Genomic DNA, 57,671 nt, shown 5'->3' on the forward strand with positions numbered 1-57,671 from the left:
CGGCGGTGGTGGCGGCGGTGGTGGTGGCGGTGGTGGTGGCGGCGGCGACGGACCGGGCGGCGGCTGCACGATAAGCCCCTGCCCTGACGACAAGGAGCAAACCGAAGAAGACCCGCCCGGCGAAGAGGAGCAGGACGTGGAATGCGGCTGCGACATCTTCATCAAGCAGCGCGCGGTGGGCCAGGGCATCGACATTCCCGGCTCGCCTCTGGGCCTGTACTACCGCAGTGACCGGCGGCTGGACCAGGGCCGCCCGCCCATTGCGCCAGCCGTAGTCAAAACCCGCATCAAAGAGCGCTCAGCCGCCCTGCACGCCCGGCTGCATGAAGCGCGCGTGCGGCAGGTGCTGGCAGGGCGCGTGTTTGACAAGCGCTGGAGCCGCAGCGCCCTGGCCGCCGCTGCGGAAACTGATGCCATTGAGTGGGACGGCACTGATGCCTATGGCCGCTCCGTGCCCTCGGGCCGCCTGCAAACGAGCCTGACCTACAACTACGAAGCCGTTTACTACGGCACGCCCGCGCAAATGGAGCAGGCTTTCGAGAACCTGCAACGATCCGCTGGCGGCGCGTCCATGACATTCAGCAGCCCCGTCCTGGCACAGCCGACCTTTATTGGCCTGACCCGCACCAGCCCTGAACGCATCATCAAGGCCCCTCCAGAAAAAAGCCTGGACGTGGCGCAGGCCAACGCAGGCGGCTGGGCGCTGCGCGGCTTGCGCCTGTACGACCCGGACAAGTCCATCCTGCACGACTCAGGCGCGCGCCAGACGCTGGCAGCCAGCCTGCCCCTGGGCATGCAGCCAGCTGGCGCCCGCGTGAATCCGGCCGCACACCTGCTGCTTCTGGCCGATGGCCGCCTGCTGCAAACCAGCGGCCACCAGATCCTGGTGCACGCCAGCATTGACGACGCCAACCCGGCCGTCTTCGCTGGCCAGCCGCAGGCTGGCTTCGCGGGCGATGGCGGCCCCGCTGCGCAGGCCCTGCTTAACAACCCCGGCGCCATGACGCAAGCCGCTGACGGCAGCATCTACGTGGTGGATACGGACAACATGCGCCTGCGCCGCATCACGCCGGACGGCCTCATCCACACCGTGGCTGGCAACGGGAAACAGCCAACCGCCCTGGAAGCCGGCGGACAGCCCGTGCCCGCCCTGCAAGCCAGCCTGCAACTGAAATCACTGGCCGCCCTGCCGGACATGAGCCTGCTGGCCGTGACGGCAGTGGGCGAACTGGCGCACCTGTCGCCTTCAGGCATGGTCCGCCTGATCCGCACAGGCATTCCGCGTCTTGAGAACGTCGTGGCCACCCCAACGGGGCAGGCCTGGGTCATTGGCGGCGAGCAGCTGCACCTGTTCACGGCCCACGGCACCTTGCAGCCCGTGCCCGGACGGCAGGCCGACCCCTTCGTTAGCGCCGCCGCGCCGGACGGCAGCCTGCTCACCCGGCTGGGCGACTCCATCTGGCTCATCCACCCCAGCGGCCAAGCCAGCCACTTCGTCAATTACCAGAAGCTGCTGCCCGGCACACAGCTGCGCGCGCTGCCGGGCTACATCCCCTCCATCGGCCTGGTGGGCCTGGGCTGGCTAGGGGATCTGCTGCGCCTGTCCGCAGGCCAGCCCTGGTTCACCGGCCAGCCGCTCTACACCCTCTCGCGGCCAGACGGTCTGCGCTATGAAGAGTTCTCCGCCCAGGGCCTGCCCCTGACCGTGCGCCACGCCTTCACCGCAGAAAAGCAGGCCACCTATCACTACGACGCCGCCCGCCACCTCACCGCCATTGAAGACGCCTTTGGCAACACGGCGCGCTATGAGCGCGATGCGCAGGGGCGTCTGGTGCGCATCACGGGCGCACAAGGGCAAATCACCACCCTGGCCTACAACGCACAGGGCCTGCTTGAGCGCGTGAGCCTGCCTGGCGGCGTGGAGCACCGCATGCGCTATGACGCGCGCGGCCTGCTCACCGAATACCGCAACCCCCATGGCCATGCCGAGCGCTTTGCCTACGACGCGCAGGGCAAGCTCACCAGCAATCTGGCGGCCGACGGCTTTGGCTGGCAGCTGCAAGAAGCAGGCGAAGGCGCCGTGCGCGCCACCACCGCGCTGGGCCACAGCAAAACCATCAGGCAGGCCTTGGACGCAGACGGCGCGCTCGTCAAGACCGAAACCGGCTTTGACGGCCTGCAAACTGCGCACAGCACCAATCTGTCTGACGGCAGCAGCGCCACCGACTACCCCGGCGGCATCCGCGCCAGCCTTACCCAGACCAGCCATCCCGTCTTCGGCGCCTTTGCCCCCGCGCACGGCAGCGTCATCAACGGCAGCGACTGGCGCGTCTCCTCCGGCCAGAGCCTGAGCCAGGCCTGGAACGGCCACCGCTACACCGCCTGGCGGCAGGTGCAGGAGAGCAACGGCGCGTACACCACGGCCGAGCTGATGAACCGGGGCCTGCCCACGCTTGAAATCACCCACTCCAGCGGCCAGTGGCAGAAGGTGCGCTACACGCCGCACATGCAACCGGCCAGCATGAGCGACTCAGCCGGTGCGCGCATTGACTACGAATACACCCCGCGCGGGCAGCTGTCGCGCGCCACGGCCAGCGCCAGCGGCCTGCCCGGGCGCGCCACCGAATACGCCTGGCATGCGCCAGGCAGCGCGGGCGCAGGCCAGCTGGCTGCCGTCACCAACGCGCTGGGCCAGCAAAGCCGCTTTGAATACGACGCTGCCGGGCATCTGGCGCGCCACACCCTGCCCGATGGCCGCGCCGTGCGCTACGAGCGCGATGCCGCAGGCCGGATCACTGCCCTGCTTACGCCCGCTGGTGCGCGCCACAGCTTCGAGTGGGACGCAGCCAGCCAGCCCGCTGCCTATCAAGCCCCGGCCAACCCGGCCCATGGCGGCGGCCAAAGCGCCACCCGCTGGCGCTACGACAAAGAGCGCAAGCTGCAATCCATCACCCGCCCCGGCGGCCAGCAGGTGGCTTTCAGCTATGACGATGCCGCGCGCCTGTCCGCCACCACGGCCGATGGCCGCGCCACGCGCCGCATCTACAACGCCCAGGGCCAGCTGCAGGCCCTGCAGCAAGACAGCCAGCGCCTGGACATCACCCGCGCGGACGGCCTGCCTGTCGGCCAGCGCTGGAGCGGCCCGCTGCAAGCGGCCATCACGGCGCAGCTGGACAGCCGCGCCCGCCCCACGCGCCTGACAGTCAGCGCTGGCGGCCAAAGCCGGCAGCTGCCCGTCTCCATTGACGCCGCAGGCCGCGCCAGCGCCATCGGCCCCTTGAGCCTGGTGCGCAACGGCGACACCGGCCAGATCGCCGCCGTCTGGCTGGGCCAGCATTACGCCCTCAGCCTTGAGCACAACGCCTTTGGCGAGACGGTCTCCAGCCGCGTCATTGGCCAGGCCAGCCAGGCCGATGCCAGCGAACAAGCCTCACGCGCGGCCGCACAGGCCAAGCTGCACCAGCTGCACCAGGCGCTGCAGCAGCAAATCAGCCAAATGGACACCTGCCGCCTGCGGGCCTGGCGCAGGCCCGATCACAGTGTGGAAGTGCCCGTCTGGCAGAACATCTACGACCACGCGGGCTTGAGCGAGAGTGAGCGCGCGGCCAACACCGCCCGCTGGGGCCAGCCCCTGCCTTTGCAGCCCGAGCTGTGCCTGATGGCCGTCAGCGGCCGCCTGCAAGAAATGGCCAGTGGCCTGCAATACCCAAGCGCCGACTACCCCGCCCTCATCGCGCAGCTGGCCGAGCTTGAAGCGGCCACCGCTGGCGGCGCTCCTTCCACTGCCGCGCTCTGGCCCGATCCGCCTGCCGCTGGCTTGCTGACCAACGCCGCCAGCTACAACAGCCCGGCCATCAAGGCTCTCTACGGCCAGGCGCGCCAGATGCTGCAAGCCTTGCAGCAAAGCGCCTATCGCTGGCGCTTTGAAGCGGCCTTGAGCTACGAGCGCGACGCACTGGGCCGCATCACCGGGCAAACCCAAACCGGCCCTACAGGCCAGCGCCAGCACTACTACGAATACGACAGCGCCGGGCGGCTGACCAAGCACACGCAGCAAGAAGACCAGCAACCCGGGCAAAGCACCGAATGGCGCTACGACGCCAACGGCAACCGCACGCATGAAAACGGCCAGCTCATTGCCCGCTACGACAGCCAGGACCGGCTGCTGCAATGGAAAGACAACACCTACGCCTACAGCGAAGCCGGAGACCTGCAAGAAAAAACCACGCCGCAAGGCGCCACCCGCTACGCCTACGACAGCCTGGGCAACCTGCGCTTGGTCACCCTGCCCGATGGCGCGCAAATCGAATACCTGATCGACCCGCTCAACCGGCGCATAGGCAAAAAGAAGAACGGCCAGCTGCAATACGGGCTGATCTACCAGGACAGCCTGCGCCCCATAGCCGATACGGATGAGAACGGGAAACTGCGAAGCATCTACCTGTACGCAGACAAAGGCAACGCGCCCACGGCCATGCTCAGGGCAGACAAGAGCTACCTGATCATCAGCGACCACCTGGGCAGCGTGCGGCAAGTCATCGACACGCAAACGGGAGAAATTGCGCAGCAGCTGGACTATGACGCCTGGGGGAGGGTTATTGAAGACAGCAGGCCGGGCTTTCAGCCGTTTGGCTTTGCTGGCGGCCTGCATGACCCGGACACGCAGCTGACGCGCTTTGGCGCGCGCGACTATGACGCAGAAACGGGAAGATGGACAGCCAAGGATCCCATTCTCTTTGACGGCGGCGATTCGAATCTTTATGGGTATGTCTTGCAGGATCCGGTGAATCTGATTGATCGCAGTGGAAAGAATCCTGCTGCGGCAGTCGGTATCGCCATAAGAATTGCGGGAGGAGCTGCTGCATCTAATGGAGTTCGACAAGCGACCGTCCGTTGGGTAGGTCCGAGGATCGGAAATATTGTGGCTTGTTTGGCGATAGGGGCTTGTTCTTTCAATGAACAAGCTTCTGATGAATCTTCTGATATAGAACAAGAAGCAGAAAGTTTTCCTGATCCCAATGAAGTAATTCCGGGAGGACCATGAACACCAAATCCAGATAATCGAATAGGGAATTTCTTGGGACCAAAAGCAGAAAAAGGGGGGAGATCCCAATGTCAATGGGTTCCTCCTGAACAACAAGGAGGGCCCGCCGGAAGTAAAGGTTATTGGAAAGTTAATGAACCTGGTCAAAGAGGATGGAATAGATTTGACCAACTGGGACGTCCGATTACCCCAGAACAGGCACATCCGGGGCATCTAATAAAATAGCGTCAAAAAATTGTTTTGGCTGGAAGTATGGCTGCACAAGACATTGGATCAATACAATTGTTTATGTGCATTCCTGCAAAATTGCGAATTGGAGAATTCATCAATTGAATTAATAGTTCGCACGAAGGTTTGCGACACACTCTGGGATATTATTATGCATGCAGAAAGGGAAGAGATGAATTCATCAATATTAATGAAAGAATTGCAATTAAAAATAGGAAAATGGAGGGAGGTTACTTCATTTTATCCAGAATATAATTTATGCCTTTCTCTGAATACAGGCGCCGACGCATTAAAATTATATAATTTATCACATATTGTTGCAAAATGGCTTTCAATTGATAATTTTTTTATTATTCAAATAGACAATTCAACTTGTGCGAGTAGTGATGAAATAGATATTATTGACACAATCTCTCAAGGCGAAATCAATCGGGCCTTTTTTGAAAAAAGATCGCCGATGATTATAAATGGTTCAAATGTACGCAAGAATTGTGTATTGCTTGCTATGTTGATATATTTTTCTATAATATTTTCGTGGCATATATATTTTATTCCTGATACTTCTTTTAAAGGGAAAAGAGTTGCAGTATTAGATGGGATGCTTTGTTTTTTTGGTGATTCAACCATATTGAATGATGCAAAACTACTATTAGATAAAATTAAAAATAATCCCTATATGATTGATTTGTAATGCTTAATATGTGTTTGCGTTGCATGATTTTATTAATCAAATAGTCAGCAAAAAGATGGTGTCATGTTAATGATTAAACAAACCATTGTTAGATGAGGTATTCATTTATCGTTTCTTTTATCTCTCTGGCTGTGTTTATGCCCATGCGGTCTGATTATTCTTCCCGTGCGGAATCATATAAAATTCTGGAGCATCTCGAACGCACAAAAAAGGAAATAGAAGCAAGATTCATGAACCAACGCGATCATGTGAACATTGGGAAAGATGTTTCGATAGAATCAAGCTCAATAATTGGAAGAGCATTTGTTTCTCCTGATTGGATTATCTTTGCGCAAGGTGAAGCGCATGGGCAGATAATGATATTGATACCGTCATATTCAAATGGGAAGATGAGTTGGAGTTGCTGGGGCGGCTCATTTAAAGATGTACCATTTCAGTGTCGCAATTAATTCGACAGCATCTGCTGAACAAGAAGCAGGCATGTCAATAGGGCGGCAAAAGTGGCCTTGCTGCTTGATCAGTATGAAAAGTTTGCTATCAATCAAGGAGCAAAATCATGATGATGGGATGGCTTGGACGACCCGCTCAACCGGCGCATAGGCAAAAAGAAGAACGGCCAGCTGCAATACGGGCTGATCTACCAGGACAGCCTGCGCCCCATTGCCGACACCGACGAAAACGGCCAGCTCAAAAGCATTTATCTCTACGCAGACAAAGGCAACGCGCCCACGGCCATGCTCAGGGCAGACAAGAGCTACCTGATCATCAGCGACCACCTGGGCAGCGTGCGGCAAGTCATCGACACGCAAACGGGAGAAATTGCGCAGCAGCTGGACTATGACGCCTGGGGCCAGGTCACCGAAGACAGCAGGCCGGGCTTTCAGCCGTTTGGCTTTGCTGGCGGCCTGCATGACCCGGATACGCGGCTGACGCGCTTTGGGGCGCGCGACTATGACGCCGAAACGGGAAGATGGACGGCCAAGGATCCCATCCTCTTTGACGGAGGCGATTCGAACCTTTATGGGTATGTTTTGCAGGATCCGGTGAATCTGATTGACCGCAGTGGAGCAAGTCCTGAAGATACGCAAAAAATTGTGGATACTTTTAATCGTGTAGTAGCGGAAATGAATAGGAATGGTGAAAGGCTTCCTTTTTCGGGAAGATTGGGAGGGATTATAAATAATAGTTTTTCCTATACAAATGGACGCGATATCTTAGTTAAAGCCAGAGGGCAAGGCACTTTAATTTGTGGCGAGCAATGGGATAGAGTAGCTACAGAATTATATAAACTTGATCTGGATGATCCATGGGAATTCAGAGACAAACCAACATTCGGACATCTGTTTGGCGAAGCAGTCCCAAGCAATCCAAAGGATAATATAATTTATTTGGATCCATGGAAAAATACTATCACATTCATGGGGCCGCACATATGGTCAGTAAGATGAAAGAAAAAGTAATTCAGCATACAATTGTTGGCCTGAGTTGCATGCTATTTTGCATTGCATTTTATATCGGCCACTGTTTACCGGATTGGGTGGTATATTTAATGGCGTGGCTGTCATTAATCTTGTTTACATGGATGACATACATATATAAAATATATCTTTATACATTATTTGCCGCCATCATTGTTTTTATTATGCCGACATATACTGGAGCTCATGTTTTTTGGAAATATACTGATCCATTAAATATAAAACATTCAGAAAGATTTAATACAGATAACACATCAGGGACAATAGTCTTTTTTAAAGATGAGTCAGTAGTTTTGTTCTTGGATAATGGGCAATGTATATCGAAATATAGAATTGCCGAATTTTATTGTAGATATTACAAGAAAAAATTGAATATAAAATAAGCTGCGATGGTTTGTTGCTGAGGCCGTGATAAAGAGCACGATTTTGCGAAATAATTAAATAGTCAAGTGAATATTTTGATTGCACTAATCAATTTTAGGAAAGTCATTGCGTGTTGCACTTACGACAGCCTGGGCAACCTGCGCTTGGTCACCCTGCCCGATGGCGCGCAAATCGAATACCTGATCGACCCGCTCAACCGGCGCATAGGCAAAAAGAAGAACGGCCAGCTGCAATACGGGCTGATCTACCAGGACAGCCTGCGCCCCATTGCCGACACCGACGAAAACGGCCAGCTCAAAAGCATTTATCTCTACGCAGACAAAGGCAACGTGCCCACGGCCATGCTCAGGGCAGACAAGAGCTACCTGATCATCAGCGACCACCTGGGCAGCGTGCGGCAAGTCATCGACACGCAAACGGGCGAGATCGCGCAGCAGCTGGACTATGACGCCTGGGGTCAGGTCACCGAAGACAGCAGGCCGGGCTTTCAGCCGTTTGGCTTTGCTGGCGGCCTGCATGACCCGGACACGTAGCTGACGCGCTTTGGCGCGCGCGACTATGACGCCGAAACGGGAAGATGGACAGCCAAGGATCCCATCCTCTTTGACGGAGGCGATTCGAACCTTTATGGGTATGTCTTGCAGGATCCGGTGAATATTACGGATATGNAGCTGACGCGCTTTGGCGCGCGCGACTATGACGCCGAAACGGGAAGATGGACAGCCAAGGATCCCATCCTCTTTGACGGAGGCGATTCGAACCTTTATGGGTATGTCTTGCAGGATCCGGTGAATATTACGGATATGGCTGGATTGTCTCCATTGTCTCCGGCATTATGCAATGCATTATGGAAGATGGCTGAATATCCAGAAAGCCCCTGGATTGCTGGCGTTCCAATGCAATATGAGAATCTTACGCAAGAACAGAATTTTTTGGAAGAGGCAGGTGTATCTAAAACAATTAATGGGTTTACTGTTGATGGTGTCGACCTTCAATATGTTGCAGTCGCGCATAGAGCCATCAGAGGCACAGGAAGATACCTCCAGGCTGATCAAAGGGCGGCTGCCGGGCATTTACTAGCCGCCATGGGAACTATATATTCAATGATGGGATCGGCAGCTTCAGCATATAGAGATAATACTGGATCCCAAGCATGGATGACAGATATTTCGGCGGACATCAAGGGAATTTACATGGGATTCAACGCTGCGTTGCAAAATAATTTTCAGGATTATGTTGCGCAACGATGTCCTCAAATGTGCAGCAGATAGTTCTTATGAAAAATGTTATATGGCTATTCATTTTTGTTTGTTTTGGTGTGTTGGCTGCTATAGCAGGAGATTTTGCATCCAGCATGCTTGGCGTTATATTCGGATGGTATATAATAATATCCGTCTTTAGGATACCTGTAAGCATTTTCAAAAAAAGATGGAAAAAATGTGTATGGTTACTTGTGGGTGTATCATATTGCGTTTGTTATTTATGCTTGATGTCGTATTCGGCAGATGAAAATCAAATGATACTTGAGTCAGAGTATTCTCATTGGGATGGAGAACAACTCAGAAATGGTGTTATTACAATAAGATCATTATTATTTTCTAGTGATTATAATATAATTAGAGGCAAGGAATGTACATACATTGTATCGGCATCTTACTCGTTAATGAAACAAGAAAAATAATAACGGTATGCGAGTGGCGAAATACATGACTGAACAAGAATGTTATATATTGCAAATTGGGTGGAATTGCTCAATCGAACCATGAGCAAATATTGTGGCGATTCAAGACTCGCCCACAGTGATCTCATGGAACAGAGAATTGCCATCGGATGGGAAGCATTATCGCAGCATGGAAATGATTTAAGGATTGCTGAAAACTATATAACCTCTTATAGTGGCGTAATGAATCCAGCTGCCGGAGAAAATACACCAAGACTACTCGCCTACTTAGCGATTGGAGTTGGCGCAACACCTGTTTGGCAAGGTATAAGAATGCTGGAAAATATCGCGGGACATGAATTGCAGTCTCCTGCCAGTATAGAAGCACTCGCCGCTGGCTACCAAGGTGCAAATGATGCCTTACTGAATTACTATCGGGGAGAAGGTTATTATGAATGCGGCTGCCAAAGATAAGAAAAAAATAACATTAACATACGGCATGTTCAGTGTGTTCATGATTTTTTTCATTTACTCTATGCATAAGATTGGATTCAATGATAAAAATGCCATCTTATTTATTGTGGCGATCGTGAACCTGTTCGTTGCGTACAAGCGGAGAGGCTTTATCATAGTTGCCTTTGAATATTTTCTGATGGGGTTTATAATATTCATGTCTGCTTTTAGTTTCTTGGATGGCGTGAGATCGCATGGTCCGGAAAATGATTTATTTAGAACTGCGATTGGCTCTACAATTTTCATTGCCTGTTGTTGGGCGAGCAGCGTATTGCTAAGGAAATAGACAGGCTATAACTTTATAATGCCAGTCAATTTCAGAAAGAACACCGCCCATTTCACTTACGACAGCCTGGGCAACCTGCGCTTGGTCACCTTGCCCGATGGCGCGCAAATCGAATACCTGATCGATCCGCTCAACCGGCGCATAGGCAAAAAGAAGAACGGCCAGCTGTAATACGGACTGATCTATCAGGACAGCCTGCGCCCCATAGCTGATACCGACGAAGGCGGCCAGTTCAAAAGCATCTATCTGTACGCGGATAAAGGCAATGCGCCTACAGCGTTCCAGGGCGAAAAAATTCTTCCCGCATGCTCATCAAGAGGGTTCAAGCGCATTGCTACCCGCAATGCGCGCTTTCACGGCTGGTTAGCAGCTGGTTTTCCGCTTGCAAACGCTCTAGAATTTGCGCGTCTGCGGCTGGGTGCCGGGTCATATATTTCCTTGAACCAATGCTCCTGTGAGCCTGGGTGGGGAATATCGTCTGGCTGGCGTGATCGTCTCGCGTCAGACGAACCCAAGGCCTTTCTGACCCCGCCCCCCTGAACCCCCGGTTCAGGATGCCGGCCCGGCGGCAGCCGCAGACACCTTTTCCGCTCTCTTTCGTCCTCTTTCCCCAAGCCGCTTCGCCGGCTTTTTTATTGCCCGGAGCACGCCGCCATGCCTCTTGAGCCGATGTCCATTGCCCTGCTTGCGCTGCTGGGATTGCTGGGGGGCTTCATGGCGGGGCTGCTGGGCATTGGCGGGGGGATGATTCTGGTGCCGTTTACTTCGGCCATTCTGGCTGCGCAGGGCGTGGGAGCGGAGCTGGCGCTGAAGATGGCAATCGCCACTTCGATGGCGACCATTGTTTTCACTTCCATCAGCAGCGTGCGCGCGCATCACAGGCGGGGCGCGGTGCGCTGGGATCTGGTCCGGCGTCTGGCGCCGGGCATCGTGGCGGGTGCGGCGCTGGCCAGCCTGGGGGCGTTTGCCCTCATCAAGGGGCCTGCGCTGGGGGTGGTGTTCGCGGTTTTCGTGTTTTTTTCGGGCACGCAGATGCTGCTGAACAAAAAGCCCGCCGCCACGCGCCAGCTGCCCGGCGCCGCGGGGCTGGCAGGCATGGGCGGCGTGATTGGCTTTTTGTCGGGGCTGGTGGGCGCGGGCGGCGGGTTTGTGTCGGTGCCGTTCATGACCTGGTGCAACGTGCCCATTCATCAAGCGGTGGCAACCAGCGCGGCGCTGGGCTTTCCGATTGCGCTGGCCAATACGGCGGGCTATGTCGCGGGCGGGCAGTCCGTCGGCGGGCTGCCCGCCTGGTCGCTGGGCTATGTGTGGCTGCCCGCGCTGGCGGCCATTGCCTCGTGCAGCGTGCTCATGGCCCCGCTGGGCGCGCGCGCGGCCCATGCACTGCCGGTGGGCAAGCTCAAGCGCGTGTTTGGCCTGGTGCTTTACGCGCTGGGCGCGTACATGCTGCACAAGACGCTGGGCTGACAGGCGCATCGGACTCGGGCGTTCCGGACGCCTGGAAGCATCAAAAGCAGGAGCAGATTTGATAGGGGTGAAATGCCGCTCATCGCCCGTTCCACTAGGATATCATGCTATGAATAGCGGAGCGAAATAGCGGCCTGTTTTCTGCCGATGGCCCTGCCTGCGCCATCCGCTTTTTTCTCCCCCCTGATAGCTAGGCCGCGAGCGCGCTTTCAGCTGCCAGCGGAGCCGCCGCTTTCGCCCTGCTCCATGCGCCGCAGCGCGCGCGAGGCAAAGCCCAGCAGCATGACCAGCCCGCCGCACGCGCCCAGCAGCACGAACAGCCAGCGCGATCCCAAGGCCTCGCCCAGCGGCGCGGCCAGCGCCAGGCCCACGGGGCCGGCCAGGCCGATGAGCGTGTTCAGCAGCGACAGCACCCGGCCTTGCAAATGGTTGGGCACCGCGCTTTGCAGCATGGCCATGAAAGGGGCGTTGCCCACGGCAAACGTCAGGCCGCTTAATAGCCAGAAGGCCGCGCCCAGACCGAACTGGTCTGCCGGGGCCAGCGCCGTGAGCGCCATCGTCAGGCCCGAAAGGGCAAAGCCCCACAAAAACCAGCGCATGCGCCGCTGCGGCGCGAAGGCGGCCACGAAAGCGCCCCCGGCGATCATGCCGATGCCGCTCAGGCTCTCCATCAGCGCCACCTGATTCGCGTCGCCCGCAAAGTGCGTTTTCACCAGCAGCGGCACCAGCGTGAACAGCGGCATCACGCACATCACCGCCGCGCCGATCAGGGCATAGAGCTGGCGCAGCGCCGCGTGCCGCCACACGGCTTGCACGCCCTCGCGCCACTCGCGCCACAGGCTGCGCCACCCGCCGCCGCGCGCGGCCCTGGGCTGCGGAATGGTGAAAAACAACAGCGGCGCAATGCCCAGGAGCGCCGTCGCCACATCAATGGCCAGCGCCCAGCCCAGCGGCATGGCGCTCATGGCCAGCGCCCCCAGCGGCGGCGCGCCCACGGTCATGATGCCCATGAGCGACTGGTTCAGCCCCGCCGCGCGCGGCAGAAAGTAGCCCGGCACCAGCATGGCCGTGCTGGCCGCCGCCGCTGGCTGCTGAAACGCCTGCATGGCGCTGCGCACAGCCAGCATGGCGTAGATGTGCCACAGCTGCACGCGCTGCGTGAGAAACAGCGCAATCAGCACCGCCATGCACGCCGCGCTCACCAAATCAGAAGCCGCCATCAGCCAGCGGCGGCTGTAGCGGTCGGCCAGCGTGCCGCCCAGCGGCCCCAGCAGCGCCTGCGGCAGCAGGGCCGCCAGCGCCGCTGCGCCTAGCGCCGCCGCGCTGCCCGTGGTATCGGTAATCCACCACAGCAGCACAAATTGCGTGAGCGCCGAACCCGTGAGCGACAGCGCCTGGCCCGTGAAAATGGCCCCGAAGCGCAGCTTCCACGGCTGCCCCTCGGCCACGCCTGCCGCGCTGGCTTCGCCGTCCTGCCGCGCAATCCTTTCAGCGCTCATGCCGTCCACAGCTTGGCGGCGAAGGCCAGAAACAAAGCGCCCACGCCGCCCTTGCCCACGGCCCCGCCCTTGCGGTAGCGCGCGCCCACGAGCTGCACCATCATCGACGGGAAAAACAGCAGCCCTTTCAGATTGAGCAGCGCCACCAGCACGGCGGCGGCAATGGTGAAGGTAACGGTGTCTGTAATGCCGAACATGGCATGGCTCCGGTCAGAACGCAAAAAAGGCAAGGCGTGAGCAGGCCAGCCTGCAGCGCGGGCAGATTTTCGCCGGACGGCATGCGCAAGAACCGGGCCCGCCAGCCGCCATCCATCAAAAACAGGAGCGGATTTGAGCGCCCTGAAATGCCGTTTCGCGCACTTTCCACTAGGACATCATGCTATGGATTCAGGAGCTGAAAAGCCTGCGCAAGAGCAAGGCAATCAGCTCAGCGCCACGTCAAAGCTCTCCAGCCCTAGGCTGCTTTCGGCTTGCAGCGAGATGGGTTTGCCGATGTGGTCGGACAGGCTGGCCAGGTGCTGGCTTTCTTCGTCTTGCAGCAAGGCGATGACGGCGGGGTGGGCGACGATGCGGAATTCGCGCGGGTTGAACTGGTGGGCTTCACGCAGGATTTCGCGCAGGATGTCGTAGGCCACGGTGCGGGCGGTGCGCACGCGGCCGCTGCCCTGGCACAGAGGGCAGGGCTGGCTGAGCATTTGCGCCAGGCTTTCGCGGGTGCGCTTGCGCGTCAGCTCCAGCAGGCCCAGGGGCGAAAAACCGTCGGCGGCGGTGGTTTTCACGCGGTCGCGCGCGAGCTGGCGGCGCAGCTCGGCCAGCACGGCTTGCTGGTGTTCGGGCGTGGCCATGTCGATGAAGTCCACGATGATGATGCCGCCCAGGTTGCGCAGGCGCAGCTGGCGGGCAATGGCTTGCGCGGCTTCCAGATTGGTTTTGAAGATGGTTTCGCCAAAGTTGCGCGCGCCGGTGAAGGCGCCGGTGTTCACGTCGATGGTGGTGAGCGCCTCGGTCTGGTCAATGACCAGGTAGCCGCCCGATTTGAGTTCCACGCGGCGGCCCAGGGCGCGGGTGATTTCTTCGTCGATGCCGTAGAGGTCAAAAATGGGCCGCTCGCCGCTGTAGTGCGACAGCAGGCGCGCCGCTTGCGGCATGAATTCGTTGCCAAAGCGCAGCAGGCGCTGCAATTGCTCTTGCGAGTCGATGCGGATGCTTTGCGTGTGCTCGCCGGCCATGTCGCGCAGCACGCGCTGCATCAGGCACAAGTCCTGGCGCAGCAGCGCGCCGGGCGGCGTGCGCGAGGCCGCTTCGCGGATGCAGGCCCAGGTTTTGCGCAGGTAGGCAATGTCTTCGGCCAGCGCGGCGTCGTCTGCATCTTCGGCGTTGGTGCGCACGATGAAGCCGCCGCGCGCGCGGCCGCCCGATTCGAGTGCGGCTTGCTGCGCCAGCGCCTGCACGCGCTGGCGCAGGCTCTCGCGCTGGGCGGGCGCGATTTTTTGCGAGATGCCGACGTGCGCCTCCTGCGGCAAAAACACCAGCATGCGCCCGGCAATGCTGATCTGCGTGGAAAGGCGCGCACCCTTGGCGCCAATGGCGTCTTTGATCACCTGCACCATCAGCGCCTGCCCCTCGAACACCAGCTTTTCAATGGGCCGCTGCGGCGCGCTGCGCTGGGCCGCCGGCGCTTCGCCCGCCGCCGGGGGCTGCCACACATCAGCCACGTGCAAAAAGGCCGTGCGCTGCGCGCCAATGTCAATAAAGGCCGATTGCATGCCCGGCAGCACGCGCACCACCTTGCCCAGATAAATATCGCCCACCTGCCCGCGCTCCAGCGCGCGCTCCACGTGCAGCTCCTGCACCGCGCCGTTTTCCACCACGGCCACGCGCGTTTCCTGGGGGGTGTAGTTGATGAGAATTTCCTGTTGCATGGTGAGCGCCGTCCGGCCAAGCGAAGCCGGAATTTTGCCGCCGGGCCAGCGCGCCGCCTGCGCTTTGCGGCCCATTTCGATCCGCTACTCCTCACGGCCAGGCTGTGGATAGGCCCAAAGGTAAAATACTGTTACGATCGTTGCCACACATGAGCCAGCGAATAAACCTTGCTGTGTGTCTTTGGCGGTCGCTGCAAAGCCTGCTCGCTGCTGAAAATTTTCCAGCTGAAATTGCTGGGGTGACAGGATAGATCAATAGAGTACGTGGTGTGGTTGTTTGGAAAATGAATTTCCTAATAGCCTAGCGATTAAGTCGCACTATGTTTAATTTTATAGTGAGGAAAATATGTCTGATAAAATAGACGAACTCAAGAATGAAATCATCCCTTTGCTGAATAATCTTAAAGAAAATATTAATAAAATATATCCAAACATTGGATGCGATCCACATAGAGAAAATTTTACCAACTGGCAAGAAATGACCAATCTCTTGTCAAAATTAATACCCAATATTGACGCAAACCATTTACCCGACAATTCGCTTAACGAATTAAAATGCCATTTAATTGAGCTAAACGACAATTTAAACTCAAACTACGACTCAAACCATATCAATCAATGCATCGAAAGCATAGGAAACAGTATAGAAAATTTATTGGAGTTTATTCTGCCCTCTTCTCTATACAAAAAGGAGGTTGATAAAACACCAGAACCAGAGTTGCTCGAAGCATATTATATTATAGCAAAAAATAAATTATCAAAAATAAAATCAACTCAGAAAGAGATAGAAACAATTATATCAGCAGTCCAAAAAGAACAAAATGAATTTCAAATCATCAAGAAAGAACTGGAAGATTACAAAGACCAATTATTTTCCCAAGATGGAACAAAAGGAGAAATTGAAAAATTATTAACCAATTTAAGATCAAAATTATCCAGAATAGAAGAGCAATACAAATTAATATATGGCGAAGACGGATCAATTGACAAAATTCAAGATTTATTATATAATTCAGACTCAAAACTATCAGAAATCAATAATTTCCACAAATCAGCGCATAAAAAAAATCAAGAAATTGAAAGCCTTCATTCAGCCATTTTCGATAAGAATAACGAAGTTACTTCCTTGAGAGATGGTTGCTCAGAGATAATTCAAAAATTAAATAATTTTCATGATAAGATTTTTGGCAGCAATGAAAATGGAGAAAAAGTAGGCGGCTTAGAACAAGAAATTGAACAAAGAAAAAGTGATTTGGATGAACTTAAACAGAAGCAGCAAGAAGGATATGATGAACTTATAAAAAAAATAGAAAATTTATTGCCAGGAGCAACTTCTGCCGGACTATCTAGCGCATATAATGAGATGAGAAATAAATTCAGCAAAAGTGCAAAATATTATGGCATAGGGTTCTATGCTTCGTTAGCAATTTTATTTATAATAATCTCTCTAGTGAAAGATGTGGCATTAGTGAAAGAAATCCCTCTAGACAAAGGAATTTTAATTAGCCTTCTTATATTGTTTGGAAATATTTCTATAAAAATGCCATTCATAATTCCAGCGTTATGGCTGGTAGTATTCTTATCAAGAAGGCGAAGTGAGGCAGAAAGGCTATCGCAGGAATATGCGCACAAAGAAGTTTTGGCCAAGTCTTACGATAGTTACAAAAAGCAAATAGAAAAACTATCGCAAGAAGATCAAGAAAAACTGCTGCCGATACTAATGGAGAACATGATTAAAGCAATTTCTTTAAATCCAGCAAAAACATTAGACAAAACACATCAGAGCGACAACCCTATTTCAGAAATTTTAAAAGATAAAAATATGATAGATAAATTAAAAAGATTACTCACCAAGGATAATTGAATGAATTCGTAAAAGATGGTTTTTTATGAGCTGATTCTCCAAGGATTTTAGAAAAAAGGCGACCGCTCTTGATCTTGAGTGACTGTGTGCTGAGTCCGGCATGCCCAAAATCAAGAGCGTCTAGCAGGGCGGCGGCTGCCCCGAACGGCTGCGCGCCAGGCCAATCTCCGCCTCACGCCCCGAACAGCCAGGCTGCCATTGGCGGGCTGCTGGGCAGCCAGGCGTGGAAGTAGCTGGCGCGCACGCTGCCGTGCTGGTAGATGGCTTCGCCGCTGGTGCGGGCGCTGCCGGGGGCCGGGCGGGTGTGGGCGATGGGTGCCAGCGGGGTGCGGGCGGCGGAGTAGTGGAAGGTGTGGCCGCGAAGGGGCGGCAAAGCGGGCTGAGAGTGGCTGGCGCTGTCTGCCGACATGGCCCATTGCTGCATGCCCAGGCCGCCGAGGCGTTTTTGCATGGCGGTTTCGCCGGGCAGCAGGCCCCAGAGGGGCCAGGTGTGGCCGCTGGCGTCCGTGAGGCGCTCGAACAGAACCATCATGCCGCCGCATTCGGCCCAGATGGGTTTGCCTGCGGCGGCGTGGGCGTGCAGTTGCGCTTTCAGGTCGCTGCGCGCGGCCAGGCGGGCGGCGTGCAGTTCGGGGTAGCCGCCGGGCAGCCAGAGGGCGTCGCACGCGGGCAGGGCGTCGCCTGCCAGGGGCGAGAAAAAGACGGTGCGCGCGCCCAGTGCGTGCAGGGTTTGCACGTTGGCGGGGTAGATGAAGGCAAAGGCGGCGTCGCGGGCGATGGCGATGACGCGGCCGGCCAGCGGCTTTGCGTTGTCTTCAGGCGCGGGCGAATCGGCCGATTCGGGCGCGTCGCCTGAATCCGGCGCATCTGGCACATCAAAGGCGGCGGGCCAGCGCGCTTGCCATTCGGCCAGGCTCATTTGGCCCAGGGGCGTGGCGGCGAGCAGGTCGGCGGCGGCGTCCAGCCGCGCGAGGGCTTCGGCGCGGGGCATTTCGTGGGCGGCGATCAGGCCCAGGTGGCGCTCGGGCAGGTGCATGGCGGCGCTTTGCGGCAGGTGGCCCAGCCATTCGCTGTCAGGCAGGGCCTGGCGCAGCAGGCGGGCGTGGCTGTCGCTGGCCGCGCCGTTGGCCAGCACGCCGGCCCAGGGCAAGGGGCCGCGCGTGTCTTCGCCCCAGTGGCGCAGGCCGTGGGCGATGGCGCCCAGCGTTTGCGCCATGCGGCCTGTCTGAATGACGGCGAGCACGGGCAGAGCGAAGCGCCGCGCAAGGTCGGCGGCGCTGGGGTCGCTGTCGTGCAGGCCCATCACGCCTTCTACCAGCACCACGTCGGCTTGCTGCGCGGCCTGGCGCAGGCGCTGGCGGGCGTCGGCTTCGCCGGTCATCCACAAATCGATGTTGTGCGCGGGCTGGCCGCTGGCGAGCTGGTGCCAGAAGGGGTCGAGAAAGTCCGGCCCGCATTTGAAGACGCGCACGCGCCGCCCTTGCCGCGCGTGCAGGCGGGCCAGGGCGGCGGTGACGGTGGTTTTGCCCTGCCCGGATGAGGGAGCGCTCACGAGCAGGGCGGCGGCTTTGGCGCTCACGGCATGGCCCAGCGCAGGCCCACGTAGAAGCTGCGGGCGGGCTGCGGGTAGCCGCGCGCGGTTTCGTAGCGGGTGTTGGTGGCGTTGTCGATGCGCGCCAGCAGCGTCCATTGCCGCGCGAAGGTGGCGCTGGCGTAGAGGTTGAGCAGGCCGTAGCCCGCCATGGCGTTGCGGTTGGCGCGGTCGTCAAAGCGGCGCGAGTGGGCCTGCCATTCGGCGCCCACATCCCACAGGCCGATGCGCGTGTCGGCGGCCAGTTTGGCAATGCGGCGCGAGCGGCGGGGCAGGAGCTTGTCGCTGTCCAGGTCTTTGGGGCGCTGCACGTCAATGGAGGCCGTCAGGCGCACGGATGCAATGCGGTGCGTGCCGCTCAAGGCCACGCCTTCGTATTGCGCGCGGCCGATACTGTGGTAGCAGCCAAAGCTGGCGGCGCAAGGGCCTGCCGCGCCAAAGACGATGAGGTTGCGCACGCGGTTGCGATACACGGTCAGGTCAATCTGGCTGCCCTGGCGCGCCCAGTGCAGGCCCAGCTCCACGTTGCGGCCCGTTTCAGGCTTGAGGCCCGCCTGCCCGTATTGGCTGAAGCGCTGGTAGAGCGTGGGCATGCGCAGGGCGCGCCCGGCGGCGGCGCTCACGCGCCATTCGGGCGCAAAGCGCCAGCCGTAGGCCAGGCTGCCGCCGGTGTGGCCGCCAAAGTCGCTGTCGTCTTCGCGCCGCAAATTGGCTTGCAGGGTGTGCGGGCCGTGGCTGAAGCCGTAGATGAAATTGAGCGAGGTCTGGTGGCGGCTGCGGACGATGGGGTCGTTTTCCAGATGGTCATGGCGGCGCTCCAGCGTGGCGGCGGCCAGGTGCGGACCTTCGCGCCATTCGCTGTGCAGCTGGGCGGTGCGCTGGCGCGTTTTGTTCAGGTAGGGCGATGGCCGCGTTTCATAGCGCTGGCCCGCGTGGCTGAGGGTGGCGGTGGTGCGCCAGGCGCGGCTCCACTGGGCGGCCCAGGTGCCAGCGAGCGTTTGCACACGGTTGTCGCCCCAGTCATCGGCCCAGCTGGCGGGGCTGGAAGTGAAGTCGTCGTACTGCGCCTTCATGCGACCCCACAAGGCGCTGGCTTGCAGGCGGTGCTGGTCACTCAGCTGATAGCCCGCGCTGGCGCTGGCGTTGGTGTTGCGCCAGCCGTCGCGGTCGGGGTTGCCGCCGGTGCGCACGCTGTAGCCCTTGGCCTGCTCGTGCGACGCGCCCAGCGCGTAATCGGCCGCGCCGTTTTTGACGGCAAAGCCCGCATCGGCCTTCCACAGCCCCCGGCTGCCCGCGCCCACGCCAGCGTAGGGCGCAAAACCCTCGCGCGCGGCGCGCCGGGTGAAGATTTGCACTGCGCCCGCAATGGCGTCAGAGCCATACACGGCCGCCGCCGGGCCGCGCACGATTTCAATGCGCTCCACCTGCGCCAGCGGCAGCGCCTCCCACGGCGCGCCGCCAATTTGCAAGTCCATGCGCACGCCGTCCACATACACGGCGATAAAGCGGCTCTCGGCGCCGCGCATCATCACGGAAGTGGCCGTGCCCGGGCCGCCGTTGCGCGTCATCTCCAGCCCCGGCTGGCGCGCCAGCATGTCGGCCACGGTGGCCGCGCCGCTTTGGGCAATCTGCCGCTCGTCAATCAGCGTGAAATCGGCCAGCACGTCGGTGAGCGGCTGCGTGCTGCGGGTGGTGGTCACCGCCACGTCAGGCAAGGTGGAAGAAGAGGAAGAAGAGCGTTCATCGTGGCCGCCAGCGGCAGCGGCAACAGCGGGGGCGGCGGCCAGCAGGCAGGCAGCGGCCAGCGCCGAAGCGCGCGCAGGCGGATAAAGGCGAGAAGTCATGAGGAAAAACAGCTTGAGAAACAGCCCCGGCTGGCTTCCCCGCCAGCATGAAGGGCAATCACGGCCCGCGCGCGGCAGCGCTGTTGCGCCGCGCGCGGGCCACCTGTTGTTGGCCGGGATCCGGGCTGGCGGCTTGCCTTCGCGCCCGGCCTTCCGGCTTGCAGGCGCGCCGCCTGCAAGCAAAGCAGGCACGCCAAGGCCGTGGCGAGGGTGGGAACGAAGCTGCAGCGCGATCAAAACCCTGAACAGGTTCTGGCCGCGCCGCATGCCGCTTACCGTTGCGGGGGCAGCGCAGGTTGGGCTTTGGAAACGAAGTTCCGGGGCCTTCCTGCTTCCCGTTGAACCGCGCCGCCAGAACGGCAGCGCAGGCACCAACAGCGTCAGATTGTAAGAAGCTGTTCAAGGAAAACGTTGCTGCGGATTACCCTGAAAAGCAGGGCGGCAAGGGCCGGCCCGCGTGGAAAGCGCTCCATCCATTGCTTTGGCAAAGCCGCAGGGTGCATTGAAAACAGGAGCAAATCTGAAGGGTTGAAAAACGGCTCTTGCGCAGGTTCCACTAGGACATCACGCTCCAAATTTGGAAGCAAATTCTGCCCTTTCCTTCTTCCTTTTTCGCGCTTGGTCTCGCCTTCTCATGCAGGTTGTGAACGGACTGGGCGGGAGCTGGCTGCTTCTTGCTGCTTTCCTTTTGCCTGCGGCAGCGCGATGGCATGTTCATGGGCCTGGCGTGAAGGGCGCCGTCTTTCGGAGCCTGTTGGCACGCTGTCCGTGGGCGCAAGCTCTCACGCCCGCAGCCGCCGGGGCACAGGCTCCAGCCCTTGCGCCACGGGCGGCGCCGGATTGAGGGCTTCGCCCGCCAGCACGCGCTCATAGCACTGCTGGTAGGCGCGGGCCATGGCCAGATGGCTGAAGCGGCGCTTGACGCTTTCATGGCAGGCGCGGCGGTCAAAGCGGCCCGCACCGGCCAGGGCCTGGGCCAGGGCGCTTTCGCTGTCAGACAGAAAGCCGGTTTCTTCGCTCACCAGCTCGGGCAAAGAGCCGTAAGGCGTGGCGATGACGGGGCAGCCCAGGTACAGGCTTTCGATGATGGCCAGGCCAAATGGCTCGTGCCAGAGCACGGGAAAAAGCAGCGCGCTGGAGCGGCGGATGAGTTCCAGCTTGTGCTCGCCGCCGGCCATGCCGTGAAAGCGCAGATCGCGCCCGGCGTAAAAGTAGAAGTTGGATTTGAGGCTCCAGCGCCGCCCGCCCATTACGTGCAGAGGCAGCGCGGCGCGGCGGGCGATGCGCACGGCGCCTTGCAGGTTTTTGTTGCGGTTGGCGGCCTTGGCCAGATAGTGCGCGTAGCGCGCGGCGGGCGGCGGCGCATTCAGGTTCGGCTCGCCGTAATCGGGCCAGTGCAGGCCGTTGTACACGTGGCACTGCGCGCCGTGAATGCGCGCGTGCTTTTGCGACAGGAAGATGGTGTTGATGGGGTAAGGCTGGCGGCTTGACCGGTTGGCGTGCTCGGTGCAGACGTAAGGCGTGCGCACCAGGCCGCGCGCGTTGTCATAAGGCCAGTGAAAGTGCAGCACATCGGCCCAGCCTTCAATCTGCGCCTCCAGCGGGCGGGCGGCGTCAAACACCTGGGCGGCGGGGTGGCCGGCCGGGTTGGCGCGCACCAGAAAGCGCGCTTCGTGCCCCAGCGCCTGCTGGCCCAGCGAAAGCGCCCACATCACGCGCTCGGTGCCGCCGTAACGCAAGGGCGGCAGGGGGGTTTCGGTGAGCAGGATGTGGAGGATTTTCACAGGCAGGCCGGTGGCTGAAGGGGCAGCACGGGAGCGGCGTTAGGGGAGCAGCGTCAGAAGTGAAAGACGGGCGTGTCCGCAAAGTTCATCAGGCGCGGCGCGTCGCAGTCCCACGGCTGGGTCAGGCGCACGCCTTCGCCTTGCAGTTGCACGAGGGTGGCGCGCATCACGGGTTCGTCGCCTGTGATGGCCAGCAGCCGCCCGCCGGGCGCCAGCTGCGCAATCAGGTGCTGCGGCGCGCGCGCCACGGAGCCGGAGAGCACGATGGCGTCAAACGGCCCTTGCGGCAGCGGCGCGGTCTGCGCGGCGTCGCCTGCCAGCACTTGCACGTTGCCTGCGCCCGCGCGTTGCAAATTGGCCTGGGCGAAGGCGGCAATGGCGTTGTCGATTTCAATGGTGAACACGCTGGCGGCCTGCCGCCCCAGCAGCGCGGCCATGTAGCCCGAGCCTGTGCCCACGTGCAGCACGCGCTCGCCGCCTTGCAGGCGCAGCTCTTGCAGCAGGCGGGCCTGCACGCGCGGCGGCAGCATCACCTGCCCGCGCTGGCGCGCCAGGGTTTCGTCATCGAGCAGGGGCAGCTCGATGTCGGCAAAAGCCAAGTCGCGGTATTTGGCGGGGGCGAAAGCCTCGCGCGGCACTTCGGCCAGCAATTGGCGCACGCGCTCGTCTGAAACATTCCAGGGGCGCACTTGCTGCTCGATCATGTTGAAGCGTGCTTTTTCCAGGTTCATCGCGGGTTTTCCAGCAGAGGGGCAAAAAGAGATGAATTCTAGAATTTCCACCTCTTTTCACAGGCATGCCGCACACGCAGCCACCCACGCAAACCAGGAGACAAGCCCCATGCACGCCACGCTTGACAAGCCCCAGCCGCTGCACTTCATGCCCCGCACCGCCCAGCCGGCCGCCCCGGCCGGCACGGGCCGCTGGAAAGTGGAGCAAATCGAAGCCTTGCTGAACCTGCCCTTTGCCGAGCTGATGTGGCAGGCCCAGCAGGTGCACCGCCAGCACTTCAACGCCAATGAAGTGGATTTTTCGTCGCTGCTGTCGGTGAAAACGGGCGGCTGCCCGGAAAACTGCGGCTACTGCTCGCAATCGGCCCACCACGACACGGGCCTGAAGGCCAGCAAACTGATGGAAGCCGACCAGGTGCGCCAGGCTGCGCAGGCCGCCAAGGCTTCAGGCGCGCAGCGCTTTTGCATGGGCGCGGCCTGGCGCGGCATCAAGGAGCGCGACATGCCCGCCATTGCCGAACTCATCCACATCGTCAAGCAAGAAGGGCTGCAAGCCTGCGCCACGATGGGCATGCTCGAGCCTGGGCAGGCCGAGCAGCTCAAGGCCGCCGGGCTGGACTACTACAACCACAACCTGGACTGCTCGCCCGGGTTTTACGGCAACGTGGTCAGCACCCGCAGCTACGAAGACCGGCTGCAAACCCTGCGCCGCGTGCGCGAGGCGGGCATCAACGTATGCTCCGGCGGCATCATCGGCATGGGCGAAACGCGCCGCCAGCGCGCCGAGCTGATTGAGCAGCTGGCCAACCTCTGGCCGCAATACCCCGACAGCGTGCCCATCAACAACCTGGTGAAAGTGCCCGGCACGCCGCTGGAGAACGCGCCCGATGTGGACCCCTTCGAGTTCGTGCGCATGATTGCCGTGGCCCGCATCACCATGCCGCGCGCGCGCATCCGCCTGGCCGCAGGCCGCCGCCAGCTGGACGACGGCATGCAGACTTTGTGCTTTCTGGCCGGCGCCAACAGCATCTTCCTGGGCGAAAAGCTGCTGACCACCCCCAACCCCGACGCCGACGACGATCACCGCCTGCTCAAGCGCCTGGGCATGCGCGCCACAGACGCAGGCCAGCCCTGAGTCTGGGGGCCTGTTCAGAGCCTGTCCGCAGGCGCGGCAAGTGCGCACTTGGGGCGCGGCTTCGGGCGCTCTGCGGCGGCACGTTATTTCTGCGTGAAAGGCGAAAAAGCACAAACGGCCGCCGCCTCGCTGGCGGATGGCGAGGCCCGCCGCCCGGCCAGACGGCGGGCATGGCGCCCGCGAAGGTGCAGTTTTCCCTTGCGCTCCGGCGCAGACGGGCTGCCCTCAAGGCGACGGACTGGCAAATCCGCGTGAACAACACCATGCGCGCCGCACTGCCGGGCGGTTAGAACCTGCTCACAATCCGCCAGTGGGTGCGAAAAGCACAGGCTTGGGGCCGCCTGCGGCTTTTGTGATAATTTGCTCCTTGATTCATAGCATGATGTCCTAGTGGAACGTGCGCTGAAGCCATTTTTGACCCCATGAATTTGCTCTTGTTTTTAAGGTGGAACGCCTGATGACCGGCTCTCTTGCCAACTCTTTAGCTGCGCCGCCCGCTGGCGGCTTGCCTGACTGGCCGCTGCTGGCCCAATGGCGGGCCAGCGTGCAGGCGGGGCAGTTTGACGGGCACTTTCCGGGGCGGCCCATCCTGCCGGGGGCGTGGCTGCTGGATGCGGTGGCGGCGCAGGTGGAGGCGGCCTGCGGGCGGCGCGTGCTGGCGGTGCGCGAGGCCAAGTTTTTGTCCGCCGTGCCCGCCACGCCGCCCGGCCCGCTGCTGCGTTTGCATGCGCGGCTGGAGCCGGATCTGGCGCGCTTTGCGCTGATGCACGGCGCGGCGCTGGCGTGCGCGGGCGCGCTGGCGCTGCAAGAGGGCGCATGAGCCGCAGCCCCGCCCCGCCCCAGGCTCCGCTGGAGCCGCCGCAGCAGCTGGCAGCAGGCAGCGCCGCCCCGTCTGCCGCCAGCGCCTGGCGGCAGCGGCCCGAGCGCAGTTCCATGTGGGTGCTGCGGCTGATGACCTGGCTTTCCTTGCGGCTGGGGCGGCGCGTCAGCCGGCTCATCCTTTATCCCATTGCGGCGTATTTCGTGCTGTTCGCCCCGGCGGCGCGGCGCGCCAGCCGCGACTTTCTGCGCCGCGCGCTGGGCCGCCCTGCGCGCATGGGCGATGGTTTCAGGCATGTGCTGGCTTTTGCTTCGGTGGTGCATGACCGCGTGTATTGGCTGCGCGGCCAGCATGAGCTGTTTGACGTGCGCCTGAGCGGCATTGAGCATGTGATCGGCCTGCGGCAGGCGGGGCGCAGCATCGTTTTCATGGGGGCGCACTTTGGCAGTTTCGAGGCGCTGCGCGTGCTGGGCGGGCGCTACGGGCTGGATGTGCGCATGCTCATGTACCCGGATAACGCGCGCATGGTCACGCAGACGCTGGCGGCCATCAATCCCGAGCTGACCGAAAGCGTGATCGCCCTGGGCCAGCCCGATGCCCTGCTGCGCGTGCACGAGCACATGGCCGCAGGCGGCTGTGTGGGCTTTTTGGCCGACCGCACGCTGCAAGAGGGCGATGGCAAGGCGCGCCTGCTGCCGTTTCTGGGCGATAAGGCCGCTTTTCCGCAGGGGCCGCTGCGGCTGGCGGCGCTGCTGCGCGCGCCGGTGGTGTTCATGGCGGGCATGTATCTGGGCGGCAACCAATACCATCTGGCGTTCGAGCCGATGGCCGATTTCTCGCATACGCCCGCTGGCGCGCGCGCGCAGGCGCTTGACCAGGCCCTGCAACGCTACGTGGCCCTGCTAGAGGCGCACTGTCTGCAAGCGCCGTGGAACTGGTTCAACTTCTATGACTTCTGGAATGCGTCTTCCCCGCCCCTGCCGCCTGGCTAGCGCCGCCGCGCTGCTGGCCGCCTGCTGCTGGCTGCCCGCCGCGCTGGCTGGCAGCTCCGCTCCGTCTGCGGCCGCCGCAGCGCCCGGCTGGGACGTGCCGCGCCTGATGCAGCTGCTGGCGCGCCATCCCACGGGCCGCGCCACGTTCACCGAGACCAAGACCATCGCGCTGCTGGACGAGCCGGTGGTCAGCTCCGGCGAGCTGCTCTACAGCCCGCCGGACCGGCTGGAAAAGCACACGCTCCAGCCCGAGGCGGAGTCGATGATCATCAACGGCAAGAACCTGACGCTGGTGCAAGGCGGCCAGCGCCGCGAGCTGCGCCTGCCGCAGTACCCCGAGGTGGAGGCGCTGGTGGCCGCCCTGCGCGGCGCGCTGGCGGGCAGCCAGGCGCTTTTGCAGTCGCACTACGCGCTGGCGCTGGCGGGCAGCGAGGGCGGCTGGCAGCTGGCCCTCACCCCGCTGGACGAGCAGATGCGCCGCCGCTGGCTGCGCAAGGTCACCATCCGTGGCGCGCGCGGCGTGGTGCAAAGCGTGGAGATGGAGCAGGCCGACGGCGACCGCTCGCTGATGGAAATCCGGCCCGCGCCCGCAGCTGCGGCTGAAGCCGCCTCCGCAGCCGCGCCCGCTCCATCCGCCGCCAAGTGAAGCGCGCCGCCATCCTCGCCGCCTGGCTGCTGCTGGCCGCCGCGTGCGTGGCCGTCATGCTCGGCGCGCGCTACAGCACCGACATGTCGGCCTTTTTGCCCAGCCGGCCCAGCGCGCGCCAGCAGCTGCTGGTAGATCAGATACGCGACGGCGCGCTCTCGCGCCTGGTGCTCATTGGCCTGCAAGGCGGCACGCCCGCCGCGCGCGCCCAAGCCTCGCGCGATCTGGCCGCCCGGCTGCGCGCCGACGATGCCTTTGCCGCCGTCATCAACGGCGACGCCGCCAGCCGCGAGCGCGATGAAGCCTGGCTGCTCGCCCAGCGCTACGCCCTCAGCCCGCAAGTGACGCCCGAACGCTTCACGCCCGAAGGGCTGCGCGCGGCCCTGCAAGGCAGCATCGCCGCGCTGGGCGGCTCCGCCGGGCTGGCGCTCAAGGCCCTGCTGCCGCGCGACCCGACTGGCGAGATGAGCGCGCTCATCAGTCAAATGGCCGGCGGCCCTCTTCCCAACAGCAGCGAAGGCGTGTGGGCCAGCGGCGACGGCAGCCTGGCCCTGCTGGCGGCCCTGACCGCCGCCCCCGGCGCCGATACCGACGCGCAGGAGCGCGCGCTGGCACGGCTGCAAGCGGCTTTCGAGGCCGCTGCGCCCCCGGCCTCCGGCGTGCGGCTGCTCATGACCGGCGCACCCGTTTTTTCCGTGGACGCGCGCCGCACCATCCGCAGCGAAGTCGGGCGCCTCTCGCTGGCGGGCACGCTCACCGTCTTTTTCATGATGCTGGCCTTCTACCGCTCGCTGCGCAACGTGCTCATTGGCCTGCTGCCCGTGGCCACGGGCATTGCCGCCGCCATCGCCGCCGTGGCGCTGGGCTTTGAAACCGTGCACGCCATCACCATCGGCTTTGGCACCACGCTCATGGGCGAAACCATCGACTACAGCATCTACTTTCTGGTGCAAAGCGGCGCGGGCGGCCATCCTGAAGCCGCCCGCCAGCGCGCCCGCTGGCTGCGCAGCTACTGGCCCACCATCCGGCTGGGCGTGCTCACCTCGGTGTGCGGCTTTGCCGCGCTGGCGTTTTCCAGCTTTCCGGGGCTGGCGCAGCTGGGCGTGTATTCCGTGGCCGGGCTGCTCACCGCCGCCGCCGTCACGCGCTACGTGCTGCCCGCGCTGCCCGCCGCGCCCGTGCCGCCCGGCAGCATCGCCTGGCTGGGCGCACGCATGGCCGCACTGCGCCGCGCCATGCAGGCGCTGCGCTGGCCGGCGGCGGCCTGCGCGGCGGCGGCGCTGCTCATCGTCATCAGCCACGGGGCGGCGCTCTGGGCGCGGGGGCTGTCGGGCCTCAACCCCGCGCCGCTGGCGCTGCAAAAGCTCGACGAACGCCTGCGCGGCGAAGCGGGCGCGCCCGATCTGCGCTTTCTCGTCATCGCCCCCGCCGCCACGGCGGACGGCGCGCTGGCCGCCGCCGAACGCGCCGAGCGCCTGCTGGCCCCTTGGGTGCAACGCGGCGACATCCTCCACATCGACAGCCCCGCGCGCTTTCTGCCCAGCGCCGCTGCCCAGGCCGCCCGCCGCGCCGCCCTGCCCGCGCCGGATGACTTGCGCCAGCGCCTGCAAGCGGCCACCAGCGGCCTGCCCATCCGCCCCGAACGCCTGGAGCCATTCGTGCAAGACGTGGCGCAGGCCCGCCAGCAGCCGCCCCTGACGGCCAGCGCCCTGCAAGGCGCCAGCTTTGACTTCGCCTTGCAAACCCTGCTGCTGCCGCGCGAAGGCGGCTGGGCCGCCCTGCTGCCCCTGCGCCTGCCGGGCACGCCCACGCCCGAAGGCATCGCCCGCCTGCAAGCCGCCGTGGACCAGGCGCTGGCGGGCGCGCCAGAAGAAGCGGCGGCAAAAACAGCGGCGGATTCGATGGCGGATTCGGCAGCGGACGCGCCCTTCTTCCTGGACCTTGACGCCCAGACCGCCGCCCTGTTCGGCCAGTACCTGGACGAGGCCCTGCTCTTTACCAGCCTGGGCGCGGCGGCCATCCTGGCCGTGCTGGCCGCCGCCCTGCGCAGCGCCCGCGCCCTGCTGCGCGTGCTGCCGCCGCTGGCCGCCGCCGTGCTGCTCGTCATGGCCGCCCACGCGCTGGCGGGCACGCCGCTGACGCTGCTGCACCTCATTGGCCTGCTGCTCATCGTGGCCGTCGGCTCCAACTACGCGCTGTTTTTCAACCAGAACATCAGCGGCGCGCAAAGCGAAGGCGGCAGCGCCGCCGCCCTCGCCTCGCTCGCGCTGGCCAACGTTTCCACCCTCATCGGCTTTGGCGTGCTGGGCCTGTCGCAAGTGCCCGTGCTCCACGCCATCGGCGCTACCGTCGGCCCCGGCGCCCTGCTGGCGCTGCTGCTGTCCATGAGCTGGAGCGCGCGCCAGCCGCCCGCGTGCGGCCCGGAAAAAGAGCGCGCGTGAGCCGCCGGCTTGCGGCGCCCGTTTGCAAGCCGCCCCGCAGGGACGCGAAAGAGCGGACAGGCCAGGAGCGTGCTGCGGTTGTTTAGCTCCCATATCCATAGCATGATGCCCTAGTGGAAACTGCGCGGAACCCGTTTTTTACCCCTTTAAATTCGCTCTTGTTTTTGAGTCTGACGGCGAGCCGTGCACCAGCTCCGCTCCGCCGCGATCCGGGCGGCCCACGGCCGGGCGCAAGTAAACTTGTTTGCCCCGGTTATTCGAGCGCCATCAAGCGCCACCCAACGCAACAAGGTTCACTTCATGCTGTTCAGCAAACTGATGCCCAAGGAGGGCAATTTTTTTGAACTGTTCAACCGGCACGCTGAGCACGTGGTCGAGGCGGCCCAGGCGTTTGGCAGGCTGGTGGAGCACTACGGCGATGCGGCGATGCGCCAGCAGCACACCCGCGAGGTGGACGGGGCCGAGCGCGCCGCCGACCGCGTCACGCACGAAGTCACGCGCCTGGTTCACACCACTTTCATCACGCCCATCGACCGCGAGCAGATCCACGCCCTCATCAACCAGATGGACGACGTGGCCGACTTGCTGCAAGACTGCGCCGAAGCCATGACGCTGTATGACGTGCAGCACATGACGCCCGAAGTGGCCCAGCTCACCGCCTTGTGCATGCAATGCTGCGAGCGCGTGCGCGACGCGGTCGCCCTGCTGCCGCGCGTGGCCGAGCAGGCGGCGGCCGATGCGGCGCTGAAGTTCTGCGAAGAAATCGACCGCCTGGAGTCCGAAGGCGACCGCCTGTTGCGCGAGGCCATGAGCAAGCTTTTTCGGCAAGAGCCTGACGTGCGCGAGCTGATCAAGCTCAAGGCCCTTTACGAGCTGCTGGAAACCGTCACCGACAAGTGCGAAGACGTGGCCAACCAGATCGAAGGCGTCATCCTCGAAAACTCCTGACCCGCGACCAAGGCCCCAAATCCATGGAAACCGCCCAAGTGGCCCTGTGGGCCGTCGTCATGCTGGTGGCGCTGGCCATCGCGTTTGACTTCATGAACGGCTTTCACGACGCGGCCAACTCCATCGCCACCGTCGTCTCCACGGGCGTGCTGCGCCCCACGCAGGCCGTGGTTTTTGCCGCCTGCTTCAACCTGCTGGCCGTGGCCATCTTTCACCTGTCCGTGGCCGCCACCGTGGGCAAGGGCATCGTGCAGCCCGGCGTGGTGGACGCGCATGTGGTCGCCGGCGCGCTCACGGGCGCCGTGGCCTGGAACCTCATCACCTGGTATTACGGCATCCCCAGCAGCTCCTCGCACGCGCTCATCGGCGGCATCGTCGGCGCGGCCACGGCCAAGGCGGGCGCGGGCGTGCTGCTGGCCGGCGGCATTCTCAAAACGGTGGCCTTCATCTTTATCTCGCCGCTTCTGGGCTTCGTGCTCGGCTCGCTCATGCTGGTGCTGGTGGCGCGGCTGTTTCGCCGCATGCGCCCCAAAAAAGTGGACCGGTGGTTTCGCCGCCTGCAACTGCTCTCCGCCGGGGCCTACAGCCTGGGCCACGGCGGCAACGACGCGCAAAAAACCATCGGCATCATCTGGATGCTGCTCATGGCCACCGGCTACAGCGCAGCAGGAGCCGACGCGCCGCCCGTCTGGGTGGTGATTTGCTGCTACGCGGCCATTGCGGCAGGCACCATGTTTGGCGGCTGGCGCATCGTCAAGACGATGGGGCAGAAGATCACCAAGCTCAAGCCCGTGGGCGGCTTTTGCGCCGAAACGGGCGGCGCGCTCACGCTGTTTTTCGCCACCGCGCTGGGCGTGCCCGTATCCACCACGCACACCATCACCGGCGCCATCGTCGGCGTAGGCTCCGCGCAGCGCGCCTCCGCCGTGCGCTGGGGCGTGGCAGGCAACATCATCTGGGCCTGGGTGCTCACCATTCCGGCCAGCGCTTTCGTGGCCGCGCTGGGCTATTGGCTCAGCAAGGCGCTGTTCTGAGAGCCTGTTCAAAGTCTGGCCTTGAGGAGCAGCGGGCTGAGATGGCCGCAAGGTGCAGATTGCAGACAGCCTTGCAGCCTGCTTGAGACCCAGCGAGGATTCGCGGCGCCCAAGGCCGCCCCCCAGAAGACTGCGAATCCGCACTTTCGCATTCACGCATGAGCTATGGATAGGCACTCAAAGTCTGCTCGTAGGCTGGACTTTTTAGCTCCTTTATCGATAGCAATACGTCCTAGTGGAAATTGCGCTCAGGGTCATTTTGGGCGCCCTGTATTTGCTTCTGTTTTTAAAAGCGCTCCCGGCATTTGGAGCAGCATGAAGCTCCTGCTCCTGTTTATTTGACTGTGTCTGCAACGCCTGCGCCGTCGGCCTCTACGCTTTTCTGCAACAAGCTGCTGATAGCAAGCAACGCCTCACATCTTGTTGAATTCTGTTGTACCTTGATGACTGTTGCATTGGTTTGACGCAATTGTGGATGACCTCGCCGTCAGAAGCGGTCCCAAGCCAGCGCAAATGATGAGACTGCCCGAAAATCGGAAGCTCTGAAGCAAGGCAAACACAGTGAGTTGCCATGACAAATAAAATATGGGAAGTTACGAACAATCGAACAATGATGATGGAGTTTGCGCTTACGTACATTCAAGGCATCGCGCGATATGAATCTGTTTGAACATTGGTTTTTCTGGCTGGTGCTGCTGGCGGTTGTGCTGGCTGCAGTTGCCGCTTTCTGGCTGCTGTGGCGATCGGATGAAGGCAAGGCGCAACATCATGCCCATGCCGCGCGCAAGCTGCGCGTGCCTCCTGAGCAGTGGCCGTTGAGTGCTCGCCCCGTGCTCAACACGCTGGAGCGCAGCGTATGGCTGCAATTGGCGCACATCTTTCCTGAAAGCATGATCATGGTGAAGATGCCTATCACCCGCTTTACGGTGCCACGCCGGGGCGAAGAGGCGCGCGACTGGTTCGAGATGCTCAACAGTCTGTACTGCACTTTCACGATTTGCAGTGACGAAGGCCGCGTGCTGGGCTGTGTGGACGTGGCAGGCCCTAGCGGCGTTTCAGCAGCGCATAGCAATCTCAAGCACCAGTTGCTGTCGCAATGCGGCATTGCCTACTTTCTGCTTTCGCCAGGCGCAGCATTGCCGCCAGCTGAGGCTTTGCGTTCGCGCTTTCTTGGCATCCACGACAGCACTGCGTCAGACTTGGCACGTCTGCAACAGGCGCGCCAGCAGCTACACAAGGCGCTGGATCGCAAGCGCAATATCCGCAATGACAGCGGCCCTGCAAGCTGGCAACAGAACGACTCCTTCCTCGCACCTTTCGATAGCCGTCACAACAGTCTTTCGCGGTAAGTAAAAGCAGAAGACGGGTGGCCTGTAAATCGTCCGTTGCCAAAAGCCCCGCCAGAAGCTGGCGGGGCTTTTTTCTTTGATGCATCCCGCATCATGCAGTTACACATGAATAAATTAACCTGAATCAATTTCGCAGAAGAACCCATGCCACGGCTTTGATTACCATTCTTCCACCAATGTTTTTGGGTGGCTGGCGGGGGTCTGGCCACTTGCTAAACAGCGGTTTCTGCAACGAAAGAGAGGGTCTTTGACCATGAAAGCAACCACCATCCGCAAATCACTGCTTTGCTCGGCCATTGGCGCATGCCTGATGGGCACATCTGCCTTTGCCGCTGATCCCGTTGTGTCCACCACGGGCGGCCTGCCTGGCTATGAAGTCATCAAGGCTTCTCCCAGCATCGACAAGCTCCAGCGCGTCAAGCAAACGCTGGTCGCTCCGCCGAACGTGCCTGAACACTCCCTCAAATCGCCGGCCGCCCCGCGCGTGGTGCAGGTGGAAATGACGATTGAGGAAAAAGAAATTGAAGTCGAGCCTGGCGTGTTCATGTGGGCCTTTGCTTTCAATGGCACCGTGCCCGGCCCGATGATCATCGTGCACGAAGGCGACTATGTTGAGCTGACGCTCAAGAACATGGCCAAGAACCAGCTGGTTCACAACATTGACTTCCACGCTTCCACCGGCGCTTTGGGCGCTGGCGAGCTGACCCACGTGCAGCCCGGCCAGGAAGTGGTGGTGCGCTGGAAGGCCTCCAAGCCCGGCACCTTCGTGTACCACTGCGCTCCTGGCGGCCCCATGATTCCCTGGCACGTGGTGCATGGCATGAACGGCGCCATCACCGTGCTGCCCAAAGGCGGCCTGAAAGACAAGAACGGCAAATCCATCACGTACGACAAGGCCTATTACATTGGCGAGCAGGACTTCTACCTGCCCAGGGATGAAAAAGGCAATTTCAAACGCTTTGAAACCGCTGCCGAATCCATGGCCGACGACAAGGAAGTCATGGACAAGCTGATTCCCAGCCATATCGTGTTTGGCGACCGCAAATACGCCTACACGGGCGAAAAGGCCCTGACCGCCAAAGTGGGCGAAACCGTCATGTTCTACCACTCGCAGGCCAACCGCTTTTCGTATCCTCACCTGATCGGCGGTCATGGCGACTATGTGTGGGAACGCGGCAATCTGGCTGATCCACCCGCTCAAAACCTGGAAACTTGGGCCATTGCAGCCGGCTCCACCGGCGCGGCCATGTACACCTTCCGCCAGCCTGGCGTGTATGTGTACCTGAACCACAACCTGATCGAATCCGTGAACCTGGGCGCCCTGGCTCACGTGAAGGTTGATGGCAAGTGGGACAACAACCTGATGGAGCAGCTCGTTGCTCCGCGCGCCTACAAGGAATAAGGCGGCATGACGGATGGCCGCAAGCTATATTGCGGCCATCTGCCAGGGCGGAGTCTGGCGGCTCCGCCAAAAACAGTTCCTTTCCAGCAGCCCGCTTTTTCCGGGGCGGGCTGTTTCTTCAGGCAACCGGAAACCAGAAATTTCACGGCTGTTTGGCCAGCAGTCATTCAGGCAAGGAGACACAGTGATGAACATGCTCAGGAAGTGGATGGCAGTTTGCCTTTGCATATTCGGACTGTGGGCTGGCGCCGCCCAGGCGCGCGACATCACGTTTGATCTCCGGGACGCAAACGGGCCTGTCACGCAAAAGAGCTACCCGGGCAAATACCTGCTTTTGGCCATTGGCTACACATCCTGCCCGGACATCTGCCCTACCACGCTGTATGAATATGGCCTGGTCATGAAGGCCCTCAAAAACCCGGACGCCATCCAGCCCATCTTCGTCACCATTGATCCGGTAAACGACGACGTCGAGCGCCTCAACACCTACACCCGCTTTTTTGACGAGCGCATTGTCGGCCTGACGGGCGAGATGAAAAACATTCAGGCTCTGGCGGATCAGCTGGGCGCCACCTTCGGCTACCGCATGGACGGCAAGAAAGTGGACAACCCGAAGCCGGGCATGAGCTACACCGTCTATCACAGTGCCCTGATCTACCTCATCGACCCTGATCGCAAGCTGATGGACGTGTTTGACTACCAGATTGGCGCCAAAGGCTTGACCGAAGCGCTGGACAAGGTGCTGGGCGATGGCAAAGGCGGCCCCGCTCCCAAAGCCGCTGCACCTGAAAGCGACAAACAGGACACGCCGCAAACAGCTGCGCCCGCCGCCGCAAATGGCAAAGCAGCCTGCGCCCTGCCCGCCGGTTTCGAGGCCGCCAAGCAAGCCGTGGCGCTGAAAGACGTGATGGCTGACGCGCCGGCAGACAAAGTCGTTCTCCTCAATCTCTGGGCGCTGTGGTGCGCGCCCTGCCGCACGGAATTGCCCCTGCTCGACAAACTGGCCGCCAGCCAGAAAGCCATGAAGGTGCAAACCCTGAATCTGGGCGACAAAGAGCCTGACATCGCCACCTTGTTTGCCAAAATGGGCCTGAAAAACCTGCAGCAAACCCGCACCCAAGGCAGCGACGTGCTTCAGCGCCTGGGCGCGCCCGGCCTGCCCTTCACCGGCCTGTTTGTGAACGGCAAGATGGCCGCAGCCAAGAGCGGCGTGATTGACAAGACCGACGCACTGGCCGAATACGCCAAATGCGCCGCTGCAAGCCAATAAACACAGCACCGGCCGGGGCGATTGGTGAATCCGTTGTCTCTGGCAATCTCCGTTTTTTTTCAACTCACCACTGAAAGGAGCATCCAATGAAAATCAAATACGCCGTCGCTGTGGCCGCCGCCCTGCTGGCCGTGCAAGCGCAAGCCGCAGACGCCTCGCACACCGAGCTGAAAGACTGCGCCATTCAGGAAGTGCTGCCCGGCAAAGACATGACGGGCGCGTTCGCGCGCATCGTCCACACCGGCCCGGCCGTGGACGTGGTCAAGGCCGAAGTGCCCAGCGTTTCCCAGCGCATTGAATTGCACAGCATGGTCATGAAAGATGGCGTCATGACCATGACGCAAATGACCGACGTCAAGATCAACGCTGGCGAGCGCGTGTTCAAAAAAGGCGGCGATCACGTCATGCTGTTTGACGTGGCGAAAAAGCCCGAAATCGGCAGCAAGCACACCATGACGCTTTATTTCAGCGACAACACCAAGGCTTCTTGCGAAGCCGTGGTCAAGTCGGTGCAAGACGTGATGAAAGACGCCGGCATCGACCCCAACAGCGCCAATGACGCCCACGGCGGCGGTCATGGAAAGCACTGATTCAAGCACTGATCGTTCTTGAAAACCTGTTCGCAGACCGCCCGGGTCCGCGTTTTTCACACACACGAACGGACTTGGCACAGGTTCTGAGACGAATCAGCATTTAAGCAATGGCGGCTGCAATGCCGCCATTTTTTTGCAGGAGAAAGCCCCATGAAAAGACGCGATTTCGTTCTCTCGGCAGCCAGCAGCATGGCCCTGGCGCATGCAGGCGCATGGGCCAGCGCCACGCCAGCCGCTCCTGCGGCCCCATCGCTTTATGAACCCACGCGTTATGTTTTCGTTGCCGACAAGATGAGCAACTTCATCAGCGTGATTGACCTCGTCTCGGGCAAGCACGTTGAATCGCTGGATTTCGGCATTCGCCCACACGTTTTTGAAATGGCGCGCGACGACGCCATGATGGCTGTTGCATCGCCCGAGGCCACGCAAATTTGCTTTTTCAACCTGAAAACGCGCGAAACCACGCGCATGAAACTGCCCGCGCCGGTTTATCAAATCTTTTTTGTGCCGCAATCCAAGCTGGTGGCCCTGGGCATGCGCGACTGCGTGGGCATGATTGACTACGACGAATTCACGCTCAAGGTCTTTGACCGCAAGTTTGATTCGCCCAACCGCAAAACCGTTCTGGATTCCTTTTATTTTCTGCTGTTCAGCTCATTCAGCCAGTCGTTCTGGGTGCTGGATGAAGAAAAGCCGCGCATTTTCCATAAATACGGAAAAGACAGCGCCAAATCCAAATGGGATGAAATTGATTTCTCGGGCCGCATCAAAACCAATCGCGGTTTTGACGTGGGCATTGCCAGCCCCGAAGACTATCTGCTGACCATGACCACGGAAGACGGCAACGAAGGGCTGGTCTACTTTCCCGAAAGCGACAAGCTGCTGAGCACCGGCTCCATGCGCACCACCACGAACACCTACAAGCCCATGCTCATGCCGTATATCGACTTCTATACCAAGAATGTCATTTTCGGCAACAAAGAAGGCCAGATGGCCCACTTTGACCTCGAAAGCGGCAGCGACAAGCCCGAACGCTTCACCGTGGATTTTTCGCCCCGCTTCATTCGCAGCGGCTGGCTGGAAAGCACCTGGGTGCTCGCTGGCGACAAGGGCATCATGTTCCAGTCCCTCAAAGACCCGGCAGACCGCAAAGTTTTCCGCTTCGTGGCCGAAGTCACCAACGTCTGGGTCACGGGCGACAGCAAAACCGCGCTCATCACCATCGACGAGGGCTATCCGCAGATCATTCCCTACGACATCCGCACGCGCGAGCGGCTCAAGCCCATTCTCACGCCCGGCGTGTCCATGGCCAACATCATCCGCATGAGCAGCAACAACAGCATTTGCTACTGAACGCAGCAGGCGAAAACAGACGAGAGAAAACGCCTGTTTTCGCTCTTTTACTCATAGCATTAGGTCCTAGTGAAACGGGCGCGAGGCCCGTTTTTTGCCCCTTTGAATTTGCTCCTTTTTCAGGGGCGCGCGCTCCGTTTTCCGCCGCTTTTTCTTTTCTGTTTTCCAGGACGGGCGCCCGGCTCATGGCCGGTAGCGGTAATGCCCCGTCACCGGCCAGCGCAGCAGCGCATCTTCTTCCTGCGTGCCTGCGCCCACGTTATGAATGACCAGCGGCGTGCCGTTGGCGCTTTTACGGTCGGAAATGATGCCGATATGCGGCAGGTTGCCTGGCAGCATCCAGGTCACCATGTCGCCGGGCCGGTAATCCCCAGGCTGGCGGCTGGCGGGCAGCGACTGGCCCCGCCGCCGGAAAAACACGGCCAGATTGGGCACACGCCGGTGGTCAATGTTCGTATCGGGACGCTTTAGCCCCCACAGCTTCGGGTAGGCGGGCCAGGCGCGGCGCATGTCTTCGTGCACGAGCTGCTGCAAATCCACGCCCTGCGCGCGCCAGGCGCGTACCACCACATCCGTGCACACGCCTGCTTGCACAGGCACATCGCCCATCGGGTAGCGGATGCGGCGGTAGGCGCCGTCGTAGCGCGTGGTCACGCCAATTTGCGCGCGGGCGGCCCGCACCAGCTTCAGGGCGTGCGCAGGGGCCGCCGTTTCCGCGCTGCCTGCTGCCAGCGCCGGGCCTGCCAGGCCTACGGCGCAGCCTGCCAGCAGCGCCAGCGCCAGCGCGGCGCGGCGCGGCGGCGGGCATTCATTTCTTCTTGCTCCCGATCTTCGATTCCGTGCCCGCCAGCAGGCGGCGCATGTTTTCGCGGTGCCGCCACAGCAGCAGCAGCCCCATCAGCGACAGCGCCATCAACACCGCCGCGTTGGCTTGCCACAGCCAGCCATTGCCCGCCAGATACAGGGCGGGCGCCAGCACGGCAGCCGTCAGCGCCGCCAGCGAGGAATAGCGCGAAACCAGCGCCACGCTCACCCAGACCATCACCACCGCCAGGCCCAGCAGTGGCTGCCAGCCCAGAATCACTCCCGCAGCCGTCGCCACCCCCTTGCCGCCTTTGAAGCCGAAAAACACCGGATACAGATGCCCCAGAAACGCCGCCACCCCCGCCACGGCTGCAGCAGCAGGCGGCAAGCCCGCGCCAAACCACCCCAGCAACGCCACAGGCAGCCAGCCCTTGAAAGCATCCAGCAGCAACGTGGCCGCCGCCGCCTTTTTGGAACCGGAGCGCAGTACGTTTGTCGCCCCCGGATTGCCGCTGCCATAGCTGCGCGGGTCCGCCAGTCCCATTGCGCGGCTGACGATGACGGCAAAGCTGAGCGATCCCAGCAAATAAGCCCCCACGGCAATAGCCAGCAAGGGCCAGACGGTTTCATTCATGGCAGATGTCTCCTTCTTCAAAACCTGCGAAAAGCGGCCGGGCATTGTAGAGGCCGTTTCAAAGGCAAATGTCATGCGCGCCGATATCGTTCTGCTTGGAAACAGGTGGATTTTTCAAATGCTTATTTCACCCGGTCTGGCGCCTGAACCATTTTCAGAACCGGCGGAAAAAATCATGCTGTTTCACTCTAGGCGCCGGATATTGATAAGCCACTGGGGACTGATATTCAACTTTTTGAGGCGATCGACCCATCCGTTCCCGATTGAAATGGCGATCCATTTCACGATGGCCTAAAACCTTCTTTTTCGTCACGCCAAATGAGCGGCGCTGTTTTTGACGGTCCAATTGCCTGGCGGTAATGGGAGAGAGCAAGGCGCAAACCATAAACGGCCCTGCGCCATATTTGCGACCCGGCTTTGCGCCTACGAAGACACACCCATGAGCAGGCTGCGGACGGGTTCGCAGCGCTGCTAGCTGACGCGGCCCGTTTCAGGCCAGCGCCAGCGCAAGAGCTGCCACGCGGCCAAGCCAACGAGGAGGAAGGAAAAAGAGGCCAAAGCCAAGGTCATGGCCGAGTGCATGACCAGCGGCGCGACAACGCCTGCCACCAGCCCATTGACGGCGGAGCTGGCGGCGGCCTGCAAAGAAGAGGCCATGCCCCGGCGGGAAGGAACGACATCCAGCGCCAGCAAGGTGACAGCGGGCGTCATGAGCGCCCAGCCAAAGGAAAAAATGGCAATGGGCACAAAAGCCCACCATGCGCTGGGCGGCAGCAAGGCGCTAGCCGCCAGGTTGATGAGCGAGATGGCGGTCATGATGACAAAGCCATCGCGGATTTGGCGGCGGGGCGGCACGCGCCCGGCCTTCTGGCCGGAAAGCCAGGAGCCGCCCATGATGCCGCCAATGCTGAAAAAGAAGAACCAGAAAAACTGTGTGGGTTCCAGCCCCAGAATGCGCCCCAGAAAGGCCGGCGCCGCCAGGATGTAGAGAAACATGCCGTTGAAAGGCACGCCGGAGGCCAGCGTCAGCAGCATGAAACGCCCATTGCCTGCAAGCTGGGCGTAGCCGCGCAAGAGATCGCCTGCGCGAAAAGGCTGGCGCTGCGCCAGCGGCAACGACTCGGGCAGCAGACGGAAGTTGATCAGCCACAGCGCCGCGCCAATAGCGGCGAGAAACCAGAAAACAGCGTGCCAGCCCCAGGCGTGCGAGAGCGCGCCGCCGATCATGGGAGCGACAGCGGGCGCGACGCCAAAGAAGATGGTGATCTGGCTCATGACGCGCTGCGCTTCGGCAGGGTGGAAGATGTCGCGCACGACGGCGCGCGAGACCACGATGCCCGCGCCAGTTGAAAAGCCTTGCAGGGCGCGGCAGACGATGAGCTGCTCCACATTGGGCGCCAGGGCGCAGCCGATGGATGCGAGGGTGAAGACGACCAAGCCGCCAAGCACGACGGGGCGGCGGCCCAGGCTGTCGGAAAGCGCGCCGTGAAAGAGGTTCATGAACGCAAAGCCGAACAGATAGGCCGAGAGGGTTTGCTGCATTTGCGTGGGGCTGGCAGCGGTGGCCTGGGCGATGGCATCAAAAGCAGGGATGTAGGTGTCGATGGAAAAGGGACCCAGCATGCCCAGAATGGCCAGCAAAATGGCAAGCGCCCAGCGGGGGCCTTGCCAGGCAGATTGGGGTTCAGTGGCGTTCATGAAAAGCGTGACGAAGCGAGAAGCGCCTTGACAGGCAGGCAAGGCGCGGGACGGGCCGGCAGATGCTGCGGCAGACGCTCTGGCAAGCGCGGTGACGTATCGAAAAGAGGAGCTAAATAAAGGTGGCAAAAAGTGGCTCTCGCGCACTCTGCACTAGGACGTATCGCTATTGATAAAGGAGCAAAATAACGCTGCGCGCCCGCCGCCTGGGCCGCACTTTCGCCCCTTGCGGCCAAATTGTGAACAGGCGGCTAGCGTTTGCGGCTGCGGGGCTTTTGCCCAATGGCTTCCATCTGGCGGTCTCTGCGCTCCATGCGTTCGCGCTCTTCACGTTCCATGGCCTTGCGCTTGGTGTAGCCTGTGGCATCGGCCCAGTTCCACCAGACAAAGGCGCCTGCAAAGGGGGAGAGCACCCACCACCACGACCATTCGGCCACGGGAGACACCTCAAAATATTTCAGCAGCATGAAAATGACGCCCAGACCCACCAGATACATTGCTATTCCTCTGTCGAAATGTTTGTTTTCACAACCCGGCAAACTGGCTGCCAAGCGTGCTGTCAACCGTACGCAGGCAAGCCGCGTTGTTGAGGCGTAGCTTAACTTCTCCCATGACAAGAGGAACACAGACCATGAAACACCTTCTGCTTGCACTGGCCTGCGTGGCAGCTGCCGGCCCGGCTGTGGCCGACGAGGGCATGGCGAAGGCCAAGAACTGCCTGGCCTGCCATTCGGTAGAAAAGAAAATGGTGGGGCCTAGCTTCAAGGACATCGCCGCCAAGGGCGGAGATGCTGGCAAACTGGCTGACAGCATCAAAAATGGCAGCAAGGGCAAATGGGGCGCCATTCCCATGCCGCCTAACCGGGTGTCGGATGAAGAGGCGCAGCAGCTGGCCGCATGGGTGTTGTCGCTGAAATGAGCCAGGCGGCCCGTTTGCCGCGTGAGCCATAAGAAAGCCCGCATCAAGCGGGCTTTTTTCATGGGTGCTCAGGGATGGAGGGCCGCGCCCTTATTCCATGTGCAGGCCGCCGTTGCACGAGAAATTGGCGCCGGTGGTAAAGCCCGAGTCTTCACCGGCCAGCCAGCCGACGATGGAGGCGATTTCGTGCGGCGTGCCCAGGCGTTTGACGGGGATGGCCGCCACGATTTTTTCAAGCACATCAGGCCGGATGGCATTGACCATGTCGGTGCCGACGTAGCCGGGGCTGACGCTGTTGACCGTCACGCCCTTGCCCGCCAGCTCCTGCGCCAGCGCCATGGCAAAGCCGTGCATGCCCGCCTTGGCGGCCGAGTAGTTGGTCTGCCCGGCCTGGCCTTTCCTGCCGTTCACGGAGCTGATCTGGATGATGCGGCCCCAGCCTTTGGCCACCATGTCGGGAACCACCTGCTTGGTCACGTTGAACACGCCCGAGAGGTTGGTGTTGATGACGGCGTCCCATTCTTCGCGCGTCATTTTCACGAACATGCGGTCGCGCGTGATGCCGGCGTTGTTCACCAGCACGTCCACGCCGCCATGCTCCTCTTTGACGCGTGCGAAGGCATCTACGGTGGATTGCCAGTCAGCCACGTCTGCCACGCTGGCGTAAAAGGAGAAGCCCTGTGCGGCTTGCTCGTCCAGCCACTTCTTGTAATCGCGCGTCAAGCCGCAGCCTGCTACGACTTTGAAGCCTTGGCGGTGCAGTTGCTGGCAGATGGCGGTGCCGATGCCGCCCATGCCGCCTGTCACGTAGGCAACTTTCTGGTTCATGTGGAGGTCCTCCTTTGCTTTGAAAAAAATGGCCGGTCAGCGTCCACTCCACTGGCGCTGACAGCCGACGACGGCCTGCCCGCCCGCCAGGCCGCCTTGCATGAAATGAAAAACCCCATGCGAGGCGGCCGGCAGGCGTCCCGATTCAGGCCTTGACTTTCACGTAGCGCCCCGGAGCCGGTTCAATGGGCTTGCGGCCATAGCTGGCAGGCGCGGGCACCTGCTTGCCAGCGTGGGCGGCCAGCCATGCAGACCAGTCGGGCCACCAGCTGCCGGGGTGTTCGGTAGCGCCTTCCAGCCATTGGTCCACGTCGGCAGGCAACTGGCCGTCTTCGCGCAGCCAGTAGTTGCGCTTGTTGGCCTGGGGCGGGTTGATCACGCCGGCGATGTGGCCGGAAGCGCCCATCACGAAACGCCGCTCGCCGGGCAGCGCCTGCGCGCTGGCGTAAGCGCCGCCGATGGGCACGATGTGGTCTTCGCGCGAGCCATACACGTAAAACGGCACATGCAGCTTGCGCAAGTCGACTTTTTCGCCGCACACGGTGAGCTTGCCGGGCTTGACAAGGTTGTTTTCCAGATAGGTGTTGCGCAGATACCAGGCGTAGAAGGGGCCGGGCAGGTTCGTGGAGTCGCTGTTCCAGTACAGCAGGTCAAACGGGGGCGGCGTTTCGCCCTTGAGGTAGTTGCCCACCACGTAATTCCAGACCAGATCGTTGGGCCGCAAAAAGCTGAAAGTGCTGGCCAGTTCCTTGCCCTTGAGCAGGCCGCCCTTGCCCATCTGCAATTCGCGGAACTGCACGGAAGGCTCGTCGATGAACACATCCAGCACGCCCGTGTCGCCAAAGTCCACCAGCGTGGTCAGCAGCGTGACGCTGGCCACGGGGAAGGCGCTCTTGCGGCCCTTGGCCTTGGCGTGCCGCGCCGTCAGCACCGCCAGCGCCGTGGTCAGCAGCGTGCCGCCCACGCAAAAGCCCAGCGCGTTGATTTGCTCCGCGCCCGTGATGTCGCGCACCTGCTCGATGGCGGTGATGACGGCCTGCTCGATGTAGTCGTCCCACGTTTTTTGCGCCAGCGATTCGTCGGCGTTGCGCCAGCTCACCACGAAAGTGCGGTTTCCTTGTGCCACGGCGTAGCGCACGAAGGAGTTGTCGGGCTGCAAATCCAGGATGTAGAACTTGTTGATGCACGGCGGCACGATGAGCAGCGGCTTTTCATGCACTTTTTCCGTCAGCGGTTTGTATTCGAGCAGCTGGAACAGCTCGTTTTCAAACACCACGGCGCCCTCGGTCGTGGCCACGTTGCGGCCCACTTCAAACTGGCTCTCGTCAGTCATCGACATATGGCCTTGCTGAATGTCGCGCACCATGTTCGCCAGGCCCTGCGCCAGACTCTGCCCTTGCGTTTGCAGCGCCTTTTGCTGCGCTTCGGCATTGAGGGCCAGAAAGTTGCTCGGCGCGGCCGCCGCAATCCACTGCTCGGTGGCAAAACGCAGGCGCGCCTTGGATTTGGCGTCGCCCTCGGCGGCGTCGGCCAGCGCCATCAGCGTGCGGGCGTTGAGCAGGTACAGCGCCGCCGTCCAGGCCGCCACCGGGTTCTGCTTCCAGGCTTCGCCCTTGAAGCGGCGGTCCTTGATTTCAGGCGGCGCTTGCAGGCTGCGGTTCCACAGCGCCGTGGCTTCCTTCATGTACTCGTCCTGCAACTCGCGCAGTTTTTCCGGCGCAAAGCGCAACACCGGCATGGCGGGCGGCAGCGGATTGGGCGCGTCGCCCTGCTGCAATGACTGCACGGCTCTGGCCCAGTCGCCCATCCAGTCGCTTTGCCAGGGCATTTTGAAAATGGGCGCGAACGGCTGCGTCTGTCCCATCCAGGGCCACGCGCCAAAAGACGCAAAAGGGTTCGAAGGCTGAGCCATGCAATTACCTCCTTGTCAAAAGTGCGGTCTACAGCAAGGCCAATGTAAGCGGGAACGCGCGCTTCGGCTATGGGATAAAACCCTTCATGCAAAGACGCGCCAGATTGACGGAAATCAATGCGTGCAAGCAGCGGCCATGCAGGTTCCTCTCCATCGCCGCAAAGGGCGGGCGGCGCTTTGTTGCGGCGCTTTCAAAGCCTGCCCGCAGCCAAGTCCCGAAGCGCGCCGCAAGCCCGGAGCGGGCGGCCCGCTGCCTGCCAGACAGCATCAATAACAGGAGCAAAAATAGCGGGGGGTCAAATACCGCCTTGCGCAATCTCCACTAGGACATATTGCTATGGATAGAGGAGCAAAAATAAGGGGCAGACAACGCCGCATCCCCGCCGCCTGCGGCTTGCCATTCCGAACCGTTTTCTCGCACTTGCGGCCAGGCGGCGGGCCAGCTTTCTGAACAGGCGCTCAAGGACGCAGGCGGCGGGCCAGTTCGCCTGCCGTCAGGGACTGAAGGGCGGGCCAGTCATCAGCCAGCGCGCCATGCTGCCAGGCGGCCTGGCAGGCGGCAGGCCAGGGGTGTGCGCCTGCGGCCAGGCGGGCGCCAATCAGGCCGGCCAGCACATCGCCCGTGCCGGGCGTGGCCAGGCGGGCATTGCCGGTGGGGTTGATGCACGGCGGCTGCCCGGGCGCGGCGATGACGGTGCCGGAGCCTTTGAGAACAACGACGGCATCCAGCCGCGCGGCCAGCGTGCGTGCGGCGGCCAGCCGGTCTTGCTGCACGGCGCTGGCGCTGCTGCCAAGCAGGCGCGCAGCCTCCAGCGGGTGCGGGGTGAGCACGGTCGCATGGCCTTTGGCGCCGCGCTGGCGCACGGCGGCCTGCAAAGCCGTGCTGGCCGCCAGGGCATTGATCGCATCGGCATCCAGCACCAGGCGCGGGCAGGCGCGCAGCACCGCCGGCAGCACGGCTTGCACGGCCTGGCCGCCGCCACAGCCGCACACGGCGGTGATGGCGCGCAGCTCCAGCGCCGAAAAGCGGCGCAGCATCAGCTCCGGCTCCGGCAGCGCCGCCCAGGCGGCAGGCGCTGGCTCGCCTGCGTCAGCCAGCGGGCAGACATACACGCGCCCCGCGCCCGCGTGCAAAGCGGCGCTGGCAGCCAGCCAGGCCGCGCCTGTCATGGCCGTGCCGCGCGCAGCGCTGCACTCGCCGCCAATCACGGCCACATCGCCAAAACAGCCCTTGTGGCTGGCATGAGGGCGGCAGGCGGCGGGCGGCACCGGCGCGGCAGGCTGGGCGCCCAGCCAGGCGGCAGGCGGCTCGCCAGCGGGCAGGGCGGCGGGCGCGCCCAAGTCGTCAAACCACACCATGCCGCAGGCATCGCGCCCATGCGCGGTGAAAAGCCCCGGCTTGGCCGTGAGCAGCGTGAGCGTGTGGCGCTCGGCCCGTGGCGCAGGCAAGGGCTGGGCCATGTGGCCGGTATCGGCGTTGAGACCTGTGGGCACATCCAGCGCCAGCACGCGGGCGGCGCTGGCATGCATGTGCGCCAGCCAGCCGGCCATGCGCCCTTCGGGCGGGCGGGTAGCGCCTATGCCCAGCAGCGCGTCCACGCACAAGTCTTGCGCGCCCAGCCCGGCAGGCGGCTCATCCGTAAAGAGCACGCCAGCGGCGCGCGCGCGCTGCAGCGAGCAGCGCGCATCGGGCGGCAAGCGCTCTTCTTCGCCCAGCCAGCTCACCACCGGGCGCATGCCCCAGGCGTGCAGATGCATGGCGGCTTCCAGCCCGTCGCCGCCGTTGTTGCCAGGGCCGCAGGCCAGCCAGATCACGCGCGCATGAGGCGCCAGCGCCAGCGCCAGCCGCGCGGCAGCCAGCCCCGCGCGCTGCATGAGCGTGTGCGCCGCAAGGACCTGCATGGCCGCATGCTCCATCCGGCGCGTGGCAGCCACGCTGTGAAGCGGCAAAGGAGTCTGGCGGGTGATGCGGAACATGAAATCTCCGGTTCAAAGGCTGCGAAAGCCTGATTCTGGCAACGCCAGGAAGCGAAGGCGCCCATTTCTGCGCTTCAAAGGCGATAGCGGCTAACCCAGTCTGCTCTAAGAACCTGTTCAAAATCCGTCCGTGGGTGCGAAAAGTGCGAACTCGGACGCCCGTGGGCCTTGCACATCCTCCTCGCCGGGCTGCAATTGGGCAGCAAGACCCGCCAGCGGCTTGCGCCTTGCGGCCCATCACGATTTCGCACTTTTGCCTCTTGCAGCCAAGCCCTGAACAAACTCCGGATGCAGCGAAAAAAGCCCGGAGCGCAGACGCAAAAGCCGACGGCGCCGGGCGCGGCTTCTTGGGCGGACGCGCCTGCATCCTGGCAAGGCTCGATGTGACAATCCGCGCCCATGAATCTTTTGTTTGACGAAGCGGGCAAATTTCTTGCGGGCCGCATTCTTTCGGAGGCCGAGGCATCGGCGCAGGTGGAGCTGGACTCGGGCAAGCGGGTGAAAGTCAAGGCGGCCAATCAGCTTTTGCGTTTTGACAAACCCGCGCCCGCCGATTTACTGGCGCAGGCGGGCGAAATGGCGGCGCAAGTGGAGCTGCCGCTGGCCTGGGAATTCGCGCCGGAAGACGAATTCGGCTTTGCCGCGCTGGCGGCCGATTACTTTGGCGGCGCGCCCGGCGCGGCAGAGCAGGCGGCCATGCTGATGGCGCTGCATGGCGCGCCGCACTACTTTCGCCGCGCGGGCAAAGGGCGCTTTCGCAAGGCCGCCGCCGACATCGTCGCGCAGGCGCTGGCGGCCATCGAAAAGAAAAAGCAGATTGCCGCGCAAGTGAGCGCCTGGGCGGCCGAGCTGGCGGCCGGGCGCTGCCCGGCGGAAATCGAAGCGCAGCTCTACAAAATCTTGTTCAAGCCCGACAAAAACGCGCCCGAATACAAGGCCGTGGTGGAAGCGGCGCGCGCCACGCAACTGGCCCCGCTGGAGCTGCTGAAGAACGCGGGCGCCATCGCCTCGGCCTACCAGTTTCACTGGCAGCGCTTTTTGTTCGAGCACTTTCCCAAAGGCACGCAATTTCCGCCGCAGGCGCTGGCCGCTGCGCTGGCGCCCGCAAATGACTTGCCGCTGGCTGGCGTGCAGGCGTATTCCATTGACGACTCGCAAACCACCGAAATTGACGACGCGCTCTCCGTCGAGGGACTGGGCAGCGGGCAAGTCACGCTGGGCATCCACATTGCTGCGCCGGCGCTGGCCCTTGCGCCCGGCGACGTGCTGGACGGCGTGGCGCGCGCGCGCCTGTCCACCGTTTACATGCCCGGCCACAAAATCACCATGCTGCCCGACAGCGTGGTCGCCGCCTGCACGCTGGACGCGGGCCAGGCCAGCCCGGCAGTCTCGCTCTACGTCACGCTGGACGAAGCCACGCTGGAAATCCAGCGCCACGAAACCCGGCTGGAGCGCGTGGCCGTGGCCGCCAATTTGCGGCATGACCGGCTGGACGGCCTGATCACCGAAGAATGGCTCACTGCTCCCGCCCAAACACAAGACGAACCACAGGACCAACAGCCGCCCGGGCTGCCCATGCCGCGCCAGACGCTGGCCTTCCTCTACCGCCTGGCGCTGCACCTGAAAGCCCAGCGCGAAGCCGTGCGCGGCAAGCCCGAAAACTTCAGCCGCCCCGACTACAGCTTTGCGCTGGAAGGCACAGACGGCGTGGCCGCCCCTGCCCTGCCCACCGGCAGCGAGCGCGTGCGCATCACCCAGCGCCAGCGCGGCGCGCCGCTGGACTTGATCGTGGCCGAAGCCATGATCCTGGCCAACAGCACCTGGGGCCAGTGGCTGGCCAGCCTGGGCGTGCCCGCCATCTACCGCAGCCAGGCCAGCCTGGCGCCCGGCATCAAGGTGCGCATGGGCGTCAAGGCCCTGCCGCACGCGGGCATCGGCGTGCCCAGCTACGCGTGGAGCACCTCGCCGCTGCGCCGCTATGTGGACTTGGTGAACCAGTGGCAGCTCATCGCCTGCGCACGCCACGGCGCCACCGCCGCGCTGGCCGCGCCTTTCAAACCCAAAGACGCGCAGCTGTTCGCCATCATCAGCGCCTTTGACGCCGCCTACACCGCCTACGCGCAAAACCAGGCCGCCATGGAGCGCTTCTGGACGCTGCAATACCTGCGCCAGAACGCCATCACCCACCTCACCGCCAGCGCCCTGCGCGAGCAAGCTGGCGGCGCGTGGCTGGTGCGCGCCGAAGAACTGCCGCTGACCCTGACCGTGATGGGCACCGGCGGCATGGCGCGCGGCTCGCTCGTGCGTGTGAAGCTCGGCCACATCGACGACATCGCGCTGGACGTCAGCGGCAGCGTGACCGAAGTGCTCAGCGCATCGCCTGCCAGCGCCCCGCCGGAAGCCGAAGACGAGGCCGAAGAAGCCGGCGCCGGCCCCATCGCCATTGCCGTTGATCTGGCCGATGGCGATGGCGAACCAGCCCCGGGCGTGGCTGCGGCAGGCTGAAAAAAGGCCGGAAAGCAGCGCGGCGGCCACCGGTAACAAATGGATAATCCCGCCCCGTGAATCTCGACCGTCTCAAATCCCTCTCCACGCTGCAATGGGCGCTGATCGTCTCGGTGCTCATCCATGCCAGCCTGCTCACCATCCGCTTCGTCAATCCTGAAGGCTTCCGGCGCGTGTTCGAGGATTTGCCGCTGGAGGTCATCCTCGTCAATGCCCGTGGCGACGAAGCGCCCGCCAAGGCCCAGGCCATTGCCCAGGCCAACCTGGCTGGCGGCGGCGACAGCCCCCTGCCCGACGTGCGCGCCACCACCCCCCTGCCCCCTGCCTTGCAGGCCATGCTGGGCGACGCCGCCACCGAAGAAGCCCAGCGCCAGATCGAATCCATGCGCGAGCAGCAAAACCGCCTGCTCGACCAGCTGCGAAAACAAGTGGCCGCGCTGCCCAAGCCTTCGCCCGACAAGCCCAAAAACGACCCCGACGTGATCGAGCAGGAAGAGCGCCGCAAGCACCTGTCGCAAATGCTGGCCGAAATCGAACGCGCGGTGAAAGAAGAAAACTCCCGCCCCAAAAAGCGCTTCATCAGCCCCGCCACGCGCGAGGAGATGTACGCCCTTTATTACGACACCGTGCGCCGCAAGATCGAAGCGCGCGGCACCAGCAACTTTCCGGAAATCAATGGCCGCAAGCTCTACGGCGAGCTGACCATGATGATCACCGTGAACCATGATGGCCGCGTGTTCGACACCGAAGTCGTCGAGTCTTCCGGCAGCCGCCACCTCGACCGCCTGGCCGAAGCCATCGCCCAATCTTCCGGCCCCTTCGAGTCCTTCGGCCTGACCATGCGCAACCGCGCCGACCAGCTCATCATGGTCTCGCGCTTTCGCTTCACGCGCGACGAACGCCTGCAAACACAGCTGCTGGGCAATTGACGGCTTGGCATGGCTGGTTTGCGAGCAGTCTGTCTTCCCAGCCTCATCGATCCGGACAGCGGCAGAAAATTAGCTCATCTATTAATAGCAAACTCTTCAAGTTTCACTAGGACCTCAACGTTTTTTCATGCTTTCAATCTGCTTTTTTTCTAATAGCAAACAGCCGGCCAGCTCCCCGTACATGCCGCCGCCCGCCGCGAGGCGGCTATAGCGTTTCGCTAAACGGCGGTTTTAGAATCCGCTGCTTTCAAGCCCGCTTGGCTCCCCACATTCAACAAGGAACGGGAAAGGCACATCTGGTTATGACACCGCGAACCCGCCCGCACGCCATCTGCGCGGCCCTTGCATGCACGGGCCGCAAGAAACGCCGGTTCGCGCGCGCCTGAATCACTTGCCGAAACCCAAAAGCGCGGGCCTGCTGCCGCGCTTTTTTATTGCCCGAAAGAAAAGAGAACGCTCATGACCCACCCCGTCCGCATCACCCTTCCCGACGGCTCGCAACGCGAATATCCCGGCCCCGTCTCCGTGGCTGAAGTCGCCCAGTCCATCGGCCCCGGCCTGGCCCGCAACACGCTGGCAGGCCGCGTGGACGGCAAACTGGTGGACGCCTGCGACGTGATTGACCACGACGCCCGCCTGCAAATCATCACGCCCAAAGACAAAGACGGCGTGGACATCATCCGCCACTCCTGCGCGCATTTGGTCGGCCACGCCGTCAAGCAGCTTTATCCCACCGCCAAAATGGTGATCGGCCCGGTTATCGAAGAAGGCTTTTATTACGACATCGCCTACGAGCGCCCATTCACGCCGGAAGACGTGGCCGCCATTGAAAAACGCATGAAAGAGCTGATTGCGCAGGATTACGACGTGATCAAGAAAATGACGCCGCGCGCGGAAGTCATTCGCGTTTTTCAGTCACGCGGCGAAGATTACAAATTGCGCCTGATTGACGACATGCCCAATGAAAAGGCGATGGGCCTGTATTTTCATCAGGAATATGTGGACATGTGCCGCGGCCCGCACGTGCCCAATACCCGCTTTCTCAAGGCATTCAAATTAACCAAACTGGCAGGAGCCTACTGGCGCGGCGATGCCAAAAACGAACAATTGCAGCGCATTTACGGCACGGCCTGGGCCGATAAAAAAGACCTCGACGCTTATATCAAGCGCATGGAAGAGGCCGAAAAGCGCGACCACCGCCGGCTGGGACGCGAGCTGGATTTGTTCCATATTGACGAGCACTCGCCCGGCACCGTGTTCTGGCACCCCAAAGGCTGGATCATCTGGCAGGAAGTGGAGCAGTACATGCGCCGCGTTTACCGTGAAAACGGCTATCAGGAAGTCAAAGGCCCGCAAATCCTGGACAAATCGCTTTGGGAAAAAACAGGGCACTGGGACAAATACCGGGAAAACATGTTCACCACCGAAAGCGAAAAGCGCGACTACGCGCTCAAGCCCATGAACTGCCCCGGCCACATCCTGATTTTCAAACAGGGCGTGAAAAGCTACCGCGATTTGCCGCTGCGCTACGGCGAATTCGGCGCCTGCCACCGCAACGAGCCTTCCGGCGGCCTGCACGGCATCATGCGCGTGCGCGCTTTCACGCAGGATGACGGGCACATTTTCTGCTCCGAAGACCAGATTCAGTCTGAAGTAACGGCCTTCACCACGCTGCTGCAAAAGGTTTACAGGGATTTTGGTTTCGACCACATCATCTACAAACTCTCCACCCGCCCCGAAAAACGCATCGGCAGCGACGAAAGCTGGGACAAGGCTGAAAACGCGCTGGCCGAAGGACTGCGCGCCTCAGGCTGCGAATTCACTTATCTGCCTGGCGAAGGCGCTTTTTACGGCCCGAAAATCGAATACACGCTCAAAGACGCCATTGGCCGCGAATGGCAATGCGGCACGATCCAGGTCGATCCCAACCTGCCGGAGCGGCTGGACGCCGAATATGTGGGCGAAGACGGCGCGCGCCACCGCCCCATCATGCTGCATCGCGCCATTGTGGGCAGTCTGGAGCGTTTCATCGGCATTCTCATTGAACAGCACGCAGGCGCCATGCCCGTCTGGCTGGCGCCGGTGCAAGTGGTCGTCACCGGCATTACCGATGCGCAAGCTGATTACGTGGAATATGTGGCCGCAACGCTGCGTGAGCGCGGTATTCGGGTGCAAACCGATCTCCGCAACGAAAAAATCACCTATAAAATACGCGAGCATTCGCTGCAAAAACCGCCCTTTATCCTCGTCGTCGGCGACAAGGAAAAAGAGGCCAAAACCGTGGCGGTGCGCGGCAGGGGCAATGCCGATCTGGGCGTCATGCCGCTGCAAGCTTTTGCCAGCCGCGTATTGCAGGACATTGCAGCAAAAAGCTGAATGCCTGCGCGCCGCCGCTTTTCATTCCTTTCATTTCTGAGGTAATCGCCATAGCTACCAACTTTCGTGACCGCCGCCAGCGCGAAGAACGCGCCCACCGGCTCAACCGTGAAATTACCGCGCCCGAAGTGCGCCTGAACGGCCCTGACAACGAGTCCCTGGGCATCTTTCCCCTGCAGGAAGCGCTGCGCATGGCGGGCGAGATGGACGTGGACTTGGTTGAAATCGCCGCAGCGGCCAGCCCGCCGGTCTGCCGCCTGATCGACTACGGCAAGTTCAAGTACCAGGAACAAAAGCGCGCCGCCGAAGCCAAGGCCCGGCAGACGGTCATCGAAATCAAGGAAGTCAAATTCCGCCCCGGCACGGACGATGGCGACTACAACATCAAGCTGCGCAACATCCGCCGCTTCCTGGGCGATGGCGACAAGGTGAAAGTGACCCTGCGTTTTCGCGGCCGCGAAATCACGCACCAGGATCTGGGGCTTGATCTGCTCAACCGCATTCGTGAAGACTTGGCGGATGTCATCCAGGTCGAGCAATTTCCCAAGCTCGAAGGCCGGCAGATGATCATGATGCTCGCCCCCGCGCGCAAGAAAGCCGGCGGCGCAGCCAAGGCCGCCGAAGCGCCTGCGCCCGCCCCTGCTGAAGCGGCGCAAAACTGAAAGCAATCGTAGATAATTGCGGGTTTTCCGGCGTTTGACCGCGCCGGAGAAAAGTGCAGCTTTCGCCTTGGGCCTGACGGCTTTGGGCGGCAGCCGCACACAAAAGTGGCTCGGGGCCATCAAGGGCGCGAAGGTCTTTGCGCACGCCTCACGAGCACAAGCCAAAAGGAGCATTTCAAATGCCCAAAATGAAAACCAAAAGCAGCGCGAAAAAGCGTTTTCGCGTTCGTCCCGGCGGTACCGTCAAACGCGGCCAGGCCTTCAAGCGCCACATCCTGACCAAGAAGACCACCAAGAACAAGCGGCAACTGCGCGGTGCAGTCAATGTGCATGAGGCCGATCTCGGCCAGATCGCGCAAATGCTGCCCAAATGCGGCCTGTAATCACTGACGAACAAGGAGAAAACGAATGCCTCGCGTCAAACGTGGTGTGACGGCTCGCGCCCGTCATAAAAAAGTTCTTGCCCTGGCCAAGGGATACCGTGGCCGCCGTGGCAACGTCTATCGCATCGCCAAACAGGCGGTGATGAAGGCTGGTCAGTACGCCTACCGTGACCGCCGCAACAAAAAGCGCGTGTTCCGCCGCCTGTGGATTGCCCGCATCAACGCCGCCACACGCGCGCTGGGCCTGACCTACAGCCAGTTCATCAACGGGCTGAACAAGGCCGGGCTGGGTCTGGATCGCAAGGTGCTGTCCGACATCGCCATTCACGACGAAGCGGCTTTTGCCCGCATCGTGGAGCAAGTCAAGGCCAAGCTGGCCGCCTGAAGCCTCGCGCACCAGGCCCCAGCGGCCTTTGCGCCACATGGCGTTTCAGGGATTGGGGGCCGCACGGCGCCCAATCCCTTTTTCATTTTTCCCTTCCCCACTACCCTGCCCCATGAGCGCCCTGCCTGCCAGCAGCGAACTTGATGCCCTGGTGTCCGCTGCCACCGCCGCCTTTGCCCAAGCCCCCTCTCCGGCTGACCTGGAAAACGCCAAGGCGCAATTTCTGGGCAAGGCGGGCCGCGTCACCGCGCTGATGAAAGAGCTGGCCCAGCTCGCGCCTGAAGAAAAGAAAACGCGCGGCGCTGCCATCAACCAGGCCAAGCAGGCCATTGAAGCCGCGCTCACCGCGCGCCGCCAGGCATTGCAGGAAGCCGAGCTGCAACAGCACTTGCAGGCCGAGGCGCTGGATGTCACCCTGCCGGGCCGCCAGCGCGGCGCAGGCGGCCTGCACCCCGTCTCCCTCGCGTGGGAACGCATTGAGCAAATCTTCAGCAGCATGGGCTTCGATGTCGCCGACGGCCCCGAAATCGAAAACGACTGGTTCAACTTCACCGCGCTGGGCAACCCGCCCAACCACCCCGCCCGCTCCATGCAGGACACCTTCTATGTGGACATGAACGGCGAAGACGGCCAGCCCTACTGCCTGCGCACGCACACCAGCCCCATGCAGATTCGCTACGCATCGGCCGCTGCGCAGCGCCATGCCGCCGATCTGGCCGCAGGCCGCGTGCGTGAAATCCGCGTCATCGCTCCTGGCCGCACCTACCGCGTGGACAGCGACGCCACCCACTCCCCCATGTTTCACCAGGTTGAAGGCCTGTGGCTGGGCGAAAACGTCAGCTTCAAAGACCTCAAGGCCGTGTATCTGGATTTTTGCCGCGCCTTTTTTGAAACCGATCAGCTCGCCCTGCGCTTTCGCCCCAGCTATTTCCCCTTCACCGAACCCAGCGCCGAGATTGACATTCAATTTGCCGATGGCCCGCTGGCTGGCAAATGGCTGGAAGTTTCCGGCTCCGGCCAGGTGCATCCGCAAGTGGTGAAAAACATGGGGCTGGACCCTGAAACCCACATTGGCTTTGCCTTCGGCTCCGGCATCGACCGCCTGGCCATGCTGCGTTATGGCGTGAGTGATTTGCGCCAGTTTTTTGAAGGCGACGTGCGCTTTTTGAGGCAATTCGCCTGATGAATTGAATCGCCACCGCGAAAATTCTGCGATGTTCAAGCGATTTTTCCTCTCATGCCTGCTGTTTCTCGCCTGCGCCAGCGTTTCGGCAAACGAAGCGCCATCGCCTGCCGACCATTCCGATATCCAGTTTTCAGACATCGACTACAGCTACCACCCAGACTCGGAAGAAGAGAGCTGCTGCGGCACGCTCACCGTCCTGGGCAAAGCCACCAATACAGGCCGCCGGAAACTCGACCACGCGGTTTTTGAAGCCCGTTTTTTTGACGCCAGCGGCAAGCTGATTGACGCTTTCAATGATTCGACTTTCAGCCTCGGCCTGTTGCCGGGCCAGGAAATCATGGTGCGCATCAGCGATCAGGCGCGCTATGCCCCTGACCGTTACGCAAGCGCCCAGATTCGTCTGGCTTCAGGCGAATTTGAAAATGTGGAGCCGCCATCCGATTCAACCTGTCATTCAGGCATTCCGCCCATATTGATCCAGCTTTTCATGTCCTGGGGGCCGATACTGATGTTGATTGGCGTATGGCTATGGCTGATCAAACGATCCAATGCCTCCAATTATCAGAATCAGCTGATTGATCTGATGAAAGAGCAGAACCTGACGCTGGAGCGGCAGGCCGCCGCCATTGAAAAAATCGCGCAAATGCAAGAAACACAAAACCTGCGCCATTGAAATATCCGACATTGAGGCCCCAAAAATGCAATTCTCCGAATCCTGGCTGCGCGAGTTCTGCAACCCGCCGCTGAATACCGAGCAACTGGCTGACACCCTGACGATGGGCGGCTTTGAGGTGGAAGAAACCCGCCCGGCCGCGCCGCCGTTCAGCCAGATCGTGGTGGCCGAAATCCAATCGGCGCAGCAGCACCCCAATGCCGACCGTCTGCGCGTGTGCCAGGTGAATGCGGGCGGCCAGCCGCTGCAAATCGTGTGCGGCGCGCCCAACGCGCGGGCGGGCATCAAAGTGCCGTGCGCGCTGGTGGGCGCCGAGCTGCCGCCGGGCGAAGATGGCAAGCCCTTTCGCATCAAGCTGGGCAAGCTGCGCGGCGTTGAAAGCCACGGCATGCTGTGCTCCGCCAGCGAGCTGGGCATTTCGCAGGAAGGCGCGGGCCTGCTGGAGCTGCCCGTCGACGCGCCCGTGGGCCAGAGCCTGCGCGAATACCTCCGGCTGGATGACACGCTGCTCACCCTCAAGCTCACGCCCAATCTGGGCCATGCGCTGAGCGTGCATGGCATGGCGCGCGAGCTGGCCGCGCTGGCCGATGCGCCGCTCAAAAGCTGGAGCGAGGGCCTGGCCGCCGTGCCCGCCACGGTGGACGACGCGCTGCCCGTCACCATCGAAGCGCCTGATTTGTGCGGCCGCTTTTCAGGCCGCGTCATACGCGGGCTGAACACGCAGGCCGCCACGCCCGCGTGGATGGTCGAGCGCCTGGCCCGCTGCGGGCAGCGCAGCGTCTCGGCGCTGGTCGATATTTCCAACTACGTGATGTTTGAAACCGGCCAGCCCTCGCACATTTTTGACCTCGCCCAAATTCACGGCGGCCTGCATGTGCGCTGGGGCCGCGCGGGCGAATCGCTCAAGCTGCTCAATGGCGCCACCGTGGCGCTGGACGAAACCGTGGGCGTCGTGGCCGACGAACGCCAGGTCCAGTCGCTGGCCGCCATCATGGGCGGCGAAGCCACGGCCGTTTCTGGCAGCACGCAAGACGTGTATGTGGAAGCCGCCTTCTGGTGGCCCGATGCCATTGCGGGCCGTTCGCGCCGCTTCAATTTCGCCACCGACGCAGGCCACCGCTTCGAGCGCGGCGTCGATCCCGCGCAAACCACGCGCGTCATCGAGCGCATCACCCGCCTCATTCTGGACATCTGCGGCACGCCGCAAACGCAAGTAGGCCCCGTCACCGACCAGCAGGCCAGCCTGCCGCAGCCTGCTCCCATCACCTTGCGCGTGGCGCGCGCGGCCAAAGTCATCGGCGTGCCGCTCACGCAAGCGCAGTGCGCCAGCATCTTCCGCCGCCTGGGCATGGCCTTCACGGAAGGCGAAGGCCAAATCACCGTCACCCCGCCCAGCTGGCGCTTTGACTTGCGCATCGAGGCCGACCTCATCGAAGAAATCGCCCGCCTGACTGGCTACAACACCCTGCCTGACACGCCGCCCGTTGCGCCCATCCGCTCCAGCGCGCGCGCCGAAACGCGCCGCAGCCCCTTCGCCCTGCGCCATCAGCTGGCCGGGCTGGGCTATCTGGAAACCATCAACTACAGCTTTGTGCAAGAAAGCTGGGAGCGCGATCTGGCGGGCAACGCCGACCCCATCCGCCTGCTCAACCCCATTGCCAGCCAGATGAGCGTCATGCGCTCCAGCCTCATCGGCTCGCTGCTGCAAGCGCTCAAGTACAACGCCGACCGCCGCGCCGAGCGCGTGCGCGTGTTTGAAATAGGCCGCGTCTTCACGCGCGACGCCAGCGTGCCCGGCAGCGCGGCCAGCGTGCGCGGCGTGCGCCAGCCCGTGCGCGTGGCGGGCCTGGTGTGCGGCCCCGCCGCCATCCAGGGCTGGCAAGGCAAACAGCCCGCCGCTGACTTTTACGACGTCAAGGGCGACGTGCAAGCCCTGCTCGCCCCCCGCCAGCCCGTATTTGAAGCCGCCAGCCACCCTGCCCTGCACCCGGGCCGCTGCGCCCGCGTGCTGCTGCAAGGCCAGTCCATCGGCTTTCTGGGCGAGCTGCACCCGCGCTGGCGCCAGCAGTGGGAGCTGCCGCAAGCGCCCGTGCTTTTTGAGCTGGATTTGGAAGCCGTTTTGCAGCACCCGCTGCCCCGCGCCATCGCCCTGCCCCGCCAGCTCTCCAGCGAGCGCGACCTGGCCATCGTCGTGCCCGAAGCCGTCACCCACGCCGCGCTCATGCAAGCCATTCACGCCGCGCCCACGCAAGGGCTGCTCAAGGCCGCCGTGCTGTTTGACATCTACCGCCCCAAGAGCGGCCAAAGCGCCAGCGGCGTCAATGCTGGCGAAAAAAGCCTGGCCGTGCGCCTGACCCTGGGCGACGATCAGGCCCCGCTGACCGACGAAAAACTCGACGCCGCCGTCGCCGCCATCCTCATCCGTCTGGAAAAAGACCTGGGTGCGCGGCTACGGGCCTGAGAGCCTGCCCAAAGTCTGCTCGTGCGTGCAGAAAGCGCGGCCTCGGGCGCCCTGCGGCCCGGCCCATCCTCGCCGGGCAGCAAACGGACAGCAAGGCCCGTCTGCGCCTTGCCGCCCGCCCCAGCCGCCCCTCACGGCCAGACTCTGAACGGTTCTGAAAGCGCGCCCGCCAGGCTCTGGTCAAGCTATTTTGCTCTTGAATCAGTAGCATGATGTCCTAGTGGAAACTGCGCGAAAGCCGTTTTGACACCCCTTTAATCCGCTCCTCTTTCTGATATAGCCTCATCCGCCCGCTTCGCGCAAGCTGGCAACATCACGCCTCCTTCAGAACCCGCCCCGCCAAAGCCGCCCATGCCAGAACAAACCGCCC

At 61.9% G+C, this 57,671-nt stretch carries 48 protein-coding genes and 1 riboswitch (1 of these 49 running past the window's edge); of the genes, 34 read left to right on the plus strand and 14 right to left on the minus strand.

Features of this window, described 5'->3' with window-relative positions; translation table 11 throughout:
- The 9 genes from C1720_RS00925 to C1720_RS00950 all read left to right on the plus strand — a co-directional run.
- Positions 1 to 5,044: RHS repeat-associated core domain-containing protein (locus tag C1720_RS00925; RefSeq protein WP_199170922.1), on the plus strand; the 5,044-nt coding region annotated here is incomplete at its 5' end.
- A gap of 400 nt (positions 5,045 to 5,444) precedes the next feature.
- Positions 5,445 to 5,963, plus strand: a complete 519-nt coding sequence (locus C1720_RS12660) for a hypothetical protein (protein WP_146006801.1) — start codon at positions 5,445 to 5,447, stop codon at positions 5,961 to 5,963.
- A gap of 230 nt (positions 5,964 to 6,193) precedes the next feature.
- Positions 6,194 to 6,412, plus strand: a complete 219-nt coding sequence (locus C1720_RS12665; protein WP_146006802.1) for a hypothetical protein — start codon at positions 6,194 to 6,196, stop codon at positions 6,410 to 6,412.
- A 123-nt stretch (positions 6,413 to 6,535) separates the two neighbouring features.
- Positions 6,536 to 7,411: an RHS repeat-associated core domain-containing protein gene (locus C1720_RS00930; RefSeq protein ID WP_102282918.1), complete on the plus strand. Its 876-nt coding sequence runs from the start codon at positions 6,536 to 6,538 to the stop codon at positions 7,409 to 7,411.
- A 488-nt stretch (positions 7,412 to 7,899) separates the two neighbouring features.
- A complete protein-coding gene (locus tag C1720_RS00935; RefSeq protein ID WP_199170923.1) occupies positions 7,900 to 8,358 on the plus strand; it encodes an RHS repeat domain-containing protein in 459 nt (152 codons plus the stop codon).
- Positions 8,359 to 9,096: an RHS repeat-associated core domain-containing protein gene (locus C1720_RS00940; RefSeq protein ID WP_439650762.1), complete on the plus strand. Its 738-nt coding sequence runs from the start codon at positions 8,359 to 8,361 to the stop codon at positions 9,094 to 9,096.
- A 449-nt stretch (positions 9,097 to 9,545) separates the two neighbouring features.
- On the plus strand, positions 9,546 to 9,959 hold the full coding sequence (locus C1720_RS12670) for a hypothetical protein (RefSeq protein ID WP_146006803.1): 414 nt from the start codon (positions 9,546 to 9,548) through the stop codon (positions 9,957 to 9,959).
- A 343-nt stretch (positions 9,960 to 10,302) separates the two neighbouring features.
- Positions 10,303 to 10,455 (plus strand): RHS repeat domain-containing protein, encoded by a 153-nt coding sequence (locus C1720_RS13565; RefSeq protein WP_158241603.1) that lies wholly within the window; start codon positions 10,303 to 10,305, stop codon positions 10,453 to 10,455.
- Between the two features lie 483 nt (positions 10,456 to 10,938).
- A complete protein-coding gene (locus C1720_RS00950) occupies positions 10,939 to 11,751 on the plus strand; it encodes a sulfite exporter TauE/SafE family protein (RefSeq protein ID WP_102282922.1) in 813 nt (270 codons plus the stop codon).
- Between the two features lie 209 nt (positions 11,752 to 11,960).
- On the opposite strand, the gene C1720_RS00955 is transcribed toward C1720_RS00950, so the two are convergent.
- The 3 genes from C1720_RS00955 to rng all read right to left on the minus strand — a co-directional run bounded on the left by C1720_RS00955 (position 11,961) and on the right by rng (position 15,172).
- The gene (locus tag C1720_RS00955) at positions 11,961 to 13,250 is read right to left on the minus strand and encodes an MFS transporter (protein ID WP_102282923.1); all 1,290 of its coding nucleotides are present in this window, start codon (positions 13,248 to 13,250) and stop codon (positions 11,961 to 11,963) included.
- Entirely contained in the window at positions 13,247 to 13,447 is a 201-nt protein-coding gene (locus C1720_RS00960; protein WP_102282924.1) for a hypothetical protein, read from the minus strand. The genes C1720_RS00955 and C1720_RS00960 overlap by 4 nt, the downstream gene beginning before the upstream one ends.
- A 225-nt stretch (positions 13,448 to 13,672) precedes the next feature.
- Entirely contained in the window at positions 13,673 to 15,172 is a 1,500-nt protein-coding gene (gene rng, locus C1720_RS00965) for a ribonuclease G (protein ID WP_050716577.1), read from the minus strand.
- Positions 15,173 to 15,518: 346 nt separating this feature from the next.
- Here rng and C1720_RS12675 point away from each other — a divergent pair, with 346 nt between their 5' ends.
- Positions 15,519 to 17,036, plus strand: a complete 1,518-nt coding sequence (locus C1720_RS12675) for a DNA repair protein RecN (RefSeq protein ID WP_146006804.1) — start codon at positions 15,519 to 15,521, stop codon at positions 17,034 to 17,036.
- Between the two features lie 172 nt (positions 17,037 to 17,208).
- Here C1720_RS12675 and C1720_RS00970 read toward each other — a convergent pair whose 3' ends face one another.
- The 4 genes from C1720_RS00970 to C1720_RS00985 form a co-directional block, all read right to left on the minus strand.
- Positions 17,209 to 18,615 (minus strand): cobyrinic acid a,c-diamide synthase CobB, encoded by a 1,407-nt coding sequence (locus C1720_RS00970; protein WP_233199717.1) that lies wholly within the window; start codon positions 18,613 to 18,615, stop codon positions 17,209 to 17,211.
- Entirely contained in the window at positions 18,612 to 20,471 is a 1,860-nt protein-coding gene (locus tag C1720_RS00975) for a TonB-dependent receptor domain-containing protein (protein ID WP_102282926.1), read from the minus strand. Before C1720_RS00975 ends, C1720_RS00970 begins: the two co-directional genes overlap by 4 nt.
- 94 nt (positions 20,472 to 20,565) lie before the next feature.
- A riboswitch (cobalamin riboswitch) is annotated at positions 20,566 to 20,862 on the minus strand.
- Between the two features lie 391 nt (positions 20,863 to 21,253).
- On the minus strand, positions 21,254 to 22,255 hold the full coding sequence (locus C1720_RS00980) for a glycosyltransferase (RefSeq protein ID WP_102282927.1): 1,002 nt from the start codon (positions 22,253 to 22,255) through the stop codon (positions 21,254 to 21,256).
- 53 nt (positions 22,256 to 22,308) lie between these two features.
- The gene (locus tag C1720_RS00985) at positions 22,309 to 22,986 is read right to left on the minus strand and encodes a protein-L-isoaspartate O-methyltransferase family protein (RefSeq protein ID WP_102282928.1); all 678 of its coding nucleotides are present in this window, start codon (positions 22,984 to 22,986) and stop codon (positions 22,309 to 22,311) included.
- A gap of 109 nt (positions 22,987 to 23,095) precedes the next feature.
- On the opposite strand from C1720_RS00985, the gene bioB reads away from it, so the two are divergent.
- From bioB to C1720_RS01045, 12 genes are all read left to right on the plus strand, one after another.
- Positions 23,096 to 24,121 (plus strand): biotin synthase BioB, encoded by a 1,026-nt coding sequence (bioB, locus tag C1720_RS00990; RefSeq protein WP_102282929.1) that lies wholly within the window; start codon positions 23,096 to 23,098, stop codon positions 24,119 to 24,121.
- 457 nt (positions 24,122 to 24,578) lie between these two features.
- Complete coding sequence (locus tag C1720_RS00995; protein ID WP_050715928.1) at positions 24,579 to 24,941, plus strand: ApeI family dehydratase; 363 nt, start codon at positions 24,579 to 24,581, stop codon at positions 24,939 to 24,941.
- Entirely contained in the window at positions 24,938 to 25,933 is a 996-nt protein-coding gene (locus C1720_RS01000; protein ID WP_102282930.1) for a lysophospholipid acyltransferase family protein, read from the plus strand. Before C1720_RS00995 ends, C1720_RS01000 begins: the two co-directional genes overlap by 4 nt.
- Positions 25,902 to 26,579 carry an outer membrane lipoprotein carrier protein LolA gene (locus C1720_RS01005; protein ID WP_102282931.1) on the plus strand — a complete coding sequence of 226 codons (678 nt, stop codon included), beginning with the start codon at positions 25,902 to 25,904 and terminating at the stop codon, positions 26,577 to 26,579. The genes C1720_RS01000 and C1720_RS01005 overlap by 32 nt, the downstream gene beginning before the upstream one ends.
- Positions 26,576 to 29,020: an MMPL family transporter gene (locus C1720_RS01010; RefSeq protein ID WP_233199719.1), complete on the plus strand. Its 2,445-nt coding sequence runs from the start codon at positions 26,576 to 26,578 to the stop codon at positions 29,018 to 29,020. The genes C1720_RS01005 and C1720_RS01010 overlap by 4 nt, the downstream gene beginning before the upstream one ends.
- A gap of 300 nt (positions 29,021 to 29,320) precedes the next feature.
- On the plus strand, positions 29,321 to 29,968 hold the full coding sequence (locus tag C1720_RS01015; RefSeq protein WP_050715914.1) for a DUF47 domain-containing protein: 648 nt from the start codon (positions 29,321 to 29,323) through the stop codon (positions 29,966 to 29,968).
- A gap of 23 nt (positions 29,969 to 29,991) precedes the next feature.
- Entirely contained in the window at positions 29,992 to 31,002 is a 1,011-nt protein-coding gene (locus C1720_RS01020) for an inorganic phosphate transporter (RefSeq protein ID WP_102282932.1), read from the plus strand.
- A 656-nt stretch (positions 31,003 to 31,658) separates the two neighbouring features.
- On the plus strand, positions 31,659 to 32,351 hold the full coding sequence (locus tag C1720_RS01025) for a DUF2726 domain-containing protein (RefSeq protein ID WP_102282933.1): 693 nt from the start codon (positions 31,659 to 31,661) through the stop codon (positions 32,349 to 32,351).
- A gap of 253 nt (positions 32,352 to 32,604) precedes the next feature.
- Positions 32,605 to 33,753: a copper-containing nitrite reductase gene (gene nirK / locus C1720_RS01030; RefSeq protein WP_102282934.1), complete on the plus strand. Its 1,149-nt coding sequence runs from the start codon at positions 32,605 to 32,607 to the stop codon at positions 33,751 to 33,753.
- 187 nt (positions 33,754 to 33,940) lie between these two features.
- Positions 33,941 to 35,023, plus strand: coding sequence for an SCO family protein (locus C1720_RS01035; protein ID WP_233199721.1), 1,083 nt, complete (start codon positions 33,941 to 33,943; stop codon positions 35,021 to 35,023).
- Positions 35,024 to 35,109: 86 nt separating this feature from the next.
- Entirely contained in the window at positions 35,110 to 35,613 is a 504-nt protein-coding gene (locus C1720_RS01040; RefSeq protein ID WP_233199723.1) for a copper chaperone PCu(A)C, read from the plus strand.
- Positions 35,614 to 35,766: 153 nt separating this feature from the next.
- Positions 35,767 to 36,969: a YncE family protein gene (locus C1720_RS01045; protein ID WP_102282935.1), complete on the plus strand. Its 1,203-nt coding sequence runs from the start codon at positions 35,767 to 35,769 to the stop codon at positions 36,967 to 36,969.
- A 183-nt stretch (positions 36,970 to 37,152) separates the two neighbouring features.
- On the opposite strand, the gene C1720_RS01050 is transcribed toward C1720_RS01045, so the two are convergent.
- A complete protein-coding gene (locus C1720_RS01050; protein ID WP_199170924.1) occupies positions 37,153 to 37,650 on the minus strand; it encodes a DUF1287 domain-containing protein in 498 nt (165 codons plus the stop codon).
- A gap of 127 nt (positions 37,651 to 37,777) precedes the next feature.
- Entirely contained in the window at positions 37,778 to 38,407 is a 630-nt protein-coding gene (gene plsY / locus C1720_RS01055) for a glycerol-3-phosphate 1-O-acyltransferase PlsY (protein ID WP_102282937.1), read from the minus strand.
- Here plsY and C1720_RS01060 point away from each other — a divergent pair.
- Positions 38,406 to 38,702, plus strand: a complete 297-nt coding sequence (locus C1720_RS01060; protein ID WP_102282938.1) for a hypothetical protein — start codon at positions 38,406 to 38,408, stop codon at positions 38,700 to 38,702. The genes plsY and C1720_RS01060 overlap by 2 nt on opposite strands.
- A 176-nt stretch (positions 38,703 to 38,878) precedes the next feature.
- Here the strand turns inward: C1720_RS01060 and C1720_RS01065 are convergent, their stop codons facing one another.
- Both C1720_RS01065 and C1720_RS01070 read right to left on the minus strand, forming a co-directional pair.
- Positions 38,879 to 40,105 carry a multidrug effflux MFS transporter gene (locus C1720_RS01065; protein ID WP_102282939.1) on the minus strand — a complete coding sequence of 409 codons (1,227 nt, stop codon included), beginning with the start codon at positions 40,103 to 40,105 and terminating at the stop codon, positions 38,879 to 38,881.
- Positions 40,106 to 40,356: 251 nt separating this feature from the next.
- Positions 40,357 to 40,602 carry a TIGR04438 family Trp-rich protein gene (locus C1720_RS01070; RefSeq protein ID WP_102282940.1) on the minus strand — a complete coding sequence of 82 codons (246 nt, stop codon included), beginning with the start codon at positions 40,600 to 40,602 and terminating at the stop codon, positions 40,357 to 40,359.
- A gap of 134 nt (positions 40,603 to 40,736) precedes the next feature.
- Between C1720_RS01070 and C1720_RS01075 the strand changes: the two genes are divergently transcribed.
- The gene (locus C1720_RS01075) at positions 40,737 to 41,024 is read left to right on the plus strand and encodes a c-type cytochrome (RefSeq protein ID WP_050715906.1); all 288 of its coding nucleotides are present in this window, start codon (positions 40,737 to 40,739) and stop codon (positions 41,022 to 41,024) included.
- 90 nt (positions 41,025 to 41,114) lie between these two features.
- Here the strand turns inward: C1720_RS01075 and phbB are convergent, their stop codons facing one another.
- From phbB to C1720_RS01095, 3 genes are all read right to left on the minus strand, one after another.
- Entirely contained in the window at positions 41,115 to 41,852 is a 738-nt protein-coding gene (gene phbB, locus C1720_RS01080) for an acetoacetyl-CoA reductase (protein WP_050715905.1), read from the minus strand.
- A gap of 145 nt (positions 41,853 to 41,997) precedes the next feature.
- Positions 41,998 to 43,764, minus strand: coding sequence for a class I poly(R)-hydroxyalkanoic acid synthase (gene phaC / locus C1720_RS01085; protein WP_439650725.1), 1,767 nt, complete (start codon positions 43,762 to 43,764; stop codon positions 41,998 to 42,000).
- 459 nt (positions 43,765 to 44,223) lie between these two features.
- Positions 44,224 to 45,741, minus strand: a complete 1,518-nt coding sequence (locus C1720_RS01095) for an NAD(P)H-hydrate dehydratase (RefSeq protein ID WP_102282942.1) — start codon at positions 45,739 to 45,741, stop codon at positions 44,224 to 44,226.
- A gap of 399 nt (positions 45,742 to 46,140) precedes the next feature.
- Here C1720_RS01095 and C1720_RS01100 point away from each other — a divergent pair, with 399 nt between their 5' ends.
- The 10 genes from C1720_RS01100 to C1720_RS01145 form a co-directional block, all read left to right on the plus strand.
- On the plus strand, positions 46,141 to 48,246 hold the full coding sequence (locus C1720_RS01100; protein ID WP_102282943.1) for a ribonuclease catalytic domain-containing protein: 2,106 nt from the start codon (positions 46,141 to 46,143) through the stop codon (positions 48,244 to 48,246).
- Between the two features lie 56 nt (positions 48,247 to 48,302).
- Positions 48,303 to 49,175 (plus strand): energy transducer TonB, encoded by an 873-nt coding sequence (locus tag C1720_RS01105; RefSeq protein WP_102282944.1) that lies wholly within the window; start codon positions 48,303 to 48,305, stop codon positions 49,173 to 49,175.
- A gap of 459 nt (positions 49,176 to 49,634) precedes the next feature.
- Positions 49,635 to 51,551, plus strand: a complete 1,917-nt coding sequence (gene thrS, locus C1720_RS01110) for a threonine--tRNA ligase (protein WP_102282945.1) — start codon at positions 49,635 to 49,637, stop codon at positions 51,549 to 51,551.
- A gap of 44 nt (positions 51,552 to 51,595) precedes the next feature.
- On the plus strand, positions 51,596 to 52,213 hold the full coding sequence (infC, locus tag C1720_RS01115; protein WP_233199991.1) for a translation initiation factor IF-3: 618 nt from the start codon (positions 51,596 to 51,598) through the stop codon (positions 52,211 to 52,213).
- Between the two features lie 179 nt (positions 52,214 to 52,392).
- Complete coding sequence (rpmI, locus tag C1720_RS01120) at positions 52,393 to 52,596, plus strand: 50S ribosomal protein L35 (protein ID WP_050715898.1); 204 nt, start codon at positions 52,393 to 52,395, stop codon at positions 52,594 to 52,596.
- Positions 52,597 to 52,621: 25 nt separating this feature from the next.
- Positions 52,622 to 52,981, plus strand: a complete 360-nt coding sequence (rplT, locus tag C1720_RS01125; RefSeq protein WP_050715897.1) for a 50S ribosomal protein L20 — start codon at positions 52,622 to 52,624, stop codon at positions 52,979 to 52,981.
- A 112-nt stretch (positions 52,982 to 53,093) separates the two neighbouring features.
- The gene (pheS, locus tag C1720_RS01130) at positions 53,094 to 54,164 is read left to right on the plus strand and encodes a phenylalanine--tRNA ligase subunit alpha (protein ID WP_102282946.1); all 1,071 of its coding nucleotides are present in this window, start codon (positions 53,094 to 53,096) and stop codon (positions 54,162 to 54,164) included.
- 31 nt (positions 54,165 to 54,195) lie between these two features.
- A complete protein-coding gene (locus tag C1720_RS01135) occupies positions 54,196 to 54,840 on the plus strand; it encodes an FxLYD domain-containing protein (protein ID WP_146006805.1) in 645 nt (214 codons plus the stop codon).
- 25 nt (positions 54,841 to 54,865) lie between these two features.
- Positions 54,866 to 57,301: a phenylalanine--tRNA ligase subunit beta gene (gene pheT / locus C1720_RS01140; RefSeq protein WP_102282948.1), complete on the plus strand. Its 2,436-nt coding sequence runs from the start codon at positions 54,866 to 54,868 to the stop codon at positions 57,299 to 57,301.
- A gap of 351 nt (positions 57,302 to 57,652) precedes the next feature.
- Positions 57,653 to 57,671 carry the 5' end (the start) of an integration host factor subunit alpha gene (locus C1720_RS01145; protein WP_102282949.1) on the plus strand. Its footprint extends 305 nt past the window's final position, so 19 of the gene's 324 nt are visible here — the first part of the coding sequence; it begins with the start codon at positions 57,653 to 57,655; its stop codon lies beyond the right edge, outside the window.

The organism is Ottowia massiliensis (assembly GCF_900240305.1).
GTDB lineage: Bacteria > Pseudomonadota > Gammaproteobacteria > Burkholderiales > Burkholderiaceae_C > Ottowia > Ottowia massiliensis.

Coding starts and splice junctions, on each gene's coding strand:
- C1720_RS12660 (WP_146006801.1), top strand. CDS start 5,445: ATGAATTCATCAATATTAATGAAAGAATTGCAATTAAAAATAGGAAAA.
- C1720_RS12665 (WP_146006802.1), top strand. CDS start 6,194: ATGAACCAACGCGATCATGTGAACATTGGGAAAGATGTTTCGATAGAA.
- C1720_RS12670 (WP_146006803.1), top strand. CDS start 9,546: ATGTTATATATTGCAAATTGGGTGGAATTGCTCAATCGAACCATGAGC.
- C1720_RS13565 (WP_158241603.1), top strand. CDS start 10,303: ATGCCAGTCAATTTCAGAAAGAACACCGCCCATTTCACTTACGACAGC.
- C1720_RS00950 (WP_102282922.1), top strand. CDS start 10,939: ATGCCTCTTGAGCCGATGTCCATTGCCCTGCTTGCGCTGCTGGGATTG.
- C1720_RS00955 (WP_102282923.1), bottom strand. CDS start 13,250: ATGAGCGCTGAAAGGATTGCGCGGCAGGACGGCGAAGCCAGCGCGGCA.
- C1720_RS00960 (WP_102282924.1), bottom strand. CDS start 13,447: ATGTTCGGCATTACAGACACCGTTACCTTCACCATTGCCGCCGCCGTG.
- rng (WP_050716577.1), bottom strand. CDS start 15,172: ATGCAACAGGAAATTCTCATCAACTACACCCCCCAGGAAACGCGCGTG.
- C1720_RS12675 (WP_146006804.1), top strand. CDS start 15,519: ATGTCTGATAAAATAGACGAACTCAAGAATGAAATCATCCCTTTGCTG.
- C1720_RS00975 (WP_102282926.1), bottom strand. CDS start 20,471: ATGACTTCTCGCCTTTATCCGCCTGCGCGCGCTTCGGCGCTGGCCGCT.
- C1720_RS00985 (WP_102282928.1), bottom strand. CDS start 22,986: ATGAACCTGGAAAAAGCACGCTTCAACATGATCGAGCAGCAAGTGCGC.
- bioB (WP_102282929.1), top strand. CDS start 23,096: ATGCACGCCACGCTTGACAAGCCCCAGCCGCTGCACTTCATGCCCCGC.
- C1720_RS00995 (WP_050715928.1), top strand. CDS start 24,579: ATGACCGGCTCTCTTGCCAACTCTTTAGCTGCGCCGCCCGCTGGCGGC.
- C1720_RS01000 (WP_102282930.1), top strand. CDS start 24,938: ATGAGCCGCAGCCCCGCCCCGCCCCAGGCTCCGCTGGAGCCGCCGCAG.
- C1720_RS01005 (WP_102282931.1), top strand. CDS start 25,902: ATGCGTCTTCCCCGCCCCTGCCGCCTGGCTAGCGCCGCCGCGCTGCTG.
- C1720_RS01015 (WP_050715914.1), top strand. CDS start 29,321: ATGCTGTTCAGCAAACTGATGCCCAAGGAGGGCAATTTTTTTGAACTG.
- C1720_RS01020 (WP_102282932.1), top strand. CDS start 29,992: ATGGAAACCGCCCAAGTGGCCCTGTGGGCCGTCGTCATGCTGGTGGCG.
- C1720_RS01025 (WP_102282933.1), top strand. CDS start 31,659: ATGAATCTGTTTGAACATTGGTTTTTCTGGCTGGTGCTGCTGGCGGTT.
- nirK (WP_102282934.1), top strand. CDS start 32,605: ATGAAAGCAACCACCATCCGCAAATCACTGCTTTGCTCGGCCATTGGC.
- C1720_RS01035 (WP_233199721.1), top strand. CDS start 33,941: ATGAACATGCTCAGGAAGTGGATGGCAGTTTGCCTTTGCATATTCGGA.
- C1720_RS01040 (WP_233199723.1), top strand. CDS start 35,110: ATGAAAATCAAATACGCCGTCGCTGTGGCCGCCGCCCTGCTGGCCGTG.
- C1720_RS01045 (WP_102282935.1), top strand. CDS start 35,767: ATGAAAAGACGCGATTTCGTTCTCTCGGCAGCCAGCAGCATGGCCCTG.
- C1720_RS01060 (WP_102282938.1), top strand. CDS start 38,406: ATGGCAGATGTCTCCTTCTTCAAAACCTGCGAAAAGCGGCCGGGCATT.
- plsY (WP_102282937.1), bottom strand. CDS start 38,407: ATGAATGAAACCGTCTGGCCCTTGCTGGCTATTGCCGTGGGGGCTTAT.
- C1720_RS01065 (WP_102282939.1), bottom strand. CDS start 40,105: ATGAACGCCACTGAACCCCAATCTGCCTGGCAAGGCCCCCGCTGGGCG.
- C1720_RS01070 (WP_102282940.1), bottom strand. CDS start 40,602: ATGTATCTGGTGGGTCTGGGCGTCATTTTCATGCTGCTGAAATATTTT.
- C1720_RS01075 (WP_050715906.1), top strand. CDS start 40,737: ATGAAACACCTTCTGCTTGCACTGGCCTGCGTGGCAGCTGCCGGCCCG.
- phbB (WP_050715905.1), bottom strand. CDS start 41,852: ATGAACCAGAAAGTTGCCTACGTGACAGGCGGCATGGGCGGCATCGGC.
- phaC (WP_439650725.1), bottom strand. CDS start 43,764: ATGGCTCAGCCTTCGAACCCTTTTGCGTCTTTTGGCGCGTGGCCCTGG.
- C1720_RS01095 (WP_102282942.1), bottom strand. CDS start 45,741: ATGTTCCGCATCACCCGCCAGACTCCTTTGCCGCTTCACAGCGTGGCT.
- C1720_RS01100 (WP_102282943.1), top strand. CDS start 46,141: ATGAATCTTTTGTTTGACGAAGCGGGCAAATTTCTTGCGGGCCGCATT.
- thrS (WP_102282945.1), top strand. CDS start 49,635: ATGACCCACCCCGTCCGCATCACCCTTCCCGACGGCTCGCAACGCGAA.
- rpmI (WP_050715898.1), top strand. CDS start 52,393: ATGCCCAAAATGAAAACCAAAAGCAGCGCGAAAAAGCGTTTTCGCGTT.
- rplT (WP_050715897.1), top strand. CDS start 52,622: ATGCCTCGCGTCAAACGTGGTGTGACGGCTCGCGCCCGTCATAAAAAA.
- pheS (WP_102282946.1), top strand. CDS start 53,094: ATGAGCGCCCTGCCTGCCAGCAGCGAACTTGATGCCCTGGTGTCCGCT.
- C1720_RS01135 (WP_146006805.1), top strand. CDS start 54,196: ATGTTCAAGCGATTTTTCCTCTCATGCCTGCTGTTTCTCGCCTGCGCC.
- pheT (WP_102282948.1), top strand. CDS start 54,866: ATGCAATTCTCCGAATCCTGGCTGCGCGAGTTCTGCAACCCGCCGCTG.